Source organism: Micromonospora sp. WMMD987 (genome assembly GCF_029581435.1).
Lineage (GTDB): Bacteria > Actinomycetota > Actinomycetes > Mycobacteriales > Micromonosporaceae > Micromonospora > Micromonospora rifamycinica.
Window position 1 is genome coordinate 1725441 of the sequence record NZ_CP120861.1, and the last position, 57671, is coordinate 1783111.

Sequence of the window (57671 nt, forward strand, 5' to 3'; positions counted from 1 at the left end):
AATGCTCACCCTGGCCCGCGAGCTGGGCACCCCGAGCGCCGTGGTGCTCGGCGGCGCCGGTGCCGCCGAGGCGCTGCGCGCCAAGCTCGGCGAGTACGGCGCGGAGAAGATCTACGCCGCCGAGAGCGAGGAGATCGACGGTCACCTGGTGGCCCCCAAGGCGACCGTGCTGGCCGAACTGGTCAACCGGGTGCAGCCGGCCGCCGTCCTGCTGGCCTCGGCCCAGGAGGGCAAGGAGATCGCCGCCCGGCTGGCCGTCAAGCTGGACAACGGCATCCTGACCGACGTGGTCGGCCTCGACGCCGACGGCACCGCCACCCAGGTCGCCTTCGCCGGCTCCACCATCGTCAAGTCCAAGGTCACCAAGGGCCTGCCGCTGATGACCGTACGACCGAACTCGGTCACCCCGACCCCGGCGGCGGCCACCCCGGCCGTCGAGCAGCTCACCGTGTCGGTCACCGACACCGACAAGCTGGCGAAGGTCGTCGAGCGGGTCGCCGAGCAGAAGGGCTCGCGTCCCGAGCTGACCGAGGCCGGCATCGTGGTCTCCGGCGGTCGTGGCGTCGGCAACGCCGACAACTTCAAGCTGGTCGAGGAGTTGGCCGACCTGCTCGGAGGCGCGGTCGGCGCGTCCCGGGCGGCCGTCGACTCCGGGTACTACCCGCACCAGTTCCAGGTCGGGCAGACCGGCAAGACCGTGTCCCCGCAGCTCTACGTCGCGCTGGGCATCTCCGGCGCGATCCAGCACCGGGCCGGCATGCAGACCTCGAAGACGATCGTCGCGGTGAACAAGGACGGCGAGGCACCGATCTTCGAGCTGGCCGACTACGGCGTGGTGGGCGACCTGTTCAAGATCGTCCCGCAGGCCGCCGAGGAGATCCGCAAGCGCAAGTGACCCGTCCGGGTCCGCACGGGGCCGCCGTCCGCAGTGCCGGGCGGCGGCCCCGTCATGTGTGGCACCGGCCTCGATGCCGCGCGTCGCCGGGCGGTCGTGCGCGCAGCCGGCCACGCCGCCGGTGCTGCCGGGCGGTGGCCCGGTGGTGCGTGGTCCCCGGCGGTGGTCGGGACCGGGCGCTGGCCGGGAGCGGGCGCTGGCCGGGAGCGAGCGGTTGTCTGGACCGGGCACCGGTCGCGGCCGGGAGGCCGGGGTGGTGAGGGAGCTGATCGGCGGGCCGGGGAGCTGAACCGGCCCGCCGATCAGCCCGTCAGGGTGCCCCTCAGCAGGCTGTCGCCGGAGTGGGCGGGCCGGTTGTCGTACTCCTCGGCGGAGACGTCGACCACGGAATAGGCCTGGAGATCGACATTCGGCGGCAGGGGCAGCAGGGCGTCACCCGAGCTACCGCGCAGCACACCCACCGAGAACATCTCCATGGTCGTCGGGTTGATCAGCCACACCTCGTAGTACCCCGAAACGTCCGGGAGATTCGCGACGTGCAGGTGGAGCCGACCGTCGGCGAAGACCCGGGCGGCGCCGTTGGCGTCCTTCGGCGTGCTGCCGTACGCCGCGAGCGGCGCGCTGGCCAGCACGGTCTGCCGGGGTGCGGGCCCGTCACGGTCGCCGAGGACGGCGACGGTGCCGAGCATCGCGATCACCGCGGCGGCGGTCGCCGTGACGACCGTGGTCGCCCACCGTGGCCAGCGTCGGCCCCGCCGGGACCGCGGTGCCGGTCCCGGGGCGGCGCGCTCCCCGTCCGGTCGCGACGACCGCTGCCGGCGGGGCTCCGGCCGGTCGCCGGTCACCGCCGACGGCGGCCGGTGGGGAAGGCCGGGCGGCTCCTCGACCAGCGGCTGCGGACGTACCCCCGCCAGGCCCTGGCGATGGGCCTCGGCCAGGGACGGCAGCTTCTCGGCGGCGTCGATCTCGGCCAGCACGCCCGCCCACACGTGGGCCGGTGGGTCGGGCAGGTCGCGCAGGCCCTGGGTGTCCGCGCCCAGCCCGGCGATGTGCCGCAGCGTCTCCAGCTCACCCCGGCAGCTCACACACGCGTCGAGGTGGTCGGTCTCACCGTGGCCCGCCTCGCTCTCACCGAGCGCCAGAAAGACCAGCCGGTCGTGGTCCAGGTGCGGCACCGTCCACCTCCCATCTGCGTTTCAAGCTCGCCATACCCCGTCTGATGTGGCTCTTGACCGTACCCAGCGGCACGCCGGTCATCGTCGAGATCTGCTGGTGGGTCAGGTCGTCGTAGAAGGCCAGCTCCAACATCCGTCGTTGGTCGTCCGGGAGCCGGGCCAGCTCGTCGGCGATCACCAGCCGGTCGACCACGCTGTCCGGGTCGCCACCGGTGGCGACCGGCTCGGGTAGTTGCCGGACCGTCTCCACCACCCGGTTCTCCCGGGCCGAGGCGCGCAGCCGGTCGATCACCTTGCGTCGGCCGATGCCGAGCAGCCAGCCGATCAGCGAACCCTTGGCCGGGTCGAAGGTGTCCCGCCCCAGCCAGGCGGCGACGAACGTCGCCTGGGTCACGTCCTCCGCGTCGCTGCGGTTGGCCAGCGTGTTGGTCGCCAGGTGGAACACCGCCCGACCGAACCGGTCGTACGCCTCCCGCAGCGCGCTCTCGTCACCCGCCCGGAAGCGAACGGCCAGCTCGTCGGGGGGTGGATCGGGATCCTGTCCTGCTGTTCCCACCGCTGTCACCGGGCGGGTCGCCTTTCCTGGGGCATGCCCGACTGTAACTCCCACAGCCTCCGCCCCACTCTCCGGTCCGGGTGCGCCTCCACTCGTCTCACCTGCTCTTCGTCCCCGACGGCCGCCCCGGATGCGCTTCGGGCGAAGAAAAGAAAGTGGTCCGCCGCTGCATCCGGTACGGCGACGGGTGGCGTAACCCGTTCTGCAAGCCAGACCTGACGAACCAGTACCAATCACCAGGAGGCAGACATGCAGCTCGCTATCTTCCGTCGGGTCGCCGCAGGCGGTGCGGTGGCCGCCCTGGCCTTCGCGGGCGTCGGCGCCGCGACCACGAGCCCGGCCTACGCCGCCTCGTCCAAGGTCTCCGTCGTGCACGGCATCCCGGACACCCCGGTCGACGTCTACGTCAACGGCAAGAAGACCCTCGACAACTTCAAGCCCGGGGACGTGGCCGGCCCGCTGACCCTCTCCGAGGGCGAGTACGACATCGCCCTGACCAAGCCCGGAGAGCCCGTCGGCAGCGCGATCCTGAAGGTCGACAACGCCGAGGTGCCCGGCGGCGCCAACATCAGCCTCGCCGCGCACCTCAGCGCGGACGGCAAGCCGCAGATCACCCCGTTCGTCAACGACACCGCCAAACTGGCCGCCGGCAAGGCCCGGCTGATCGTCCGGCACACCGCCGCCGCCCCGGCGGTCGACGTACGGGCGGGCGGCAAGCCGGTCTTCGAGGGGCTGACCAACCCGAAGGAGGCCAAGGCCGACGTCGACGCCGGCACGGTCAAGGCCGACGTGGTGCTGGCCGGCACCGACACCGTGGCGATCGGCCCGGCGGACCTGAACCTCAAGGAGGGCACCGCCACCATCGTCTACGCGACCGGCTCCGCCGAGGGCAAGAACCTCGACCTGGTCGCCCAGACCATCACCGGCCTGCACTCCGCCCCGGGCGGGGTGCCCAGCGGCACCGGTGGGCAGGCCGGCACCGGCGTGGACACCTGGTGGTACGTGCTGGCCGGTGCGGGCGTCCTGCTGCTGGTCGGCGGTGGCGCGCGGGTGGCCGCCACCCGGACCGGTCGCCGGTGACGGTGCGACACCGCGGGGCGCTGGCGGCGATGGCCGCCGGCGTCGCCGCGCTCACCATCGCCACCGTGGTCGCCTGCGGATCGCAACCCGCCGAGGACGTCGGCACCGACGAGGCGGCGGCCCTGGCCAGCAGCAACCCGCCGAGCCCGACGACCGGCAGCGGCCCGTCCGTCCCGGTGACCGCCGGCGACCTGCCCACCGGCGAGCGGACCGTCCCACCGGTGAAGCTGCGCATCCCGGCCATCGACGTCACCGCCACGGTCAACCCGGTGGGCGTCGACACCAGGACCGACGAGTTCGACGTCCCGCCGAGCGTCGACCAGATCGGCTGGTACCGGTACGGCCCCGGGTTGGAGGCCGCCGCCGGCTCGGTGGTGATCGCCGGTCACGTCGACAGCTCCGAGCAGGGCAAGGGGGCGTTCTTCCGGCTCCGCGAGCTGGACCGCGGAGACACCCTCACCGCCACCGGCACGGACGGGAGGCAGCGGGCCTACCGGGTCGTCGCCCGCGAGGAGTACGCCAAGACGAAGATCCCGCTGGACCGGTACTTCGCCCGGGACGGCAAGCCCCGTCTCACGTTGATCACCTGTGGTGGCCCGTTCGACCCGAAGACCCGCCACTACCGGGACAACATCGTCGTCACCGCCGTACCGGCCTGACGCTCGCCGTGCCGAGGTGGCGTGACGTCGTGGTGCCGACGTGACGGCCGTGCCGACGGGACGTGAGCGTGCCGGCCGGGGCCGGGGCCGAACTGGTCCCGGCCCCGGCCGCCTGGTCCTGCGGCCGGGCCGATCCACCCTTCGGTACGAGTGGTCCGGTATCCGGCTGACCACGCGTCGGCCGTTACGCTGAACGGTGATGGCATACCTGGATCACGCGGCGACCACCCCGATGCTCGACGAGGCGTTGGCGGCGTACGTCGCCACCGCCCGTGAGGTCGGCAACGCGTCGTCGTTGCACGCGGCAGGCCGGCGTGCCCGGCGTCGGGTGGAGGAGTCCCGCGAGCGGGTGGCCGCGGTACTCGGCGCCCGCCCGTCCGAGGTCATCTTCACCGGCGGTGGAACCGAGAGCGACAACCTCGCCGTCAAGGGCATCTTCTGGGCACGGCGGGCCGCCCGGCCCGACCGGCTCCGGGTGGTCTCCAGCGCGGTCGAGCACCACGCGGTCCTCGACGCGGTCGACTGGCTGGCCGAGCACGAGGACGCCGAGGTCGACTGGTTGCCGACGGACGCCGCCGGCCAGCTCGACCCGGAACTGCTCCGCGCCCGGTTGACCGGGCACGCCGAGCGGGTGGCCGTGGTGACCGCCATGTGGGCCAACAACGAGGTGGGCACCGTCCAACCGGTGGCCGAGCTGGCCGCGGTGGCCGCCGAGCACGGGGTGCCGTTCCACACCGACGCGGTGCAGGCGGTCGGCCAGGTCCCGGTCGACTTCGCGGCCAGCGGGGTGTCCGCGCTGACCGTGACCGGGCACAAGCTCGGCGGTCCGACCGGGGTCGGCGCGCTGCTGCTCGCCCGGGACGTCGCGGCGACCCCGCTGCTGCACGGCGGCGGGCAGGAACGGGACGTCCGCTCCGGCACGCTCGACACCGCGGGCATCGTCGCCTTCGCGGTCGCCGTCGAGACGGCGGTCAAGAGCCAGCAGGAGTACGCGACCCGGGTGGCCGGGCTCCGCGACGACCTGGTCCGGCGGGTCCGGGAGGCGGTGCCCGAGGTGGTGTTCAACGGCGACACCGTCAACCGGCTGCCCGGCAACGCGCACTTCTCCTTCCCCGGTTGCGAGGGGGACGCCCTGCTGCTCCTGCTCGACGCCCAGGGCATCGCCTGCTCCACCGGCTCGGCCTGCTCGGCCGGGGTGGCCCAGCCCAGCCACGTCCTGCTCGCGATGGGCGCCGACCACGACCGGGCCCGCTCCTCGCTGCGCTTCACCCTCGGCCACACCAGCACCCCCGCCGACGTCGACGCCCTCATCGCCGCCCTCCCCACCGCCGTCGACCGCGCCCGCCGGGCCGCCGCCCTCCGCACCCCCCACTGACTCCCACCCCGAGCCTCTTCCGGCCTGTCACCGGGGCGGGATGGGAGGGGAGCGGGGCCGGGGCGGGGGTGGGTAGGGTTGGTGGGGAGAGGGGTGTGGCTGTGAGGGTTCTGGCGGCGATGTCGGGCGGGGTGGACTCCGCTGTCGCGGCGGCGCGGGCGGTGGCGGCCGGGCACGACGTGACCGGGGTGCACCTGGCGCTGGCCCGTAATCCGCAGACCTTCCGGACCGGAGCCCGGGGGTGCTGCACGCTGGAGGACTCCCGGGACGCGCGGCGGGCCGCCGACGTGCTCGGCATCCCCTTCTACGTGTGGGACATGGCCGAGCGGTTCCACGCCGACGTGGTGGACGACTTCGTCGCCGAGTACGCGGCCGGCCGTACCCCGAATCCGTGTCTGCGGTGCAACGAGAAGATCAAGTTCGCGGCGGTGCTGGACCGGGCCGTGGCGCTGGGCTTCGACGCCGTGGTCACCGGTCACCACGCCCGGCTCGGCCCCGACGGTCTGCTGCGCCGCAGCGTCGACCTCGGCAAGGACCAGTCGTACGTGTTGGCGGTGCTGACCCGGGCGCAGCTCGACCGGTCGATGTTCCCGCTCGGCGACTCCACCAAGGCGGAGGTCCGGGCCGAGGCGGCCCGGCGTGACCTGGCGGTGGCCGAGAAGCCCGACTCGCACGACATCTGCTTCATCGCCGACGGCGACACCCGGGGTTTCCTCGCCGGGCGGCTCGGCGAGGCCCCCGGCGAGGTGGTCGACGCGTTGACCGGCGCGGTGGTGGGCAGCCACACCGGCGCGTACGCCTACACGGTGGGTCAGCGGCGCGGCCTGCACCTGGACCGCCCGGCCCCGGACGGCCGACCGCGCTACGTGCTCTCCATCACCCCGAAGACCAACACGGTCACCGTCGGTCCCGCCGAGGCGCTGGAGGTCTCCCTGGTCCGCGCCAGCCGTCCGGTGTGGACCGGTGGCGAGCTGCCGAGCGCGCCCGTCGAGTGCGAGGTGCAGTTGCGGGCGCACGGTGACGTCGTGCCGGCGACGGTGACGGTGGACGGCGACACGTTCGTCGCCGAGCTGCGGCGTCCGGTCCGGGGGGTGGCCGCCGGGCAGGCCGTCGTGGCGTACCGGCCGGACCCGGCCGGGGACGTGGTGCTCGGCTCCGCCACCATCACCGGCTGATCCGCCGGGGACGGTTACCCTTCGGCGGTGACCCAACAGCAACTCTGGCCCTGGCCGGTGGGCTCGGCGACCGGCATCGGTTCGCTGCCCGGCACCGACATCGCCGAGGCGCAGCGGATCGTCCTCGGTGAACTGCCCGCCCTGCCGCACCTGCCCGAGTTGCCCGCCCGGGGGCCGGGCGCTGACCTGATCGGGCGTACCGGCGGGCTGCTGGTCGAGCTGCCGGTCGAGCTGTACGCCGCCCGGTGGCGGATCGCCCCCCGCCCCGGCCGGGACCTGCGCCGTGCCCGGGACCTGATGGAACGGGACCTGGACCAGCTCGCCGAGCAGGCCGAGGCGTACGCCGGGCCGGTGAAGGTGCAGGCCGCGGGGCCGTTCACCCTGGCCACCGCGGTGGAGTTGCCGATCGGCGGTCGGCTGCTGCGCGACCCCGGGGCGGTACGGGAGCTGACCGCCTCGCTGGCCGAGGGGCTGCGGCTGCACGTCGAGGCGGTGGCCCGTCGGCTGCCCCGGGCGTCGGTGCTGCTCCAGCTCGACGAGCCGTCGCTGCCGGCGGCCCTGGCCGGTCGGGTGCGCACCGAGAGCGGGCTGGGCACCTACCGACCGGTGGACACCGCCGTCGCCCGTGGTCTGCTCGGCGAGGTGATCAACGCGGTCGGGGTGCCGACCGTGGTGCACTGCTGCGCGTCGGACGTGCCGCTGGAGCTGCTGCGCACCGCCGGGGCGGTCGGGGTGGCGCTGGACCTCGCCCTGCTCACCGATCTGGACCCGCTGGGCGAGGCGATCGACGCCGGGTTCGGCCTGCTGGCCGGGGTGGCACCGACGCAGCCGTCGTCGGCCGGCCACCCACCGACCTCGGCCCAGCTCGCCGACCGGGTACGCGGGCTCTGGGACCGGCTCGGCTTCCCGCGCCGTCAACTCGCCGAACAGGTGGTGGTCACCCCGGCGTGTGGGCTGGCCGGGGCCACCCCGGAGCATGCCCGTGCCGTCCTGACCGCCTGCCGGGACGCCGGGCGGCGGCTGCACGAGGCGTGAGGGTTTTCCGTCGTACCGGGTGGGCAGGATGACGGTCATGATCGGACAACTGCGTACCGTGGCCATCGACTGCCCCGACCCGCGCGCCCTGGCCGGCTTCTACGCCGAACTGCTCGGGCTGCCCCTGGTCGAGGAGGACTCCGAGGGCAACGAGTGGGTGGTGCTCGGCGGACCGGTCGGGCGGTCGCCCCGGCTCGCCTTCCAACAGGCACCCGACCTGATCCCCCCGGCCTGGCCGGACCCGGCCCGTCCGCAGCAGATCCACCTCGACGTCACGGTCGACGACATCGAGGTGGCCGAGCAGGCGGCGCTCGCCCTGGGCGCCCGTCGGCTCCCCGGCGAGGGGGAGGGCTTCCGGGTCTACGCCGACCCGGTGGGCCACCCCTTCTGTCTCTGCTGGGACTGACGGCCGCCCGTCGGTCGTCAGTCGTCGGCCGCCGGTCGTCGCCCGCCGCTCGTCGGCCGTCGGCCGTCGGCCGTTGGTCGCCACCCCGGCCGCCGGCGTGCCGGGGTGGCCGGGGCGGGGCATGATCGGGTCGTGACCGAATCCCCGCTCCGCCGCGCCTCCGGTTCGCTCTTCGGGCTGGCCTACGGCGACGCGCTCGGCAAGCCGACCGAGTTCCTCTCCGTACCGGAGATCCACCGTCGGTACGGCCCCGGCGGGCCACGGGAACTGGTCGGCGATCCGGTGCTGGTCACCGACGACACCCAGATGGCGCTCGCGGTGGGGTGGGCCCTGTACGACGCCCCCGCGCACACCCCGGAGGTGGTCGAACCGCTGCTCCGGCAGCGCTTCCTGGACTGGGCCGCCAGCCCGGACAACAACCGCGCACCGGGGATGACCTGCCTGCGGGCCTGCGGAGAGCTGGGTCGGGGGTTGGCCTGGCAGCAGGCGACGGTGATCGACTCGAAGGGGTGCGGCGCCAACATGCGGGTCACCCCGGTCGGGCTGCTCGACGTCGACCTGGACACCCTCGCCGGGCTGTCCCAGCTCCAGGCCGGTCTCACCCACGGCCACCCGACCGGCCTGGCCGCCAGCGAACTGACCGCGTACGCGGTGCGGCTGCTGCGGGGCGGCGCGGCACCGGCGGAGCTGCCCGGCCTGCTCGCCGACCGGGCCCGCACCGAGCGGCGGACGTACCGGGACGACTGGCTCGGTGACCTGTGGCAACGGTCGGGGGCGGACTCCCCGGCCGCGTTCGTCACGCTGGGCTGGGACGAGTGCCTGGAGGCGCTGGACCGGCTCACCGCCGCGCTGCGCCGGCCGGACGACGGCGGCGACCCGTGCCGGTACACCGGTGAGGGATGGGTCGCCGAGGAGGCGCTGACCACCGCGCTGCTCTGCGTCCTGTGGCACCCCGACGACCCGGTCGCCGCGATCGCCCGGGGGGCGGCCACCGCGGGCGACTCGGACTCGATCGCCGCGTTGGCCGGCGCGTTCCTCGGGGCCGCGCACGGGCTGCCGGCCTGGCCGCCCGGCTGGTCCACCCGCATCGAGTACGCCGACCAGCTCACCACCCTCGGCACGGCCTGGGACTGACCCGCCGCGGATCGGTCAGGCCGGGCTGCGCCGTCCGTGCAGGCGCTTCACCTGACGCCACAGGGCCGGGTCGCAGCCGCCGGCCCGGCGGGAGAACGCGTCGGCCGGGATCCGTAGCGGCTCGGCGAGGTCGAGCCAGCTGTCGTGTTCGGCGTCCGGATCCCAGTCCCGGGTCGGGATCCGCACATGGTCGTCCCGGTCGCTCTTGTCCTGGCTGGTGATCTTGAGTACCTCGGCACCCCGGTCGTCGGCCCGCACCACCAGGCAGGGCCGGACCTTCGAGCCGGTGCCGTCGTGGAACGGCACGTCCGCCCACCAGATGTCACCCGGTCGGGGCGTACCGGTGGGGGTGCGGGGGCGGGGTGGCGCGGTCGGTCGGGCCCGGTCGCGGGGCGGGGTGCCACGCGGCGGCCGGGTGCGCTGGCCGCCGCTGGAGGGTCGGCCACCGCGTCGACGCCACTCGTTCCAGACCCAGCCGGCGACGACCGCCAGCACGATCAGCAGCCCCCACCACACCCACTCCGGCATCGATACCCCGCCTCCGTCCGGGCGGCACCGCGCCGCCGAGGTGCGGCGATCGTCGCACGGTCGGACGGCGGGCGCCCGTCGGGCGCGGTGGGGGAGGCCGGGGGAATGTCCCACCGGCCCGTTACCGTGCTCCAGTAGCGTGATCACCGGGGAGGTTCGCACGATGTCCGGAGGCGACAGGGTGTCGGAAGAAGAGGTTCCCCAGCAGGTCAGTGCGGCACAGGAGGCGGCGGCCGGTGGTGAGCCGACCCCCGAGGCGCGGGAGCGGCACGCCACGCTGAGCCAGGAGCTGACCGAACACCAGTACCGTTACTACGTCCTCGACGCGCCGACGATTCCCGACGCCGAGTTCGACCGGCAGCTGCGCGAGCTGGAGGCGCTGGAGGCGGAGTACCCGGCGCTGCGCACCCCGGACTCACCGACGCAGCGGGTCGGCGGCACGTTCTCCACCGACTTCACCCCGGTCACCCACGCCGAGCGGATGCTCTCACTGGACAACGCCTTCGCCGACGAGGAGCTGGCCGCCTGGGCCGAGCGGGTCGAGCGGGACGCCGGTGGACCGGTGCCCTACCTGTGCGAGCTGAAGGTCGACGGCCTGGCCATCAACCTGACCTACGAGAAGGGTCGGCTGGTGCGGGCGGCCACCCGGGGCGACGGGCGCACCGGCGAGGACGTCACCGCCAACGTCCGCAGCATCCGGAGCGTGCCGGCCCGGCTCACCCCGTCCGACGAGTTCCCCGACGTTCCGGAGCTGCTGGAGGTACGCGGCGAGATCTACTTCCCGGTCGCCGGCTTCGCCGACCTCAACGCCACCCTGGTCGAGCAGGGCCGGGCACCGTTCGCCAACCCGCGCAACGCGGCCGCCGGCAGCCTGCGCCAGAAGGACCCACGGATCACCGCGTCCCGGCCGCTGCGGCTGGTGGTGCACGGCACCGGCGCCCGTACCGGCTTCCGTCCGGCCACCCAGTCCGAGTCGTACGCGGCCCTGAAGGCGTGGGGACTGCCGACCAGCGACCGTTGGCGGGTGGTGCCGGACCTCGCCGGGGTGGCGGAGTACGTCGCCCACTACGCCGAGCACCGGCACGACGTCGAGCACGAGATCGACGGGGTGGTGGTGAAGGTCGACCCGGTCCCCATCCAGGGCCGGCTCGGCTCGACCAGCCGGGCGCCCCGCTGGGCGATCGCCTTCAAGTATCCGCCGGAGGAGGTCAACACCCGGCTGCTCGACATCGAGGTGGGCGTCGGGCGGACCGGTCGGATCACCCCGTACGCGGTGCTGGAGCCGGTGCACGTGGCCGGCTCGACGGTCGCCCAGGCCACCCTGCACAACGCCCGTGAGGTCGAGCGTAAGGGGGTGCTGATCGGGGACACGGTGGTGCTGCGCAAGGCCGGCGACGTGATCCCCGAGGTGCTCGGTCCGGTGGTCGAGCTGCGTCCCGCCGACGCCCGTCCGTTCGTCATGCCGACCACCTGCCCGTCCTGCGGCACCCCGCTCGCCCCGGCCAAGGAGAGCGACGTCGACATCCGTTGCCCCAACACCCGCAGCTGTCCCGCGCAGTTGCGGGAGCGGGTCTTCCACCTCGCCGGGCGGGGCGGATTCGACATCGAGGTGCTCGGCTACAAGGGTGCCGCCGCGCTGCTCGATGCCGAGATCATCACCGACGAGGGCGACCTGTTCTCCCTCGACGCCGAACGGCTCGCCCGTTCCCCGTTCTTCGTCAACAAGGACGGCAGCCTCGGCACCAACGCGACCAAGCTGCTCGACAACCTCGCCGTGGCCCGGGAACGCGACCTGTGGCGGGTGCTGGTGGCGCTCTCCATCCGGCACGTCGGCCCGACCGCCGCACAGGCCCTGGCCCGGCACTTCCGCTCTGTCGAGGCGATCGAGGCGGCGGCCGAGGAGGAGCTGTCCTCGGTCGACGGTGTCGGCCCGACGATCGCCGCCAGCATCAAGGAGTGGTTCGCCGTCGACTGGCACCGCGACGTGGTCCGCAAGTGGGCCGCGGCGGGGGTACGGATGGCCGAGGAGGCGGTCGACGAGGGGCCGCGCCCGCTGGAAGGGGTGACCGTGGTGGTGACCGGCACGCTGGCCGGGTTCAGCCGGGACCAGGCGGCCGAGGCGATCCAGAGCCGGGGCGGGAAGGTCACCGGCTCGGTCTCCAAGAAGACCGGTTTCGTGGTGGTGGGCGACAACCCCGGTTCCAAGGCGGACAAGGCGGCCGGGCTGAAGGTGCCGGTGCTCGACGAGGACGGCTTCCGGGTGCTGCTGGACGCCGGCCCGGACGCCGCCCGGGAGGTGGCCCGGGTCGAGGAGAGCTGACCCGACCGCCGGCCGGTGCCGCACCCGACCCGCGCCGGCCGGACGTCGCATGTCCCGCTCCACCCATAGGCGACTCTTGGGTCGTATACCAACTTAGTCACGACTACACCCGATTCGTGACTGTCGTGCGGGTCCACCGGCCGGCAGGGCGTTTCATGGTGGCAGGTGTACGGCCGGCGTACACCCTGACGGGGTGTGCCCGGGAGGTGCGATGGAGTCCGCCGATCCCCGCAACCGCCTCCCGTCCGGGCGGGAGACGCCGTTCCTGTGCCTCGTCGCCGGGGTGATCGGCCTGGCGGTCGTGGTCTCCGTCCTGCCGCTGGTCGGTCTCGCCGGTCGTCCGGACCTGCTGTCGGCGGCGTTCTGGACGATGGCGGTGCTCGCGGTCGGGTGCGACGCCCGCCCCTTCGTGCCCTCGGGACGCCGACAGACCTCCGCGGTCTTCCCCTCCACCTGTTTCACCTTCGCCATCCTGCTCGGTTGGGGGCTCGGCCCGGCGGTGCTCGTGCAGACCGTCGCGGTCGTCGTCTCCGGCGTACGGCTGGGACACGCCCCCTGGCGGACCGCCTTCAACGCGGCCCAGTACACCTGTGCGCTGGCCGCCGCGTACCTGGTGCTCCGGCTCGGGCCGGGCGGCCTGTTCGACGGCCACCGGCCGGGTTGGACCGACGTCCTGGCCGCGGCCGGCGCGACGGTCACCTGGTTCGTGGTCAACTACGGACTGGTCAGCACCGCGCTGCGACTGCGGTTCGGCGGCCGGTGGTGGCCTGCGGCCCGACAGGGGCTGCCGTTCGAGCTGCTCTCCACCGGTTCGCTGCTGCTGCTCGCCCCGGTCCTGGTCACCGCCGCGCGGGCCACCGCCGCGTTGATTCCGCTGGTGCTGGTGCCGCTGTTCGCGGTCTACCGGATGGCCTACCTCTCCGACGAGCAGGAACAGCTCGCCGCCCTCGACCCGCTCACCGGCCTGCCCAACCGCAAGGCGCTGCTCGCCGAGGTGGCCGAGCAGGTGCACCGGCACGCCGAGCGGGTCGCCCGGGGTGAGCCCGGCGGGCGGCTGGCCCTCCTGCTGATCGACCTGGACCGGTTCAAGAACGTCAACGACGCGCTCGGCCACGCGGTCGGGGACCGGCTGCTGGTCGAGGTGAGCGCCCGGCTGGCCGGGGTGGTGCGCGACCGGGACCTGCTGGCCCGGCTCGGTGGTGACGAGTTCGCCATCGTGGCCGGCGGGCTCGACGGTGTGGACGGGGCGCGGGAGCTGGCCGGTCGGGTGGCCGCCGCGCTGACCGAGCCGGTGTCGTTGGACGGGCTGCCGCTGGACGTCGGCGGCTCGATCGGCATCGCGCTCTATCCCGAGCACGGCGCGGACTACGCCACCCTGATGCGCCACGCCGACGTCGCCATGTACGACGCCAAGCACCGCCACGACACCGTGGCCGTGTACACCGCCGAGTCCGACCACCATTCCGCCGAGCGGTTGGCGCTCCTGGCCGACCTGCGCCGCGTACTGGAGGCGAGGCCGGCAGCCGGGCGGACCGTGCGGGGTGGCGACGGCGCGGTGCTGCCGCCCCGGCTGGCGACCGGTCCGCCGGGTACGGACGTCCCGGCCGGTGGACCGGGCACCGGCGCCGCTCCGGATCCCGGCGGCGACCCGGCTACCGGCCCGTGGTGGCTGCCCCGCCGACGTCCCCGGCCGGCCCCGGCCCAGCCCGACGAGTTGCTGAACCGCATCCTCACCGGTGCCGACCCGGTCCGCCGGCACCGCGGCGACCCGCCGCACCGGCCGGCGCCGCCCGGCTCGCCCCCGCCCGGATCCGGGGCGGGCGGGACACCCGGGCCGACCGGGCGGACGGCCCGGCCGGCGGCCGGCGACCCGGCGGGCGGGGGCGGCCCGGCCGGGGGCACGGGGGAGAGCGGCGAGATCACCATGTACTACCAACCGCAGGTCGCCATCGCCACCGGGGAGGTGGTCGGGGTGGAGGCGTTGTTGCGGTGGCGGCACCCGCGTCGGGGGATGGTCGACCCGGAGGAGCTGATCCGGGTGGCCGAGCAGAGCGCCGTGATGCGTCTGCTCACCTACCGGGTGGTCGAGGACGTGGTGGAGCAGCTCGCCAAGTGGTCGGCGGCCGGGATCACGCTCCGGGCGTCGCTCAACGTCAGTGTCCGTGACCTGCACACCGACGAGATCGTCGACCGGATCGCCGACCGGCTGGCCCACTGCGGGGTACGCCCGGAACGGCTGCAACTGGAGATCACCGAGGGGGCGCTGATGGCCGACCCCCGACGGGTGCTCGCCACCATCACCCGGCTGCACCAGCTCGGGGTGGCCATCTCGCTGGACGATTTCGGCACCGGCTACTCGTCGTTGCAGCACCTGCGCCGGCTGCCGTTGTCCGAGGTGAAGGTGGACCGGTCGTTCGTGCTGGGGATGGCCGACGACGCCGACGACGCGGCGATCGTCCGGTCGACGATCGAGTTGGCCGGGGCGCTCGGCCTGCGGGTGGTGGCCGAGGGGGTGGAGGACGAACGGACCTGGCGGTTGCTGTACGCGGCCGGCTGCGACGCCGCGCAGGGCTGGTTCTACGCCCGCCCGATGCCCGCCGAGGAACTGGCAGCCTGGCTGGCCCGTTACCGCCCGCTGAGCCCGGTCCCGAGCCCGGACGCCGAGATCCCCCGCCGGCACGCCCGCTGACCGCCCGGTGCCCGGCCGGGGCGGCCGGGGCGGACCGCGCCGGTGGCCACGGCGGGGCCGACCGCGGGCGGACCCGGGGGTGACGCGGGCCGGCCGCTCCGGGCGGGAGGGGGAGTCGGAGACGTCGGCGTGCGCGCAGGACAATAGACTCGCTCCGGTCACCGCGCGTCATCCCGCCGACGACGCGGCCGGCACACCCAGACGCAGCAGCACAGTCACGAAGGGGGCACCGATGGCCGCCATCTCCCGCGAGGAGGTCGCGCACCTCGCGCGACTGTCGCGGCTCGCCGTCACCGAGGAGGAGCTGGACACCTTCGCCGGCCAGCTGGACGTGATCCTCCAGTCGGTCGCGCAGGTCGGCGAGGTCACGGCGGCGGACATCCCGCCGACCTCGCACTCGGTTCCGCTGACCAACGTGCTCCGCGAGGACGTGGTGGTGCCCGGGTTGACCCCGCAGGAGGCGCTGTCGGGTGCCCCCGACGTCGCCGAGCAGCGGTTCCGCGTACCGCGGATCCTGGACGAGGACGTGGCGTCGTGAGCGGGCGTGACAGGTGGACCATCGAGCCCAGTGCGCCGGGTGTCCGGGGCGCCGGTGAGCGGAGCGAGGCGACGGCATGACCGACCTGACCAGAATGACCGCGACCGAGCTGGCCGGGCTGGTGGCCGCCGGGGAGACCTCCGCCGTCGAGGTGACCCGGGCACACCTGGACCGGATCACCGCCGTCGACGACCGGGTGCACGCGTTCCTGCACGTCGACACCGAGGGGGCGCTGGCCGCCGCCCGCGCGGTCGACGACCGGCGGGCGGCCGGCGAGGAGCTGGGGCCGCTGGCCGGGGTGCCGGTGGCGGTGAAGGACGTGCTCACCACGAAGGGTGTGCCGACCACGGTCGGCTCGAAGATCCTCGAAGGCTGGCGTCCGCCGTACGACGCGACGATCGTGCAGCGGCTGCGCGCGGCCGGCACGGTGATGCTCGGCAAGACCAACATGGACGAGTTCGCAATGGGCTCCTCCACCGAGTACTCCGCCTACGGCCCGACGCACAACCCGTGGGACCTGGCCCGGATCCCCGGCGGCTCCGGCGGGGGCAGCGCCGCCGCGCTGGCCGCGTACGAGGCCCCGCTGGCCATCGGCTCCGACACCGGTGGCTCGATCCGCCAGCCCGGCGCGGTCACCGGCACCGTCGGCGCGAAGCCCACCTACGGCGGCACCTCCCGGTACGGCCTGGTCGCGTTCTCCTCCTCGCTGGACACCCCCGGCCCGTGCGCCCGGACCGTGCTCGACGCGGCGCTGCTGCACCAGGTCATCGGCGGGCACGACCCGCGTGACTCCACCTCCATCCCGCAGCCGGTGCCGGACGTGGTGGCCGCCGCGAAGCTCGGTGCGAGCGGCGACCTGACCGGGGTGAAGCTCGGCATCGTCAGGGAGTTCACCGGCGAGGGCGCGGAGCCGGGCGTGATGGCCGCGTTCCGCGAGTCGGTCGACACCCTGGCCAAGCTGGGCGCGGAGATCGTCGAGGTGTCCTGCCCGCACTTCCGGTACGCGCTGCCGGCGTACTACCTGATCGCGCCGAGCGAGTGCTCCTCCAACCTGGCCCGGTTCGACGGGGTGCGGTTCGGCCTGCGGGTCGGCGACGACGGGAACCGGTCGCTGGAGGAGGTCATGTCGCTGACCCGGGAGGCCGGCTTCGGCGCCGAGGTCAAGCGGCGGATCATGGTCGGCACCTACGCGCTCTCCTCGGGCTACTACGACGCCTACTACGGGCAGGCGCAGAAGGTCCGTACCCTGATCACCCGGGACTTCACCGCGGCGTTCGAGCAGGTCGACGCGCTGATCTCGCCCACCACGCCGTTCGTGGCGTTCCCGGTCGGGGCGCGCACCGCCGACCCGTACCAGATGTACCTGGCGGACCTGTTCACCATCCCGACGAACCTGTACGGCGGGCCGGGCATCTCGGTGCCGTGCGGCCTGTCCGAGGGGCTGCCCGTCGGCCTGCAGGTGATGGCCCCGACGATGGCCGACGACCGGATGTACCGGGTCGCCGCCGCGCTGGAGTCCGTGGTCGGCACGTTCACCCCACCGGCACTGTGAGGCTGGAGTTCAGATGACGACGACACTGCCCGCGTACGACGAGGTCGTTGCGCGCTACGAGCCGGTGATCGGCCTGGAGACCCACGTCGAGCTGGGTACGAACACCAAGATGTTCTGCGGCTGCCCGACCGACTTCGGCGGCGAGCCGAACACCCGGGTCTGCCCGGTCTGCCTCGGCCTGCCCGGGTCGCTGCCGGTGGCCAACAAGGCGGCCATCGAGGCGACCATCCGGATCGGCCTGGCGCTGAACTGCTCCATCGCGTCGTGGTGCCGGTTCGCCCGGAAGAACTACTTCTACCCGGACATGCCGAAGGACTTCCAGATCAGCCAGTACGACGAGCCGCTGTGCTCCGACGGCTACCTGGACGTCGAGGTCGACGGCGAGCTGGTGCGGATCGGCATCGAGCGGGTGCACCTGGAGGAGGACACCGGCAAGACGCTGCACGTCGGCGGGGCCACCGGCCGGATCCACGGCGCGACCGAGTCGCTGGTCGACTACAACCGGGCCGGCATCCCGCTGGTGGAGATCGTCACCAAGCCGGTCCCGGGCACCGGCGCGCTCGCCCCCGAGGTGGCCAAGGCGTACGTGACCGAGCTGCGGGACGTGCTGCGCTCGCTGGGCGTCTCCGACGTCCGGATGGAGGAGGGGTCGCTGCGCTGCGACGTCAACACCTCCCTCAACCTGCCGGGCGAGGAGTGGGGCACCCGCACCGAGACCAAGAACGTCAACTCGCTGCGGTCGGTGGAGCGGGCGGTCCGCTCGGAGATCCTGCGCCAGGCGTCGGTGCTCGACGCGGGCGGCCGGATCACCCAGGAGACCCGGCACTTCCACGAGGACACCGGGGACACCACGCCGGGCCGGTCCAAGGAGACCGCCACCGACTACCGCTACTTCCCGGAGCCGGACCTGGTGCCGCTCGCCCCGGACACCGCCTGGGTGGCCGAGCTGAAGGCGGCCCTGCCGGAGCTGCCCCGGCTGCACCGTCGCCGGCTCCAGGAGCAGTGGGGCCTGTCCGACCTCGACATGCAGTCGGTGCTCAACGCCGGTGCCGTCGAGCTGATCGAGGCGACCGTGGCGGCCGGCACCACCCCGGCGGCGGCCCGCAAGTGGTGGCTGGGTGAGCTGTCCCGCCGGGCCAACGAGACCGGCACCGAGCTGGCCGACATCGGGGCCACCCCGGCGCAGGTCGCCGAGCTCCAGGGCCTGGTCGACGCGGGCAAGCTCAACGACAAGCTGGCCCGGACGGTGCTGGAGGGCGTGGTCGACGGTGAGGGTTCGCCGACCGAGATCATGACCAACCGGGGCCTGGAGGTGGTCTCCGACACCGGGGCGCTCACCGCCGCCGTGGACGAGGCGATCGCCGCCAACCCGGCCATCGCCGACAAGATCCGCAGCGGCAAGGTGGCGGCGGTCGGCGCGCTGGTCGGCGCGGTGATGAAGGCGACCCGTGGCCAGGCCGACGCCAAGACCCTGCGGGACCTGATCCTGGAGCGCCTCGGCGTCCAGGGCTGACCCGCGCGGGCCGGAACCGGGGGGTTCCGGCCCGCGACCGGCGAGGGCCGCCGCCGTGACCCGGCGGTGGCCCTCACCCTTCCCCGGGGTACGCGCGTGATCCGCGCGGCACCTCACCACCGGAGGGCGTCAACGGCGACGCCCGGATGGAGTGACCCGTGAACGAGCACGACCTCGATGTCCTCGACGAGATCCAGCGACGGGTGCTGTGGCTCGCCACCCGGATCGTGGACGCGGCCAACCACGACCGGGACACCGGCGACGGCGTGAAGGTCGGTGGGCACCAGGCGTCCAGCGCCTCCCTGGTCACCGCGATGACCGCGCTCTGGTTCGCCCACCTGGACGCCGAGGACCGGGTGGCGGTCAAGCCGCACGCCTCCCCGGTGTTCCATGCGATCCAGTACCTGCTGGGCAACCTGGACCGGTCCTACCTGACACGGCTGCGGGCGCGGGGCGGGTTGCAGTCGTACCCGTCGCGGACCAAGGACCCGGACGCGGTGGACTTCTCCACCGGTTCGGTGGGGCTGGGCGCGGCGGCCCCGCTGTTCGCCGCGGTGACCCGACGCTACGTGGACGCCCACTTCGGGGCCCGACCGCACTCCCGGTTCGTTGCGTTGATCGGCGACGCCGAGCTGGACGAGGGGAACGTCTGGGAGGCGGTCGCCGATCCGGCCACCACCGGCCTGGGCAACGTGATGTGGCTGGTCGACTTCAACCGGCAGTCGCTGGACCGGGTGGTCCCCGGCATCCGGATCGACCAGTGGCGGGGGCAGTTCGAGGCCGCCGGCTGGCACGTGGTGGAGGTCAAGTACGGTCGCCGGCTCGCGCAGGCGTACGCCCGGCCGGGTGGTGCGGCGCTGCGGGACTGGATCGACCGGATGCCCAACGAGCAGTACCAGTCGCTGTTCGGGCTGGCCGGGCCGGCGTTGCGGGAGCGGTTCCTGGACGGTGCGCCGGCCGGGATCGCCGAGTTCATCGCCGACCTGACCGACGAGGAGCTGGCCCCGCTCGTCACCGACCTGGGCGGGCACGACCTGGCGGCGATGCTGGACGCGTACGCCCAGTGCGACGCGGTGACCGACCGGCCCAGCGTCGTGTTCGCGTACACGGTGAAGGGGTGGGGGTTGCCGCTCGCCGGCAACCCGCGCAACCATTCGGCGCTGCTGTCCACCGCGCAGATCGACGTGCTGCGGACCGCGCACGGCCTGACCACCGGGACCGAGTGGGACCGGCTGGACCCGGCGATCCCGGCCGGCATCCGGGCCGGCGCACGCCGTGAGGCGCTGGCCCGCGCGCCGCGCCGACGCTCGCTGGGGGTCACCGTGCCGGAGGCCACCGGGGTACGCACGCAGCGGCCGGTCTCCACCCAGGAGGCCTTCGGCCGGGTCCTGGTGGAGCTGGCCCGAAACCCGCAGGTGGCGCCCTACCTGGTCACCACCGCGCCGGACGTGGCCACCTCCACCAACCTCGCGGGGTTCCTCAACCGGACCGGGGTCTTCGCCCCGACCGAACGGCGGTCCTGGTCGGAGGACCGGATGCTGCGCTGGACGGAGAGCCCCACCGGGCAGCACATCGAGCTGGGCATCTCCGAGATGAACCTGTTCCTGCTGCTGGGGCAGCTCGGCCTGGCGTGGGACCTGTCCGGGCAGCCGCTGCTGCCGGTGGGCACCGTCTACGACCCGTTCGTGCTGCGCGGCCTGGACGCGTTCCTCTACGGCACCTACTCGGGTTCCCGGTTCGTGGTGGCCGGCACCCCGTCGGGGATCACGCTGGCCCCGGAGGGCGGTGCCCACCAGTCCACCATCACCGCCTCCGTCGGCCTGGAGCTGCCCGGCGTCACCTGCTGTGAACCGGCGTACGCGACCAGCCTCGACTGGCTGCTCTGCGACGCGCTCGGGCAGATCGCGCAGGGTGCCGCGCCGGCCGCCACCGCCGCGCCGGCCGAGGACGGGGCGTACTACTTCCGGTTGAGCACCCGCCCGCTGGACCAGACGCCGTTCGAGGCGGCCCGGGTCCGCCTCGGCGACGCGGTGCTGCGCCGGCAGGTGGTCGCCGGGGCGTACCGGCTGGTGGACGCGCACCAGACGCACCCGCACCTGGTGGACGCGCCGGTGGTCACCCTGGCCGCCTCGGGGGCGGTGCTGCCGGAGACGCTGGCCGCCGCCGCCGAGCTGGCCGAGGAGGGCATCGCCGCGCACGTGGTCGACGTGACCAGCCTCGACCGGCTGTACCGGGCCTGGCAGCGCACCCTGCGTCAGGGTGTCCGCACGGCGACCGTGCCGAGCGTCCCCGGCGCGTTGCGGGCGGCCTTCGGCGACCGTGCCCCGCTGGTGACCGTGCACGACGCCGCCTCGCACGCGATGGCCTGGCTCGGGTCGGCGCTCGGGGTGCCGGCGGTGCCGCTCGGGGTGGACGAGTTCGGCCAGTCGGGCAGCGTCCACGAGCTGTACGAACTGCACGACCTGCTCCCCGGCAGCATCGTCAACGCCGCCCTGGCCGCGCTGTCGCTGCGCTGACCGCCCCGCCCCTCTCCCTTTCTCGCCCTACTTTTCTGCCCTTTTCGTGGCCCCGTGTGGCCTGGTCTGCCCGTTCTGCCATTTTCGTGGTTTATGCGGCATGGTCTGCCTGTTCTACCCTCTGTGTGGTCCGTGCGGCCTGGTCTGTCTGGTCCGTGCGGCCTGGCCTGCCTCTTCTGATCTGCCCGGCCCGGTCCGCCTGATCTGCCTGCCTGGCCCGGCCCGGTCCGCCTGATCTGGCTGTCTGCCTGGCCCGGCCCGGTCCGCCTGATCTGGCTGTCTGCCTGGCCCGGTCCGCCTGATCTGGCTGTCTGCCTGGCCCGGTCCGTCGCGGACGACGACGTGGTCCTGACCGCGCCGGACGTCCAGGTGGGTGAGGCGGCGGTGACTGTCGTGCCACCCACGTCGCCGCCGCACCTATCCGCAGATCTGGCGCGGGCGTTGTCCTCTGTTCGGTAGTGGCGGTGCCGTGCCCACCATCCACCAGCGGAACGAGCTGCCGATTTGGTTACCATCCGTAAAATCCGCGACCGACACTGGTGAGGTGACCCTGAGTGTTCGATGCGGCAGCCCCCACCACCCGATTCCCCTCCTTTGCTCTGCTGCTACGGAGGCGACGCTCTTCTGATCAGGGAAAATGTGGAGGAATGTCAATGGTGCGGCAGGCGGCGCCATGACAGAGGGTGACTGTCGCCGATGGGGCGGCAGAGCAAAGTCTTCGAGTGTGGGTAGGTGGGTGTGGTCCACGATCACCCTTGGTGACGTCGAGCGGAGGATGGGCTCGGGTGGCGCGAGGACGTCGACGCGTCAGTGCCCGACGGCGGGGTACCGCCATGGCTGCCGGCTCCGCGCTGCCGGTTCCGGGCTGCCGGTCACGCATGGCCGCCTGCCCGTGGCCGCCTGCATGTGGCCGGCCTGCCCGCCGCCGCCTTTCGCTGGTCGTCAGCGGGTCGGGCTGGGGGTCGGCGAGGTGGGCGTCGGAGCGGTACCGGAGGGGGTCGGGGACTCCGATGCGCCCCGGGTCGGGGTGGGGGTCACCGGGACGTCGGCGCCCTTCGCCGGATCGCGGATCACGTGGCGTTCCAGGTTCACCTGGGCCTGACCGGTGCCCCCGACGGTGATGTCGTCGTACGCCTGGAGGAGTTTCTGCTGGTCGAAGTAGAGCACCGACATCGACAGCGGGGTGGGCTTCTCGCCCTCCAGGCCACGCAGCCCGGCACCGCCGGTGGAGCCCTCGACCATGAGCTGGGTGGTCTGCTGGCCGTCCACCTGTGGCAGCTTGGACATCTGCCGGGCGTGGGTGTGCCCGGCCAGAACCAGCGGGCAGGTGCCGGAGAGCGGTCCGGCCGAGGCCGGGTCGTGCACCAGCGCGATGTTCACCGGTCGCGGTGAGCTGCGGACCGTGGTGGCGAGCGTCTCACCGGCCCCGATGACCTGGTTGGCGACCTGGGCGGTGAGCCCGCTGCCGGCGGGTGAGGTCTCCTTGTCCGGGGTGAACCGGGGATCGCCGATGCCGGCGATGGTCAGCCCGGCGACGGTGGTGGTCGAGTTGTTCAGCACGACGGCGTTCGGCTGGCGGGCCACCGCCGCCGCCGTCCTGGGCGAGTCGTGGTTGCCCCGGATGTACACGTACGGCTTCTTGAGCAGGCCGATCGAGCCGACGTAGGACGCCTCGGGTTCGCTGCCCCAGTCGGTCAGGTCGCCGGTGTCGATCACCACGTCGATGCCGAACTGCTCGACCACGGTACGGATCAACTGCCAGCCGGTCGGGTTGAGGTGCATGTCGGACACGTGCAGCACCCGGGTGGTGCCCGGTGCCGGTTCGTACACCGGCAGCGCCGACACCGTGGTGTAGAGCTGGCTGACGTTGCCCACCAACCGTTGCAGCTGTTCGGCGTAGCGGCTGTAGTCGTTGGCGATCCGGCGCGCGTCGCCGACGATCGCCGGGGCGTTGACCAGCAGCCCCTCGTAGCGGGGCTCCTCGATGGCCTGCGGGCGCAGGGTGCCCGCCGCGAGGCCGAGGCTGCCGGCGGTCACCGCCAGGGCGAGCCCGCCGGCCCACGCGGTACGCCGGGTGTCCCGGAAGACCAGCGCGGCCAGCAGCAGGGTGGCCAGCACCGCCCCGCCGAGGGTGCGCAGCCCGAGCCGGAGAACCCCGTTTCGGACGTCCGTCACCGCCGACTGGCTGGCCCGGCTGATGCTCGCCGGGTCGTCGATCAACGCCTCGGTCTTGCGCTGGTCCAGCGCGCCCAGGCCGACCGTCAGGTGGGTCGGTCCCCGGTGGCTGTCGAGCTGGAGCGCGCCCAGCGGGGGGATGTCGACGGTGGTGCCGCCGCGTACGGCCGGCACCAGGGTCAGGTCGGCGCGGAACGGGCCGATGTCGGTGCTGACCCGGCCGGCGGCGAACACCCCGATGACCGTTCCGGTCAGGGCGACCAGCAGCACCGCCAGCACCACGCCGACCCGCCGGGCCTGCCCCGACCGACCGGCCGGCCACCAGGTGCGCCCGCGCCGCTCACGCCGGATGGGGGCGTCGCCGCCCCCGGCCCCGCGCTGCTCGTTCTCCTGACCGTCCATGCTGAGATTGTGACCTGCCCAGTGAAAGATCTTGGCAAACCCGGCCGACGGGCAGCCGATCCGCCCGGTACCTGCCCGGCTGTCCGGCCCGTCGGCGTGTCGTCAGCTCCGACCGGCACCGCCGTCGGCGTGTCGTCAGCTCCGACCGGCACCGCCGTCGGCGAAGACCAGCCGCAACAGCCGGTCGTCCTCCGGCACCGGATCGCCCCGCCCGTCGTGGTTGGAGGTGGAGACCCAGAGGGAGCCGTCCGGAGCGGCGACGACCGCCCGCAACCGGCCGTACTTCTCGGTGAGCAGGTCCCGGGGCGCACCGAGCACGGTGCCGCCGTCGGTCAGCTCCACCAGCCAGAGCCGTTCCCCGCGCAGGCAGGCGGCGGCCAGCAGCCGGCCGGTGGCCGCCAGCCCCGAGCAGGACGCCTCCTCGGTACCCCACTGGGCGATCGGGTCGACGAACCGGCCGTCCCCGGCCTGTCCCTCCACCGTCGGCCAGCCGTAGTTCGCGCCCCGGTCGATCCGGTTGATCTCGTCCCAGGTGTTCTGTCCGAACTCGGTGGCGTACATCCGTTTAGCGGCGTCCCAGGCCAGGCCCTGCACGTTTCGGTGCCCCAGCGACCAGACCGGTGAGCCCGGGAACGGGTTGCCGGCCGCCGGCTTGCCGTCCGGGGTGATCCGGAGGATCTTGCCGGCCAGGGTGGCCCGGTCCTGGGCGGCGGCGCGGTCACCGGCGTCGCCGGTGCTGACGTAGAGCTGCCCGTCCGGGCCGAAGGCGAGCCCGCCGCCGTTGTGGTTGCCGGCCCTGGGGATGCCGGTGAGGACCGGGGTGGGGGTGCCGCCCAGCGTCAACCGGGCCACCCGGTTGTCCTGCGCGGTGGTGTAGTAGACGAAGACCGAACGGTCCTGCGCGTACGCCGGGGAGACGGCGATGCCGAGCAGCCCGGCCTCGCCGGACGCGGCCACCTCCGGCACGGTCTGCACCGGGGTCACGGTCAGCCCCTGCGGCCCCGACCCCGGCCCGACCTGGAGGATCCGGCCGGTGTCCCGTTCGGTGACCAGGGCCGCCCCGTCCGGCAGGAAGGCGATCCCCCACGGCACCCGTAAGCCCTTGGCCAGCACCGTGGTCACCACCTGCTGCCCGGGAACGGTCGCCGACACCGACGGGGTCGGCAGGTTGGGGGGCTCGCCGGCCGGGTCGGGCTCCGGCGGACCGAGGCTGCACCCGGTGAGCAGCAATGCGACGCCGGAGGTCGCCAGGGCCGCGCGGACCCGGGCGGTGCGGGGGTACGGGAGACGGGCGGTCACCCGGCCCAGCCTAGCCCGCGGATCCACTCCCGCCCGGCCGTCGGCGACGGCCCGACCAGTCCGGCCGTCGCCGACGGCCCGACCAGTCCGGCCGTCGCCGACGGCAGCACCCAGCCGACCGCCGCTGACGGCCGCCGGCGGCGGTCGGGCGCTCACCTGGCCCGGAGAGCCAGCAGCGCGACATCGTCCTCACGCCGCTGCCCGGCGCCGAGCAGCAGGTCGCACAGCTCGGCGGTCGGTCGGGCACCGGCGGCGGCGACCCGTTCGCACAACTGGCCCATGCCCTCGTCGATCGGCTGGTCCCGCCGCTCCACCAGCCCGTCGGTGTAGAGCAGCAGGGTGTCCCCGGGGCCGAGCAGCACCTCCGCCCCGGTCCGCGGGACCGGACGGGTCAACCCCAGCAGCGGCTCCCGCCGGCCGTCGAGCAGTCGTACGTCGCCACCGGCGGTGACCAGCAGTGGTGCGGGATGGCCGGCGTTGCACCAGGTGACGGACACCCCGTCCGGGGTGGGCCGCAGCCGGGCCAGCACCGCCGTGGCGGCGGTCGGGATACGCAGCCCGGAGATGGTGGCGTCCAGCCGCCGCATCAGCTCGTCCACCGGATCACCGCGACCGTACGCGTTGCCGCGCACCAGGTTGCGGAGCTGCCCCATCGTCGCGGCGGCCTCGATGTCGTGGCCGGCGACGTCCCCGATCGCCGCGATCAGGTCGCCGTCGGGCTGGACGAAGGCGTCGTACCAGTCGCCGCCCACCTCCACCCGGTCGGCGGCCGGCTGGTAGCGGGCCACCAGCTCGACCCACGGGCTCTGTGGCAACTGCGGGAGCATGCTGTGTTGCAGCACCTCGGCGACGTGCCGCTGTTCACCGTAGATCCAGCCGTTGCCGACGGCCTGCCCGGCGCGACGACCGATCTCCAGCGCGGTGCCCAGGTCGTCGTCGTCGAAGGCCCGCCGGTCCGGCCCGTTGACCAGGGTCACCACACCCATCAGCGCGCCCCGGCCGGGAGCCGGCACCGGCACGGTCAGGTGCGAGGCGAAGCCCAGCCGTTCGGCGAGGGTGACCAGCTCCGGGGCGTCGCTGGCCCGCCGGACGTCGGCCAGGTCGGCGACATCGCGCAGCACCGGCTGGCCGGTCCGGAGCACCGTACGGGTGATCGAGGCGGGGCCGAGCCGGTCGAGCGCCACCTCGCCGAACCGGGCCACCTCGGCGGCACGGGCCGGATCGCGGTGCACGGCGGTGACCCACCGGGGGATGCCTGCCTGGTCGACCAGGGTCACCATGGCCCAGTCGGCCAGCAGCGGTACCACCGCGTCGGCCAGTCGCCCCACGGCCGTCTCCACGTCGAGCGTGTCGGACAGGGTCTCGCTCAGCGAGGCGAGCAGGTTGAGCCGCTCGTGCGCCTGCTCGGCCAGCCGGCGGGCCGACTCGGCCGCGTCGAGGGCGATCCGCAGCCGCAGCTCCGAGGAGCAGGCCGCGGCCAGGTCGGCCAGGGTGTGCAGCTGGGCCTTCGTCCAGGCGCGGGGTCTGCTGTCGATCGCGCACAGCGAGCCGAGCACCCGGCCGTCCAGGTCGGTCAGCGGCATCCCGGCGTACGCGACGACGCCCAGCTCCGGCACGGCCAGGTTGTCCCGGACTCGGGGGTAGAGCCGGGCGTCCGGCAGCACCAGCGGGATCTCGGTGTCGATCACGTGCTGGCAGAACGAATGGCTCAGCGGGGTCTGCCGGAGGTCGGCCCACGGGTCGGGCAACCCGACCGCGCCGGGGAAGAACTGTCGGGTCTCGCTGACCAGGGAGACCAGCGCCACCGGCACGTCGAGCAGGTCGCTGACCAGCCGGGCGAACCGGTCGAACGCCTCGTCCGGCGCGGCGTCCAGGCCGGTGTCGGTCAGCGACCGCAGCCGGCCCGGTTCGGCCAGCGCGGGGATGGCGACGGCCGGCCGTTCGGTGCGTTCGGTCATCGACCACCTGTCTGCCGTGATGGGGGACGCCGTACGACGTCCCGACCCTCGGTTATACCCCTGCCGCCCGACGGTCGCCTGCTGAGGTGGGCGACATCGCCCGGTGCGGCGTCGGTCGGCCGACCCGTCGGAACCGCCCGCCGTCGGAGGGCTATCGTCGGCACGCGTGAAGGTATGGATTCCCCATCCCGCCGGTGTCGAACTGCTCGGGCCGGTGCCGTGCGGTGTCACCGTACAGCCGTGGACCGATCCGGCGGACCCGCCCGGCGACCCGGCGGACGTCCGGTTCTGGGTACCGCCCTTCCTGGCCGGTGCGGAGACCCTGGCGATGCTCGACCGGCTGCCCGACCTGGCGGTGGTCCAGCTCCTCTCCGCCGGGGCGGACGCCTGGGCCGGTCGGGTGCCCGCCGGGGTGACCCTGTGCGACGCCCGGGGGGTGCACGACGCCGGCACCGCCGAGTGGGTGGTCGCCGCGATCCTCGCCCAGCTGCGCGGCTTCCCGGCGCTGGCCCGCGCCCAGGCCCGACGGGAGTGGGCGTACGACCGGGTCGCCCCGACCGACGAGCTGACCGGTAAACGGGTGCTCATCGTGGGGGCCGGCTCGATCGGCGCGGCGGTGCGGAGCCGGCTGGCCCCGTTCGACGTCACCTTCACCCTGGTGGCCCGCACCGCCCGGCCGGCCCAGGGGGTGCACGCGGTGGCCGAGTTGCCGCGGTTGCTGCCCGGGGCCGACGTGGTGGTGCTGCTGGTGCCGCTGACCGACGCCACCCGGGGCCTGGTGGACACCGACTTCCTGGCCGCCATGCCGGACGGGGCGCTGCTGGTCAACGCCGCACGGGGGCCGGTGGCGGACACCTCGGCCCTGGTCGCCGAGTTGACCTCGGGTCGGCTGCGGGCGGCGCTGGACGTGACCGATCCGGAGCCGCTGCCCGCCGACCATCCACTCTGGGAGCTGCCCAACGTGCTGCTCACCCCGCACGTCGCCGGCTCGGTCAGCGGTCTGCTGCCGCGGGCGTACCGGCTGGTGGGGGAGCAGGTGCGCCGGTACGCCGCCGGTACGCCGCTGGTCAACCGGGTGGAGGACGGCTACTGACGCCGCTCAGCGGGGGTCGGGCAGGGCCTGCCCGGTGATCGAGACCAGCCGGGGCAGGTCCACGCCCCGGACGGCGGGCAGCGGGAGCTGCTGTCCGTCGGCGAGCCGGACGACGGCCCGGCCGCGCGGGTCGGCGGTCAACGCGACGACCTGCTCCCAGGGCACCCGGCGGCTCCCGACCAGTGCCCGCAACCGCAGCTCGCGCCGGTCGGCGTCGGTGCCCGAGCGCCAGGCCCAGGCCGCGACGACCAACGGGACGAGCAGCACCGGCAGCAGGTACGTCCGGGCGGCGGCCAGCGGCAGCGCGCCGATGGTGGCGATCACGGCCGCGACCAGGACGGCCTGGTGGTGCCGGAAACGGATGGTGTCGGCGCGGCTCACCCCCCGATGATTCCACCCCCGTCCCGGGTGGCCCCGGCCGGGCCGTCCACGCCGTTCCCGCCGCCGAGGGGCCGGCGGGTAGGTGACGTGGGTCACGGTCGGCGGCCGTAACCGGTGCGGTCGGCGTTCGTTTAGCTGCTAACCCCCCTTGCACCGGCCCGTGTCCCCCTCACGAAGGTGACCGCCGTGACCGACGCTCCCCTCGTCCGTCGTCCTCTCTTCGCACTGGTCGCCTCCCCGGTGCTGGCTGCGCTGCTGGTCGGGGCCGGCCTGGCCGGTGTCCTGCCACCACTGGCGGCCGTCGCGCTGGCCGGCGTCGGCGGCTGTGCCCCGGTCGTCGGGCGGCTGCTCCGGCTGGCCGTCGCCGGTGGCCGGGACCGGCGCAGCCGGCTCTGCCGCCGGGCGGCCGCCCTGCTCGACGTCGCGGTGACGCTGGCCGCGCTGACCGTCGCGGTGTCACCGTTGGTGCCGGCGGGCTGGCGGATCGGGGTCGCGGTGGCCGGGCTCGGCGCGACCTGCGCGACGTACGCCGCCGGCCTGCTCCTGCTGCCCGGCCACTCCCGGTTGCGGCCCCGGGCCCGGCTGCGACGCGGGGTGGACGTGCTCGGCCTGGGCACCGCGTTGCTCTTCGCCGGCTGGGTGCTGGTGCCCTCCGGTCCGGTGCCGCCGGTGGTCCGGGTGGTCACCGCCCTCGGCGCGGCCGGGCTGGCCGGCCTGCTGGTGAGCGCGTTGGCCGACCGGCGTCGTCGTCCCGGGGCGGCCCGCTGCCGGGCCGGGGCGGCGACCGTCCTGCTCGGGCTGGCCGGTCTGGTGGCGCTGGTGGCCTACCGGGCTCCGGTGGTGGCCCTGCTGACCGTGGTGCCGTTGCTGGTCGGCGGGGCGCTGCTGACCGTCGCCGGAATGGCCCGCGTCGTGGCGGGCGATCCGCCCGGTCCGGCCGGTCCACCGCCCGCCTGGCCCTGGGTGACCGCCCCGGCGGCGGTGGCGACCGTGGCCGCGGCCGCTCACCTGGCGGTCGTCGGCGGCTTCAACGCGAGCGCCGTCCTGCTGGGGCTGGCGGTGATCCCGCCGCTGGTGGGCCGGGAGCTGATCTCCGCGACCGACGACCGGCGGCGGGCTGGTCGGCTGGCCGCCCGCGAGGCGTACTTCCGGACGCTGGTCTCGGGTGGCCGCGACCTGGTCCTGGTGCTCGACGACCGGCTGCGGCTGCGGTGGCTGTCGGCGGCCGGTGAGCGCTGGTTCGGGCTGCGTCAGGACGACGTGTGCGGGCTCGCGCTGGCCGACCTGCTGCACCCGGACGACGCGCCGGACGTGCTGGCCCGGCTGGCCGCGCCGCCGGAGGACGGTGGTCCGCCGCTGCTGGTGGCCAGGATGCGCGCCGGTGACGGTGCCTGGCGGGAGGTCGAGTCGACGGTGAGCGACCAGCGCGACGTGCCGGAGGTGGCCGCGGTGGTGCTGCACGTCCGGGACGTCGGGGACCGCCGTCGGCTGGAGTGGGAACTGCGTCGGGTGGCGGCCACCGACCCGGCCACCGGGCTGGCCAACCGGCAGGAGTTGCTCCGGGTGCTCGACGAGCGGGCCGGTCCGCCCGGCGCGCTGCTCCTGGTCGACGTGCACGGCAACGGCCCGACCCAGGACGCTCCCGGGCCGGGGGTGGACGGCGACGCCCTGCTGGCCGTCACCACCCGTCGGCTGCGCGACGTGGTCGGTCCGCGCGATCTGGTCGCCCGGTTGTCCGGCACGGAGTTCGCGCTGGTCACCGACGCCGCCTCGGTGCCGGCGTACGCGCTGGGCGAACGGTTGGTGGCCGCGCTGACCGAGCCGTGGCCGGTGCCGACGGGGATGGCCCGGCTACGGGTCGCGGTGGGCCTGGCCGAGCTGACCGGCGGCGGCCCGCGGGACGTGCTGCGTCAGGCCGACCTGGCCCGTCGCCGGGCCGTGCAGCTCGGCCGGAACCGGGTCGAGTGGTACGACCCCTGCCTGGAGGATCAGCTGGTCCGCCGGCTGGACCTGGAACGGGAGCTGCCCGGCGCGGCGGCCCGGGGTGAGCTGGACCTGGTCTACCAGCCGGTGCTGGCGCTGGCCGACCGGCGGCCGGCCGGCATCGAGGCGCTGCTGCGCTGGCGCAGCCCGGTGCTCGGCACCGTGTTGCCGGCCGAGTTGCTGCCGGTCGCCGAGGATCTGGGCCTGCTGGGTGAGCTGGGCCGGTGGGTGTTGGACCGGGCCTGCCGGCAGCTCGCCGACTGGTCGTGCGGGGGCCGGGAACTGTGGCTGGCGGTCAACCTCACCCTGGCCGAGCTGCTGGCGCCGGATCTGGTGCCCCGGGTGGCGACGGTGCTGGCCGGGCACGGTGTCCCGGCCGAACGGCTGGTGCTGGAGATCGCCGAGCCCGGGCTGGGGGCCGACCTGTCGATGGTGGTGGCCCGGCTGGCCGGGCTGCGGGCGATGGGGGTGCGCACCGCGTTGGACAGTTTCCGGGCCGAGCACGCCTCCCTGACCCGGCTGCGCCGGCTGCCGATCGACCTGTTGAAGGTGCAGCCGCAGCCGGTCGGGCCGGACGAGGGTGCCCGTCCGCTGATCGACGTGGTGGTGGGCCTGGGGGAGCGGCTGGGGGTGACGGTGGTGATGGCCGAGCTGGAGTCCGAACCGGACGTGGACCGGGCGGCGCGGGCGGGCTGCCGCTACGGCCAGGGATTCGCGCTGGCGCGTCCGGCGACCGCCGAGCGGGTCGAGGCCTACTTCACCGAGTTCCCGTCGGCGTTCCGCTGAGCGGACCGCGCCGGCCGTTCACTGAACCGGTTCACCTCGGCCGGGGCGGTGCGGTGCTGCCGCGCGGGATCAGGTGTGGCGTCTCGTCCTGGAGGCCGCCGACCGGCTCGCCGGCGATGACGGCGAGCAGTTGGCGGGCCGCGTTCGCGCCGTAGGCGGGGATGTCCCGGCTGAGCGCGGTCAGGGGTGGGTGCACCAGCTGGCACAGTGGGGAGTCGTCCCAGGCCACGATGGACAGGTCGGCCGGGACACCGAGGCCCATCTCCTGGGCCACGGAGAGCCCGGCGATCGCCATCACGTCGTTGTCGTAGATCAGGGCGGTGGGGCGCTGGGCCGAGCTGAGCAGCCGTCGGGTGGCGCGGGCACCCTCCTCCCCGGTGTAGTCGGACCATACGGTCGCCGCCTCGGTGAGTCCCAGCCGGCCGCACACCTGCGCGAAGGCGTCGGTGCGGATCTCCGTGTGCCGCAGCGAGGGTAGGCCACCCACCCGGGCGATCTTGCGGTGGCCGAGCGCGACCAGGTACTCCACCGTCTCGGCCAGCGCCGCCGCGTCGTCGGACCAGACGCTGGCCAACGTGCCGGTGTGCCCCGGGCCGCCGATCACCACGGCGGGTAGTTGGAGTTCCTCCAGGGCGGCCACCCGGATGTCATCGGTGCGCAGGTCGCAGACGAGGACGCCGTCGACCCGCCGCTCGGCCCACCAGCGCCGGTAGACCGCGATCTCCGCCTCCTGGTCGGCGACCACCTGGAGGGTCAGCGCGTACGACCGGGCGGAGAGTTCGGCCTCGACGCCGCTGATCAGCTCCATGAAGAACGGCTCGATGCCGAGGATCCGGGCCGGTCGGCACAGGGCCAGGCCGACGGCGTCGGCGGTGGCGCCGGAGAGCGCGCGGGCGGCGCTGCTCGGGCTGAAGCCGATCTCGGCGGCGATGGCCAGGATGCGCTGCCGGGTGGCCTCCGAGACGCCCGGTTGCCCGTTGAGCGCGTACGACACGGCGCCCTTGGACACTCCGGCGCGTCGGGCGACGTCGGCGATGGTCGGCCGCTTCACCGGCGGGTTCCTCCACTTCTCCCGGCCTGTTCTCCCGGCCCGGGCAGGCGGTACGCGGGGCCGGGATCACCGGCGGTGCCCACGCTACCGGGGCGGGGGTTGCCGGGTGCCGCCGGCCATGGTCGAACCCGACCGGCAGGGTGACCGATCCGCTTGCCCGGTTAAGCGGGCCGGTCGGGTGCTGCCCGGTAGGTGGTGCGGCGACCCGTCAGGCTGCCCGGTACCGCTGCTCAACACCGGTGTCCGTGGCCGGTACGGGGTCCGGTGGCGGCCGCTGGGCAACACCGTTGACAGGGTGCGGGGTGGCCCGTACGGTGGCTTCACTTATCCGGTTCAGTCGACGCTCCTCGATGTCCGGGGCTGCCCGGATCGGGGAGAGGCATCGGGGAGAGGCGCGGTGAGAGCGTGACGTGGCAGGCGTTGCACGAGGGTTGGCGGCTACGTGCGGTGGCCGGGTCGCAGGTGCCCGACGCGCTGGCCGGTCGGGCGGTGCCGGCCACCGTGCCCGGCTGCGTGCACACCGACCTGCTCGCCGCCGGCCTGATCGACGATCCCTTCCTCGACGCCAACGAGACTTCGCTGGCCTGGATCGGCCGCACCGACTGGGAGTACGCCACCACCTTCGGGCACGCGCCCGGTGACGACGACCGGATCGACCTGGTCTGCGCCGGGCTGGACACGGTCGCCACGGTCACCCTCAACGGCGTCGAGGTCGGCCGCACCGCCAACATGCACCGGTCGTACCGGTTCGACGTGCGGTCGGCGCTGCGGCCGGGGGAGAACACCCTCGCCGTCCGGTTCGACCCGGCGTACCGGTACGCCGAGGAGCAGCGGGACCGGCTCGGCGACCGGCCCAACGCGTACCCGGAGCCGTTCGCGTTCATCCGCAAGATGGCCTGCAACTTCGGCTGGGACTGGGGGCCGACGCTGGTCACCGCCGGGATCTGGCAGGAGATCGGGCTGCACGCCTGGTCCACCGCCCGGCTCGGCACCGTCCGTCCACTGGTGACGGTCGTCGACGGGCGGGGGCGGGTGGAGCTGCACGTCGAGGTCGAGCGGGTGGCCGACCTGCCGCTGACCGTCCGGGCCGAGGTCGCCGGGGTGACCGGCGAGGCGACCGTCCCGGCCGGGCGGCGCACGGCCACGCTGACCCTCACCGTCGCCGACCCCGAGCTGTGGTGGCCCCGGGGGTACGGCGCCCAGCCCCTGCACCCGCTGACGGTGCACCTGTCGACGCCCGACGGTCGCACCGTGGACACCTGGTCGCAGCGGATCGGCTTCCGCTCGGTCCGCCTCGACACCACCCCCGACGCCCACGGCACCCCGTTCACGCTGCACGTCAACGACGTGCCGGTGCTGGTCCGGGGGGTCAACTGGATTCCCGACGACGTGTTCCCCACCCGGATCACCCGCGACCGGCTGGCCCACCGGTTCACCCAGGCCGCCGACGCCCACGTCAACCTGCTGCGGGTCTGGGGCGGTGGCCGGTACGAGTCGGCCGACTTCTACTCCCTCGCCGACGAGCGCGGCCTGCTGGTGCAGCAGGACTTCCTGTTCGCCTGCGCCGCCTACCCCGAGGAGGAGCCGTTCGGCTCGGAGGTCGAGGCGGAGGCCCGGGAGCAGGTGACCCGGCTGGCCGGGCACCCGTCGCTGGTGCTGTGGACCGGCAACAACGAGAACATCTGGGGCTGGCACGACTGGGGCTGGCAGGAACCGCTGGCCGGGCGGACCTGGGGGCGGGGCTTCTATCTCGACCTGCTGCCCCGGGTGGTCGGCGAGCTGGACCCGACCCGCCCGTACTGGCCGGGCAGCCCGTGGTCGGGTGTCGAGACGATCCACCCCAACGACCCGGCACACGGCACCACGCACCTCTGGGACGTCTGGAACACCGACGACTACACGAAGTACCGCGAGCACGTCCCCCGGTTCGTCGCCGAGTTCGGCTACCAGGCGCCCCCGGCGTACGCGACGCTGCGCCGGGCGCTGTCCGACGAGCCCCTCGCCCACGACTCGCCGGGCATGGCCCACCACCAGAAGGCGGCCGACGGGGACGCGAAGCTGCGCCGCGGGCTCGACGCGCACCTGCCCGCCCCGGTCGACTTCGACGACTGGCACTACCTGACCCAGCTCAACCAGGCGCGGGCGATCCAACTGGGGGTGGAACACTTCCGGTCCCACCGGGACGTCTGCTCCGGCACCATCGTCTGGCAACTCAACGACTGCTGGCCGGTCACCTCCTGGTCGGCCGTCGACGGTGACGGCCGCCGCAAGCCCCTGTGGTACGCGCTGCGCCGGGCGTACGCCGACCGGCTGCTCACCGTGCAGCCCCGCGACGGTGGACTGGCCCTGGTCGCGGTGAACGAGACCGGCAGCCCGTGGCGGTCCCCGGTCACGGTGACCAGGGCCACCGTGACCGGCGAGCCGAGGGCGAAGACCGGGTACCAGCTCGACGTGCCGGCGTACGCGGCGGTGACCCTGCCACTGCCGGCCGACCTGGCGGCAGCCGGGGAGGAACGCCGGGAGCTGCTGGTCGCCGAGGCCGGTGACACCGCCGAGCGGGCGCTGTGGTTCTTCGCCGAGGACCGGGACGCGCACTGGCCGGCGGCCCGCTACGAGGCGACGGTGGAGCAGGTTGTCGGCGGGCAGCGGGTCCGGGTCACCGCCCGGACCGTGCTGCGCGACCTGACCCTCTTCCCGGACCGGCTGGACCCGACGGCCGAGGTCGACGCGGCACTGGTCACCCTGCTGCCGGGGGAGTCGGCCACGTTCACGGTGACCTGTGGTGCGCCGCTGGATCCGGCGGCGCTGACCGCCCGGCCGGTGCTGCGCTGCGTCAACGACCTGGTCGGCGGTGCCGTCCCGGCGTCGGCCACCCCTTGACAGTCCCGACCCCATCAGCAAGGGTCGATGCATTCCGGGTGCGGCGGCGCGCTCCTTCCGTCCTCTGCGAAGGGCAGCCGTGATGTCGTCCACGTTCACCCGCCGGCACCTGTTCCGTCTCGGCGGGGCCACCCTGGTGGTCACCGCCGGCACCATGTCCGCCCTGCCCGCCCTGGCCGCCGGCACCGTCACCGCCGACCTGGTGGTCTACGGCGCCACCTCGGCCGGCATCGTGGCCGCCGTGCAGACCCGTCGGCTGGGGCGGACCGCCGTGATCGTCGAACCGGGCAACCACGTCGGCGGGCTCACCACCGGCGGGCTCGGCTACACCGACAGCGGTACCAGCGCCGCCATCGGCGGTGTCGCCGGAGAGTTCTACCGGCGGGTGTACGCCAGGTACCAGGGTGTCCCGGTCACCCCCGACTCGCCGATGCGGCTGGTGTTCGAGCCGCACGTGGCCGCCGGGGTCTGCACGGATCTGCTCACCGAGCACGGGATCCCGGTCTACCTGAACGCGCGACTGACCGCCGTGCAGTGCAGTGGTGACCGCATCACCGGCCTGGTGGCCGACAACGGGCAACTCTTCACCGGCCCGATGTTCGTCGACGCGACCTACGAGGGCGACCTGATGGCCGCCGCCGGGGTGTCGTACACGGTCGGGCGGGAGGCCAACGCCGTCTACGGCGAGACGATCAACGGGGTGCAACTGCGCGGGGCACACCAGTTCACTCTGCCGGTCGACCCGTACGTGGTGCCGGGCAACCCGGCCAGCGGACCGCTCCCCGGTGTCTCCGCCGCCCCGGTCGCGCGCAACGGCACCGGGGACGACCGGATCCAGGCGTACAACTTCCGGATGTGCCTGACCCAGGCCGCCGGCCGGATCCCGTTCCCGCAGCCGGCCGGCTACGACCCGGCCGACTACGAACTGCTGCTGCGGTACGTGCGGGCCGGCTACACCGGGCCGTTCTTCACCACCCAGAGCGTCGGCGGCGGCAAGACCGACTCGAACAACACCGGGGCGTTCTCCACCGACTTCATCGGCGCGAGCCACGCCTACCCGACGGCGACCTGGGCACAGCGGGACAGCATGGTCGCCGACCACCGGAGGTACCAGCAGGGGCTGATGTGGTTCCTGGCCAACGACCCCCGGCTGCCGGAGCCGGTCCGGGCGGGGGTGGCCCGCTGGGGGCTGGCGGCCGACGAGTTCACCGCCACCGGCGGGTGGCCCCCGCAGCTCTACGTCCGCGAGGCCCGCCGGATGGTGTCGGCGTACGTGATGACCGAGCGGGACTGCCGGGGCACGGTCCGGGTCGCCGACGCGGTCGGCCTGGCCAGCTACACCATGGACTCGCACAACTGCCAGCGGGTGGTGGTGGACGGGCTGGTGAGGAACGAGGGCGACGTGCAGGTCGGGGTGCCCGGCCCGTACCCGGTCAGCTACCGGTCGATCGTGCCCACCGCCGGGCAGTGCGCCAACCTCCTCGTCCCGGTCTGCCTGTCGGCCAGCCACATCGCCTACGGCTCGATCCGGATGGAACCGGTCTTCATGATCCTCGCCCAGTCGGCGGCGACGGCGGCGGTGCTGGCGGTCGACGCCGGGGTGCCGGTGCAGCAGGTCGACGTGGCCGCCCTCCAGGCCCGGTTGCGGCGGGACGGGCAGATCCTGAGCTGGCCGCCCACCGCCGACGGCGAGATCGTGGTGGACAACCGGTCGGCCGGGGTCACCCGCGCCGGCGTCTGGGTGGGCAGCACCGCGATCGGCGGGTACTGGGGGTCGGACTACGAGCACGACGGCAGTACCGGCAAGGGCGTCAACCGGCTGCGGTTCACCCCGTCCCTGCCGGCGGCCGGGAACTGGACGGTCCAGGTGCGCTGGACGGCCGACCCGAACCGGGCCGGCAACGTGCCGGTCGACGTGGTGCACAGCGGCGGGGTGACCACCCGGACGGTCGACCAGCGCACCTCGGGCGGGCAGTGGGTGTCGCTGGGGACGTACCGGTTCCCGGCGGGTACCGCGGGCAGCGTGCTGATCCGTACCGAGGGCACCGACGGGTACGTGGTCGCCGACGCGGTCCGCTTCCTGCCGGCCTGACCTCCGGCGGTACGCCGCGCGATCCGGTGCCGAAGCGGGAGTCACGAACTCCGCGACCGGTTAGTTGAAGATTTTCGCAAGTGCTAAAGTCTTCACGACTTCGATCGGGAGAAGGTCCACACGTGTCGGTTCCGCTCTACCAGGCCAAGGCGGAACTGTTCCGCACCCTCGGGCACCCGGTGCGCATCCGGGTTCTCGAACTCCTCCAGGACGGGCCGAAGCCGGTCCGCGACCTGCTCGCCGTGATCGGGGTCGAGCCGTCCAACCTCTCCCAGCAGCTCGCCGTGCTGCGCCGGGCCGGCATGGTCACCTCCTACCGGGACGGCCCGCTGGTCATGTACTCGCTGAGCACCCCCGACGTGGCCGATCTGCTGGCCGCCGGGCGGCGCATCCTGGGCACCGTCCTCACCGACCGGGACGCCCTCCTCGACGAACTCCGCGCCGACAGCGCCCCGTCCACCGGCACCGGACCCAGGGTCGCCGCGCCCGCCGTCGCCACATCCACCCTCGGTGGTCCGCCCGACACCGGCGGCGCCGGGCGCGAGCCGGGTACCCCCGCCACGAACGGCTCGCCGGCCCGGCCCGTCCGGTGAGCGTCGCCGCCGTCGCCGACCGGTTCCGCGGCCTGCTGCCCGACCGCGCCGACTGGCAGGCGGTACGCCGGGCACCCCGGCGGGACCTGGTCGCCGGGCTGACCGTGGCGGTGGTGGCCCTGCCGCTCGCGCTCGCCTTCGGCGTCACCTCCGGGCTGGGCGCGCAGGCCGGGCTGGTCACCGCCGTTGTCGCCGGGGCGGTGGCGGCCGTCTTCGGCGGCTCCCACCTCCAGGTCTCCGGTCCCACCGGGGCGATGACCGTGGTGCTGGTGCCGGTGGTCCAGCAGTTCGGCGCGACCGGGGTGCTGATGGTCGGCGCGCTGGCCGGGCTGCTGCTGATCGCCCTCGCCCTGGCCCGCCTCGGCCGGTACGTCCGCTACCTGCCCACCCCCGTCATCGAGGGCTTCACCGCCGGCATCGCCGTGGTCATCGCCCTGCAACAGCTACCCGCCGCGCTCGGCGTGACCGACGCGCACGGCGACCGGGTGTGGGCCGTCGCCGCCGACGCCGTCGCCCGGTTCGCCGTACACCCCCGGCCGGTGGCGCCGGCGGTCGCGCTCGGGGTAGCGACGCTGATGCTGCTCGGCGCACGCTGGCGACCCGGCCTGCCGTTCTCGCTGCTCGGGGTGGCCGCCGCCACGGTGCTCGCCGAGACCGCCCCGGTCGACCTGGTCCGGATCGGGGCGTTGCCGCAGGGGCTTCCCGCACCGTCGCTGGGTTTCCTCGACCCCGGCGCGGTCGGGGTGCTGCTGCCGTCGGCGCTGGCGGTGGCCGCGCTCGCCGCGCTGGAGAGCCTGCTGTCGGCCACCGTCGCGGACGGGATGACCGTCGGGCAGCGGCACGACCCGGACCGGGAACTGTTCGGTCAGGGCCTGGCCAACCTCGCCGCGCCGCTGTTCGGCGGCATCCCGGCCACCGCCGCGATCGCCCGGACGGCGGTCAACGTCCGCGCCGGGGCGGCGTCGAAGCTGGCCGCCCTGACCCACGCGGTGGCGCTCGCCGCGATCGTGCTGGCCGCCGCCCCGCTGGTCGGCCGGATCCCGCTCGCCGCGCTGGCCGGGGTGCTGCTCGCCACCACGGTCCGGATGATCGAGGCCGGCTCGCTGTGGGCGCTGGCCCGCGCCACCCGGGGCGACGCGCTGGTGCTGGTGCTCACCTTCGTCGTCACGGTGGCCTGGGACCTGGTCACCGCCGTCGCGGTCGGGGTGGCCGTGGCGGTGGTGGTCGCGCTACGGGCGGTGGCCCGCAGTGCCCGGCTGGAACAGGTCCCGCTCGACCGGGGTGAGCACAGCGCCGAGGAGCACGCCCTGCTGGCCGAGCACATCGTGGCGTACCGGCTGGACGGTCCGCTGTTCTTCGCCGCCGCGCACACCTTCCTGCTGGAGCTGTCCGAGGTGGCCGACGTCCGGGTGGTCATCCTGCGGATGTCCCGGGTGTCGGCGCTGGACGCCACCGGCGCGCACGTGCTCGGCGACGCCGTCCGCCGACTGCGGGGCCGGGGGATCACCGTGCTGCTCTCCGGCATCACCCCCGACCACGACCAGGTGCTCGCCACCCTCGGGGTGGCCGACGAGCTGCGCCGCGACGGACTGGTCTTCGCCGACACCCCGGCCGCCATCGACCACGCCCGGGAGTTGCTGCGCGGCACCGTCCCCACCTGACGGTGGCCGGCCGGCGCACGCGGCGGTGGGCGAAACGCTGCCCACCGCCGCCCGGTGGGCGACGGGCACCACGCCGCCCCGCCGTCGCTCCGGCCGGACCGCAACGGCTCCGGTCCTGCGCAGAGCGGGGCTGTCCAGGTCAGGCGCAGAGCGCCGAACTGGTGTACGTGGTGCCGCCGTAGACGACCTCGCCGACCGCGCAGATCGTCGAGTTGTCACCGTAGAGCTGGTCGCCGTAGTACTGGGCGCCGGTGCCGCCGTACCACGGGGTCGTCTTGCGCGGGCTGTCCCGGTAGACGGTGACCTGGACCCGGTTCGGCGTCACCCGGTTGCTGATCCTGCCCCAGTTGGTGCCGCAGGTGGCGCTGTACCGCAGCTCCACCACGGCCAGCGTGGTCGCGCCCTTCATGATGTACGCCGGCTGGTTGGTCGCGTTGCGGGCGTCGGCCGAGCAGCCGGTGTTGATCGGGTCGGTGCCGTCGCAGCCGGTGGTGGTGCAGCTGACGGCGCTCGCCGGGCTCGCCACGAGCAGGCTCGCGGCGACCAGGGTGCCGGCGGCCAGGGTCGCCACCGTCCGGCGGACGGCCCTCGACGTGCGGGGTGCGGTGGTCATCGTTCCTCCGAGAGGGATGGTCGACATTCGGACCGGGATAGGTCGACTTCCATCTCTACCTTCCGTCGACGGTCGTCTCTACGCTGGGTGGCGTTGGACAATCAATAGCCGGCGCTGGTCAATCAATTCCGAGGAGTCACGGTGGCCCGGACGGAGCGCCCCCTCGATCCCGACGCCGACCCGGTGCAGGCCTTCGCCGCCGATCTGCGCCGCCTGCGCGAGCGGGCCGGTCGGCCGACCTACCAGGCGATGGCCCGTCGGGCGCACCGGTCGTCCAGCTCGCTGTCGGAGGCCGCCGGCGGCCGGAAGCTGCCCACCCTGGACACCACCCTGGCGTACGTCCGGGCGCTGGGCGGCGACGAGGCGGCCTGGACGCGGCGCTGGCGGGAGGTCGCCGCGGCCACCCCCGATCCGGTGTCCGACACCCTCGAACCCGGCACCGCCGATCCCCCGTCCGCCGGTGAACCGCCGTCTCCCGTCGAACCGGCCGGCGGCGGGCGTCCGGCCGGGGACACCGACGCCGCTGCGGGGGTGCGGGAGACCTCTCCGGCCGGCGGGCCGTCGCGGGCAGTGCGGGCCGACCGTCGGCTGCTGCTCCCCGCTGCCGGGGCGGGCCTGCTCATGGTGCTCGCCGTCGGCCTGGCCTCGATCGGTTGGCGCTCCGCCGACCGCCCGTCGGCCTCCTCCGCCCCGACTGCCGGCCGGGCCGGTCCGACACCCACCGGGCCCGACCCCGCCGTGCGGGTACGCGACGGGGCGGACCCGAAGGACGCCGGATGTGCCGCCGATCCCGCCGTCGCCACCGTGGACAGCACGGCGGTGCTGGTCGACGAGCGGGTGGTCGGCCTGGTGGAGCTGCGGTACTCCCCGGCCTGCGGGGCGAGCTGGCCCCGGTTCATGCCGGCTCCGGCCGGTGCGCCGACCGTGCCCCGGCCGGCCCGGGTGGTGCTCGCCGTCACCGACGGGGACACCCCGGCCCGCAGCCACGACTTCACCATCGACTACGCCGGCATCTCGGCCTACGGCAACCTGCTCACCAGTACCCGGACCTGCGTCTGGGCCGAGGTGCGGATCACCGGCGCGGGCTGGACGTCACCACCGGCCCGGACCGGCTGCTACCGGGGGGCGACCCAGATCCGTCCGATTCCCTGAGGCTGTCCGGTCATTCCTCCGCCGCTGCGGCGGACCCGAGCCGCATCGCCCCCGCCACCGGACCGTCGAACTCCGGGGCGTCCTGGGAGGAGATGGCGGTGGAGACGAGACTGGCGGCCACCGGCTGCACCGGGGCGACGTCGTCGGGGGTCCGTAGGCGGGGTGGCGCGGGCATCCACGGCTTCAGGTTCTGGATGATCTGCTCGTAGAAGTCGTCGATCGCCATCAGCACGGAGTCGATGAACGCACCCCGTCCACTGCCGCGCTTGGTACCCGCCGTGGTGCTCTGGGCGATCCGGAAGGCGCGCAACTCACGGGACGGATCGCTGATCAGCGTGGTGGGCTCCTCACGTACGCGGCGCAGGAGGTCCGTGGCGCCGCCGCCTCGGGCATGCATGGCGAACGCCTCGATCCGTACCGTGTCGGGTGCGTCCTTCAGTTGCCGGACCAGCCAGTTCACCCTCGTCGTCGGTCGACCGGAGCGGGGAGCGTCCACGTCGACATGACAGACGATCTGCCCGGCCCGCAGGTCGGCCGTGACCTGAAGTGCTCCGACCGCACCGGGAATCCTGATGCTGCCCGTCAGGCTCCCGGTGGTGACGAGCTGGTTCACCAGCGACTGGCTGCGACCGGCCGGGTCGGCGAGATCCCGCCGACTCAGCGCGGGGGTGACCTCGGTGCCCAGCTGCCGGCCGAGCCGCAGGCAGGCGTAGCGGATCAGCGCGTCGAAGCGGCCGGCCACCTCCGCAGCGCCGCTGTCGTTGGCCCGTATGGTCCCGGCGGAAACCCCGTCGCGCACCGATACCCAGGCCGGTCCCATGTCGCTGAACTCCAGCGCGCCGGAGCGGGGGTGCTCCAGATACCTGATCAGCTCGCCGAGGACCCATGCCTGGTCCGGGTCGGCCACGCCGCGGTGCTCCTTCTGGAGTACCGCCTGGGTCAGGATCTCGGTCCAGGGCAGGTGGTACAGGGCGACCCTGCGCAGCTTGCGGCGGTCGACGGGGGTCGGGTGCTGGCCCGGTACGGGCGCGATCTCGTTAGAGATCGTGACGAGGGCGTCGAAGCCCTGTTCCCGGGCGACGTCGAGGTACGCCTCCAACTGCTCGGTCCGCAGCGTGTTGCTGCCGGTCTTGACCTCCACCAGGGCGGTCCACTGGCGCTGTCCCCGGGTCACCCGGATCAGGCCGTCCGGAAAGAGCTGCTGGGTGCCGAGTTTGAAGGGCACCTCGATGAAGGTCTGCACCGTGCCGGCCGGCGCACCGAGGGACTGGGTCAGGACGCGCCCGAATTCCCGTACCGCGCTCATCACCGCCAGCAGGGCGGACGTCGCCCGGCGTTCCTGTTCCGCCGCGCCGCTGATGCCTGAGGTGGGGATCAGACGGGCGGCGAGCCAGGTCTCCTCGGACATGCGACGACTCCTCGTGAAGGCGGTGGTACGAGAAGTTACTCGGCGAACAGGGGAGAAACCGGCGCGACCGTGGGCGCGAACGCACCGAAGAAGCTGCCTGGTCGGAGGGCAGTCGATCCTCCTGGCCTGCTGCGGTCGTCAGACGGAGAGATCGACCTCACCGCTTTGGTCCAGGAGGACACTTCTGTCCGGTAGTGGACTGCGGCTGGCGGATCGGCCTCACTCGACCCGGCAGGGCCGCCCATCGCCACGGCGCAACCGGCTCCGGTCTGATCGTGAAGGCGACGACCTGCGTGATCCCTGATTGACGTGACGTGTCGGGGAACATATGTTCGACGTGTGGGGGAAAGGTCCGGAGCCGACGAGGTCGCCGCCGCGCCGCCGGGTGGCCAACACGCCACCGGGCCCGCGCCGACACCTAGGATCAGGCCCATGGACCGGGCGACGGTGGAACGGGCGGCGCTGGTAGCGCTGCTACGCCAGTCCGCCCTGAGCTGGTCTGATGTCACCCACGAGGTCCAGGAAACCGGCACCGCGCTCGGCGTGCTCGCGCGGGTGGTCGGCGGGGCGGACACCCTGCTTCCCGACACCCGCTCGGTCGACTCACTCATCGAGGCGGCGGCCGGAGACCTGCTGGCCTGGCAGACGGAGGGCATCACCGTCCGTGCCTTCTTCGATGAGGACTACCCGTCCCAGCTCCGCGACATCCGGGAGATGCCACCGGTGCTGTTCGCGCGGGGATTCCTGTGGCCCGATCCCCGTGCCATCGCGGTGGTCGGCAGCCGGGAAGCCAGTAACCGTGGCCTGGAGGTAGCCGGGTCGGTGGCGACCTCGCTGGTCGGACGGGACGTCACCGTGGTCAGCGGCCTGGCGAAGGGGATCGACACCGCGGCGCACGAGGCTGCGCTCGCGGCCGGTGGGCGCACGGTCGCGGTGATCGGCACCGGCATCCGTCGCCACTATCCCGCCGGCAATCGGGCGCTCCAGGAGCACATCGCCGGGGTGGGACTGGTGATCAGCCAGTTCTGGCCGGACGCCGCCCCGACGAAGCAGAGCTTCCCGATGCGTAACGCCGTGATGAGCGGTTACGCCGCCGCGACTGTCGTGGTGGAAGCCGGCGAACGCAGCGGAGCCCGCATCCAGGCGCGGCTGGCGCTCCAGCACGGCCGTCCGGTGGTGCTCACCGAGCAGGTCATGCGGCACGACTGGGCGCGCTCGTTCGCCGACCGTCCCGGGGTCCACGTCGCACGCGGCACGATGGAGTTGATAGAGGCGGTGGACGCCATCCTCGACCAGGTGCCGACCGCCCCTGAGCTGGAGGGTTTTCCTGAGTTCGCCAACCTCTGACCCCTGGGCCAGGGTCCGGGGCTATGTCGAGACCCAGCGGAACTTCCTGCGCAACCCGCTGGCCGCCGGGGAACTGATCTGCCCGATCTGCCGAGGAGTCCGTAGCGCCGGCTACGCGTCCTGCTATCCGTGTCGGGAGCAGCGCACGGAGTCCGGCGGGTTGCTCGCCGACGTGGTGGTGCCGATCTCGTACTCTCCGCGCAACGGCCAGCATCATCACCACCTGCGGTCGTACAAGTCCACTCCGGCGTCGGCGCAGGCGAGGTGGAATCTGCTGGCGCTGCTGCTGCTGTTCCTGAGGGATCACCTGGACTGCGTGGCCGGCGGTATGGGCGGTGCACCGACCCACGTCATCGCCGTGCCCAGCACCCGGGGGCGGCCCGGTCCGCACCCCCTGCAACAGATGGTCGGCGACCGGCTGGGGTTGCCCTGGCTCGCCGCCGTGCCGAATCCCCGCTACGGCCCCGAGGCCCGGCGGTTCCAACGCGACTGGTTCTCCGTCCGGCTTCCTGACCCCGCAGGTTCCGCTCGACCCCTGGTCCTCGACGACACCTGGACGACCGGCTCTCGGGCGCAGTCGCTCGCACATACGCTCAAGACCGCCGGTGCCACGACGGTAGGTGTCGTGGTGCTCGGTCGGCACGTCAACCCGGAACACGCGGCGTCCCGGCCCCTGCTCACCCTGATCGAGGAGCCGGTGTTCGACCTGACGGTGTGTGCCGTCGAGCGCTGAGCGCGCCACCAGCCCGCCGGGGCCTGCCTACTCCGGGACGCGACGGTACGCGCCGTCGCTGGCCGAGGTGGCCATCGAGGCGTACGCGCGCAGGGCCGCGGACACCGGGCGCTGCCGGTCGAGCGGGGTGTACGGCCGGTCCCGCTTCTCCTGGGCCACCCGGCGGGCCGCCAGCACCTCCTCGGGCACGTTCAGCACGATGGACCGGGCCGGGATGTCGATGACGATCTCGTCGCCGGGCTCGACCAGCGCGATCAGGCCTCCGGAGGCCGCCTCGGGGGAGGCGTGCCCGATGGAGAGCCCGGAGGTGCCGCCGGAGAACCGGCCGTCGGTGAGCAGCGCGCAGGACCGGCCCAGCCCACGCCCCTTGAGGAACGAGGTGGGGTAGAGCATCTCCTGCATGCCGGGGCCGCCCCTGGGCCCCTCGTAGCGGATCACCACGACGTCCCCGGCGACGATCTCCTTGGCGAGGATCGCCGCGACCGCGTCGTCCTGCGACTCGTAGACCTTGGCCGGGCCGCGGAAGGTCAGGCACTCCTCGGGCACCCCGGCGGTCTTCACCACGCAGCCGTCCGGCGCGAGGTTGCCGTGCAGGATGGCCAGCCCGCCGTCGGTGCTGTAGGCGTGCGCCAGGTCCCGCACACAGCCCTCGGCGGCGTCGGTGTCCAGGGTCGACCAGCGGTTGGTGGTGGAGAACGGCTCGACGGTACGTACCCCGCCCGGCGCGGCGTGGAACAGCTCGACCGCCGCCGGGGTGGGTGAGCCGCCCCGGACGTCCCAGTCGGTGAGCCACTGGGCCAGTGAGGGGGAGTGCACCGCGTGCACGTCGCGGTGCAGCAGGCCGGCGCGGTCCAGCTCGCCGAGGATGGCGGGGATGCCGCCGGCCCGGTGCACGTCCTCCATGTGGTAGTTCGGCGAGTTCGGGGCGACCTTGGCCAGGCAGGGCACCCGGCGGGAGACGGCGTCGATGTCGGCGACGGTGAAGTCCAGTTCGGCCTCGCGGGCGGCGGCGAGCAGGTGCAGGATCGTGTTGGTCGATCCGCCCATCGCCACGTCGAGGGCGATCGCGTTGTCGAACGCCCTGCGGTTGGCGACGGCGCGGGGGAGCACGGAGGCGTCGTCGTGGTCGTACCAGCGCCTGGAGATGTCGACGACGGTGCGCCCGGCCTCGACGAAGAGGGACCGGCGCGCGGCGTGGGTGGCCAGTGTCGAGCCGTTGCCGGGCAGGGCCAGGCCGATGGCCTCGGTGAGGCAGTTCATCGAGTTGGCGGTGAACATGCCGGAGCAGGAGCCGCAGGTCGGGCAGGCGGAGCGTTCGATCTCGCCGAGCTGGTCGTCGGTGACCGCCTCGTTGGAGGAGGCGACCATCGCGTCGATCAGGTCGATCTTGGAGTGCACCACGCCCTCGATGGCCACCGTCTTGCCGGCCTCCATCGGGCCGCCGGAGACGAAGACGGTCGGGATGTTCAGCCGCAGCGCGGCCAGCAGCATCCCGGGGGTGATCTTGTCGCAGTTGGAGATGCAGACCAGGGCGTCCGCGCAGTGCGCGTTGACCATGTACTCCACCGCGTCGGCGATCAGCTCCCGGCTGGGCAGCGAGTAGAGCATCCCGCCGTGGCCCATGGCGATGCCGTCGTCCACGGCGATGGTGTTGAACTCGCGCCCCACCCCGCCGGCCTCGGCCACCGCGTCCGCGACCAGGCCGCCCATGTCCTTGAGGTGGACGTGGCCCGGGACGAACTGGGTGAAACTGTTCGCGATGGCGACGATCGGCTTGCCGAAGTCGTCGTCGGTCATCCCGGTGGCCCGCCAGAGGGCCCGGGCGCCGGCCATCGTCCGACCGTGGGTGGAGGTCCTCGACCGCAGCTCAGGCATGGGTACCAGTCTTGCACCGTCCGGCCGGCGGCAACCACCGCGCGCGCCGTGTCCCAACAGTTGCACACCCGGTACCCCGTGGCCGGTGCCGATCCGGCACAGTTGGGGTCGTGCGTTTACCCCCGGGCATGGTCGCCGTGGCGGTGTTGAGCGGCCTGCTCGCCGCCGCCGCCGCCGCACTGCTGGCCGATTCGGCCCGGCGGCGGGGCGGGCCGCACCGCCAGGCGCATCTGCTGTTCGCCCTGGCCGCCACGATCGCCCTGGTCACTCTGGCCGCCGGTGCCGTGGCCCTGCTCGGGGCGACCGAGCACGGTGCGCACCCGCGCGGGCGGCACATGGGCTGGGCGTCGGTCATCGCCGTCGGCACCGCGCTGACCGGGTTGGCGTTCTGCGCCGGGCTGCTCCGGCTGCCCGGCGCGATGGCGGCCCGGTCCGCCGCCGCCCGGCTGCTGCTCGACGGGCTGATCGTGGCCACCTCCATCTGGTTCGTGGGCTGGGTGCTCCTCTCGGAGCCGACCCGGCTGCTCGGGCCGGGTACGCCGAGCGCCTGCCCGGCGATCCTGCTCGCCTCGGTGACCGCGGCGCTCACCGCCGGCCTCACCGGGATGGTGGTGGCCCGCGCCGACGGCCCCCGGACCCGCCTGGCCCTGCTCGGCACCGGCATCACCGCGACCGCCACCGGTGGTCTCGTGGTGGCCGCCGGGGTCTGCCAGGGCGGCTCGGGGATGGCGGTGACCGGGATGGCGCTGCTCGCCGTGGGTCTGCTCGCCGGGGCGCTCGCGGTGCACCGGGTGGACGCCCCCGGCCAGGTCGACATCGACCTGATCCGCCGCGACGGGGAGTACGCCTTCATCCCGATGTTCGCGATGGCCGCCTCGGCGATGTACCACCTCGTGCAGGGCGGCCGGTTCGACGCGTTGGGCATCGTCGCCGGCAGCCTGGAGGGGTTCGCGCTGGTCACCCGGCAGTACCTCACCCTCAACGACGTCCGCCGGTACGCCGGCCGGCTGGCCGAACGGGAGGCGCACTTCCGGGAGCTGGCCCACACCGATCCGCTGACCACCCTGGCCAACCGGCGCGGCCTGCTGCGCGAGATGCAGCGCTGCGCCAGCGAGGGGGCCGACTGCGTGCTGCTCGGGCTCGACCTGGACGGCTTCAAGAACGTCAACGACATGCGCGGCCACGACGTCGGCGACATGGTGCTGGCCGAGGTGGGCCGGCGGCTGCGGAGCAACCTGCGCCCCGGTGACCTGGCCGCCCGGCTGGGTGGCGACGAGTTCGCGGTGCTGATGCGGGGGCGTCCGGCCGAGGCGGACGCGGTGGCCGAGCGGCTGCTGGGGGTGCTCGGCCGGCCGTACGACCAGGCGGGTGGGGCGGTCTTCCTGTCGGTCAGCATCGGGGTGGCCGGGCAGGGCGGCGATCCGGACGTGGTGGGCCTGCTACGCCACGCCGACCTGGCCCTGCGCTACGCCAAGCAGCGTGGCAAGAACCGGGTCGAGCGCTACGACGGCAGTTACGACCGGTTGCTGACCCGGCGTACCCGGCTGGAGCACGAGCTGCGCGGCGCGATCGAACGCGACGAGCTGCGGTTGGCGTTCCAGCCGGTGGCCTCGCTGCCCTCGGTGCGGCCGGTGGGCGCCGAGGCGCTGCTCCGCTGGCACCACCCCGAGCTGGGCAACGTCCGCCCGGACGAGTTCATCCCGCTGGCCGAGGAGTGCGGGATGATCGCCAAGCTGGGGGCCTGGGTGCTGCACCAGGCGTGCTGGCAGCTGTCCCGCTGGCTCGCCGACGGCCACGACGTCTGGGTGTCGGTCAACGTCTCCCCGCACGAGCTGCACGCCCCGGAGTACGTGGTGCAGGTGGCCGAGGCGCTGCGCGCCCACCACGTGCCGCCGCAGCGGCTGGTGCTGGAGGTCACCGAGCACGCCGTCGCCACCGACCTGGACGAGCTGATCCGCCGGTTGACCGCGTTGCGGCTGACCGGCGTCCGGATCGCGTTGGACGACTTCGGCGCGGGGTACTCGTCGCTGGGGCAGCTCCGCCGGCTGCCGATCGACATCCTCAAGATCGACCACAGTCTGGTCGCCGAGCACGAGCCGGTCCGTCCGGTGGGTCGGGACGGACCGGCCTTCGCCCCGATGGTCGACATCGTCATGCGGCTGGGTCACCAGCTCGGCCTGGAGGTGATCGCGGAGGGGGTCACCACCCCGACGGAGCTGGCCGCGGTGGTGGCCGCCGGGTGCCGGTTCGGGCAGGGTGCGCTCTTCGGCTGGGGGGTGCCGGCCGAGCACCTGGAGGCGATGCTGGAGGCGGCCACCTCACCCGGTGCCCGTCCGGCGTCGGCTCCGCCGGCCCCGCCTCCGGTGCCGCCCCGACCGGCCCCGTCGCCGTTGCTGCCCCGACTGCGGTCCCACCCGCCCGCGTCGCCGCCGGTGCCCGCCCCACGCCCCCCGCAGGGGGAGTCCGCGCAGGCCGGACCGGTTGACGAGGCACCCACCGGGGACGGCGTCCCCCGTTCGTGAACCAACATGTGGGATCAGTTGACTCATCGCGTGAGATGCGTCAGGCTTGGCCCATGTCGTCGAACCGGTCGCTGCGAGTACTTACCTGAGCGCACTCTCCCGCTGTCGAGAGTGCGCTGGCCCCGTGCATCTGCACGAGGGCCGTTTTTGTTGCCGTCGGAACCCCGGGGCGCGTCACGCGCTCCTGTCGCACCTGTCGTAGCAGCTCCACCCAACTCCAGCCGAAGGCCTGAACCGCCATGACGAGACCCACGCCAGAGACCCTCGCCCACTCCGCCCGGCGGGCCCGCACGGTCACCGAGCCGACCGGCGACGCCGACCCCACCACCCCGCCGCGCGGCACCGCCGCCGCGGCCACCCCGGCCGTACGGCCGTCCGGGCCGCTCCCGGTCTCCGGTGCCGGTTCGTTGGTGCGGTCCCTCGAGGCGCTCGGCGTCGACGTGGTGTTCGGCATCCCCGGCGGGGCGATCCTGCCCGCCTACGACCCGCTCTACGACTCCTCGGTGCGGCACATCCTGGTCCGGCACGAGCAGGGCGCGGGGCACGCCGCCACCGGGTACGCGCAGGCCACCGGCCGGGTCGGCGTGTGCATCGCGACCTCCGGGCCGGGCGCGACGAACCTGGTCACCCCGATCGCCGACGCGTACATGGACTCGGTGCCGATCGTCGCGATCACCGGTCAGGTGTCCCGCCCGATGATCGGCACGGACGCCTTCCAGGAGGCGGACATCCAGGGCATCACCCTGCCGATCACCAAGCACAACTTCCTGGTGCAGACGGCCGAGGAGATCCCGCAGGTGCTCGCCGAGGCCTTCCACCTGGCCGCGACCGGGCGGCCCGGACCGGTGCTGGTGGACATCCCCAAGGACGTCCTCCAGGCGGCGACCACCTTCTCCTGGCCGCCCACCCTGGACCTGCCCGGCTACCGGCCGACGCTGCACCCGCACGGCAAGCAGATCCGGGAGGCGGCCCGGCTGATGAGCGGCGCCCGCCGGCCGGTGCTCTACGTCGGCGGCGGGGTGCTCAAGGCCGGTGCGTCCGAGCCGCTGCTCCGGCTGGCCGAGCTGACCGGCATCCCGGTGGTGACCACCCTGATGGCGCTGGGGGCGTTCCCCGACTCGCACCGCCAGCACCTGGGCATGCCCGGCATGCACGGCACCGTGGCCGCCGTCTACGGCCTGCAGAAGTCCGACCTGATCGTGGCGCTGGGTGCCCGGTTCGACGACCGGGTGACCGGCAAGCTGGACTCGTTCGCCCCGGACGCGACGGTGGTGCACGCCGACATCGACCCGGCCGAGATCGGCAAGAACCGGCACGTGGACGTCCCGATCGTGGGTGACGCGAAGCACGTCATCGACGAGCTGATCGCGGCGGTGACGACCGAGCAGAAGGCCGGTCGCCGGGCCGACCTGGCCGACTGGTGGCACCAGCTCGACGACCTGCGGGGGCGGTACCCGCTGGGCTACGACGAGCCCGCCGACGGCACCCTCTCCCCGCAGTACGTGATCAAGCGGCTGGGCGAGATCGCCGGCCCGGAGGCGATCTACGTGGCGGGGGTCGGCCAGCACCAGATGTGGGCGAGCCAGTTCATCTCGTACGAGAAGCCGGGCACCTGGCTCAACTCCGGCGGCCTCGGCACCATGGGGTACGCCGTCCCGGCGGCGATGGGCGCCAAGGTCGGTCGGCCGGACACGGTGGTCTGGGCGGTGGACGGCGACGGTTGCTTCCAGATGACCAACCAGGAGCTGGCCACCTGCGCGCTGGAGGGCATCCCGGTCAAGATCGCCCTGATCAACAACGGCAACCTGGGCATGGTCCGGCAGTGGCAGACCCTGTTCTACGAGGGGCGCTACTCCAACACCGAGCTGGGCACCCACAAGCACCGCATCCCGGATTTCGTCAAGCTGGCCGAGGCGCTCGGCTGCGTCGGCCTACGCTGCGAGAACGCCGACGACGTCGACAAGACGATCGAGGCGGCGATGGCGATCACCGACGCTCCCGTGGTGATCGACTTCGTGGTCGGCAAGGACGCGATGGTCTGGCCGATGGTCGCCGCCGGCACCAGCAACGACGAGATCATGTTCGCCCGGGGCGTCCGCCCGACGTTCGACGAGGACGACATCTGACATGAGTGCCCGATTCCCCGGGACCGTGCGGTGGCACGGCCCGACCGAGCGAAGCGAGACGGTGGCATGACCCTGCACACCCTGTCCGTGCTGGTGGAGAACAAGCCGGGTGTCCTGGCCCGGGTCTCCGGCCTGTTCTCCCGGCGCGGGTTCAACATCGACAGCCTGGCCGTCGGTGAGACCGAGAACCCCGACGTCTCCCGGATCACCATCGTGGTCAACGCCGACTCGTCCCCGCTGGAGCAGGTCACCAAGCAGCTCAACAAGCTGGTCAACGTACTCAAGATCGTCGAGTTGGACCCGCAGGTCTCGGTGGCCCGGGAGCTGCTGCTGGTCAAGGTCCGGGCGGACCGTACCGCCCGCGCGCAGGTGCTGGAGACGGTCGCCCTGTTCCGGGCCCGGGTGGTCGACGTCGCGCCGGACACCCTCACCGTCGAGGCCACCGGCACCCCCGACAAGCTCGACGCGCTGCTGCGCGACCTCGAGCCGTTCGGGATCAAGGAGATGGTCCAGTCGGGCACGGTGGCGATCGGTCGGGGTTCGCGGTCGATCACCGCCGGCCCCGCGCTGCGCGCCGCCTGACCGCGCCGCCCCCCGCCACCGCACACAGTCCACGACGGTCCGACGAGACCGCCGTACGAAAGGGAAGTCAATGAGCGTTGAGGTGTACTACGACGACGACGCCGACCTGGGCCTGATCCAGGGCCGCAAGGTCGCCGTGATCGGGTACGGCAGCCAGGGCCACGCCCACGCGTTGTCGCTGCGCGATTCGGGTGTCGACGTGGTGATCGGCCTGCCGGCGGGCTCCAAGAGCCGCCCGAAGGCCGAGGAGCAGGGCCTGCGGGTGCTCACCCCGGCCGAGGCGTCGGCCGAGGCGGACGTGATCATGATCCTGGCGCCGGACACCGCCCAGCGGACCATCTACGCCGAGTCGATCGCGCCCAACCTCGCCCCGGGCAAGGCGATCTTCTTCGGTCACGGCTTCAACATCCGGTACGGCCTGATCACCCCGCCGGCCGACGTGGACGTGGCGATGGTCGCCCCGAAGGGACCCGGCCACCTCGTCCGCCGTCAGTACGTCGACGGCAAGGGCGTGCCCTGCCTGGTCGCCGTCGAGCAGGACGCCAGCGGCAACGCCTTCCCGCTCGCCCTGGCGTACGCCAAGGGCATCGGCGGCACCCGGGCCGGCGCGATCAGGACCACCTTCACCGAGGAGACCGAGACCGACCTCTTCGGCGAGCAGGCGGTCCTCTGCGGCGGCGCGGCGGCCCTGGTGCAGACCGGTTTCGAGGTGCTCACCGAGGCGGGCTACGCCCCCGAGGTGGCCTACTTCGAGTGCCTGCACGAGCTGAAGCTCATCGTCGACCTGATGTACGAGGGCGGCATCGCCCGGATGCGGTACAGCATCTCCGACACCGCCGAGTACGGCGACCTGTCCCGGGGCCCGCGGGTCGTCGACTCCCGGGTCAAGGACGAGATGCGCAAGATCCTCGGCGAGATCCAGTCCGGCGAGTTCGCCCGCGAGTGGGTGGCCGAGGACGACGCCGGTCGGCCGAACTTCGCCAAGTGGCGGGCCGAGGGCGCGGCGCACCCGATCGAGGAGACCGGACAGAAGCTGCGCTCCATGATGAGCTGGGTGGACCGCCCGCTCACCGAGACGGCCTGATCCACCCGCCGCGCCGACTCCCGGTAGGCACCCGGTAGGCACCCGGCGGGCCGAGCCCCTGGCTGGGCGCTCGGCCCGCTGGGCATCCGCCCGGTGCTCGCTCGCTGGCCACCCCGCGGTGCTCGCGCCCCGCTGGGCATCCGCCTGCTGAGCCCTCGGCGCGTTGAGCCTGCCGCGGGATGGGCGGTTGGCGGGCTGCTCTGGTCGTCGCCTTCGTCGGGCGCGTGTCGCGGCTGACCATTATCCCGGGAGAGAGCGGTATGCCTGACAGGCATAAATATTCCTGTCAGGCATACCGCTCTCTGTGTAACCAGGGGTGAGCGGCCGTCGCAGCGCACCGCACGTGTCCGTGGCCGCAAGGTTCCGCATGGCCGCATAACGCATGTCGCACATGCTGTAGGGCGGTAAGGCTCCGTATGACGGCACGCACTGCGTGGCCGCATGTACCGGCATACCGGACGGGCCCGCGATGGGCGCACGTGGGGGGACACTTCGCCACCCTGGCGCCCTGGCTGCTGCCGGCGGCGCTGCGTGGCCGCATGCCGCCCATACTGCGTGCCGCTCGTGCCGCTCGTGCCGGGCGTGCGCTCGTGCCGGGTGTGCCGGGCGTGCGCTCGTGCCGGGTGTGCCGCGTGTCGCACGGGTCCGCGTGGCCGCGCGGGCCGCGCACATGGGCGGTCCCGGTGGCGGGTGCATCGGGCACGTGCGCCGTGCGCAGGGCCTGGTTCACCTGGCGGGACGGGGTGATCGATGCCTCACCGGCCCCGACCGGCCCGCGCCGTGCGCCGACGAGCCGGATGAACGGCAGATGACCGGCGTGCGACAACGCTGTGTGAGGGCGCTCACCCCGTACTCCGGGGCATGCCGACCGGGGCGGCCCCTACCATCCTTGGTGGGGTGCGTGACCGGCACCTGACGGCCATGGCACGGATCGGCGCAGGGCGCATCGCGGCGCCCGGTCGCCCCGGCCGACCTAAGACGACGTCTACGAGGACCGATGAATCCTGTCGTACTGATCGCCGAAGAACTCGCTCCCGCCGCCATCGAGGTGCTCGCGCACGACTTCGACGTGCGCCACGTCGACGGCACCGACCGTCCCGCCCTGCTCTCCGCGCTGGCGGAGGCCGACGCGGTGATCGTGCGCAGTGCCACGCAGATCGACGCCGAGGCGATCTCCGCCGCGCCGCGCCTGAAGGTGGTCGCCCGGGCCGGCGTCGGGCTGGACAACGTCGAGGTCCCGGCCGCGACCGCGCGGGGCGTCATGGTCGTCAACGCCCCCACCTCCAACATCGTCTCCGCCGCAGAGCAGGCCGTCGCGCTGTTGCTCGCCGTGGCGCGGAACACCGCCAGCGCCAGCGCCGCGCTCAAGGCCGGCGAGTGGAAGCGGTCCAAGTACACCGGCGTCGAGTTGCAGGGCAAGACCGTCGGCGTGGTCGGCCTCGGCCGGATCGGTGTGCTGTTCGCGTCCCGGATCGCCGCCTTCGGCACCCGGCTGATCGCGTACGACCCCTACATCCAGCCGGCCCGCGCCGCCCAGCTCGGCGTCCGCCTGGTGGGGCTGGAGGAGCTGCTGCGCGAGGCCGACTTCATCTCGATCCACCTGCCGAAGACCCCGGAGACGGTCGGCCTGATCGGCGAGAAGGAACTGGCGATCGTCAAGCCGGGCGTCCGGATCGTCAACGCCGCCCGCGGTGGCCTGGTCGACGAGCAGGCCCTGGCCGACGCGATCGCCGAGGGCCGGGTCGCCGGTGCCGGTGTCGACGTGTACGCCAAGGAGCCGTGCACCTCCTCCCCGCTGTTCGCCTTCGACAACGTGGTGGCCACCCCGCACCTGGGCGCCTCCACCCACGAGGCGCAGGACAAGGCCGGGCTGGCCGTGGCCAAGAGCGTCAAGCTGGCGTTGCAGGGCGAGTTCGTGCCGGACGCGGTGAACGTGCAGGCCGGTGGCGTCGTCGCCGAGGACGTCCGGCCGCTGCTGCCGCTGGCCGAGAAGCTGGGCCGGGCGTTCACCGCGGTGGCCGGCGGGGTGGCCGCCAGCGTCACCGTCGAGGTACGCGGCGAGATCGTCAACCACGACGTGTCGGTGCTCAAGCTCGCCGCCACCAAGGGGCTGTTCAGCTCGGTGGTCGAGGAGCAGGTGACCTACGTCAACGCGCCGCACCTGGCCGCGGAGCGGGGCGTCGAGGTGGCCCTGGTGACCCAGGCCGAGACCGCCGACCACCCGAACCTGGTCACCGTGCGGGGCGCGCTGCCCGACGGCCGTACGGTCAGCGTCTCCGGCACGGTCGCCCACACCGGTGCCCGGGACGTCCTCAAGCTGACCGAGGTGGACGGGTTCGACGTGGAGATCGGCGCGGAGGGCATCCTGCTCTTCCTGCGCTACGCCGACCGGCCGGGCGTGGTCGGCACCGTCGGCACGCTGCTCGGTGAGGCCGGCATCAACATCGCCGCCATGCAGGTGGCCCGTCGGGAGGCCGGCGGCGAGACGCTGATGACGCTCACCGTCGACCAGGCGCTCGGTGCGGACCTGCTCACCTCGGCCGCCGACTCGATCGGGGCGACCGCCGCCAGCGCGGCGGACCTGCGCGACGAGTAGTCCCACCGGCACAGCCCACGGAAGGACCCGACCGGCCCGGTCGGGTCCTTCCGTCGTCCACAGCCGACAGCCGGGGACGACGGGTCGACGGGCGCTGAGGAGCCCCGGGTCGGCGGACGCCCGGGGACGTCGGGGCCGGCGGACGTCCGGGGACGACAGGTCGGCGGACGTCCGGGGACGTCGGGGCCGGCGGACGTCCGGGGACGTCGGAGTCAGCGGGCGACGCGGGACGGCGGCGGGTAGACCGAGCCGTCCTGCGGGTCGAAGAGCATGAGGTCGTACTCGCCGGCCAGCCGCTCGATGTCCAGCAGCACCTGGTCCGCGCAGGTGGGGACGAGGTTCAGGGCCACGTGGTCGGCGGCGGCGTGCAGCGGTGAGACCTCCCACGGTGTGCCCTGGTGGGCGGGCCGGTCGGGATAGGAGGCGGTGAGGGCGCGGTAGAAGCCGACCACCCGGGGATCCGGATACCGGTCGCCGTGCTGCCCCTCGCGGCACCGCTGCACCGCCGACCGGACGTCCTCCGGCGTGGCCCCGTCGTGGAGGGCCCACACGCTCAGATCGAAACTCACGGCGGACAGCGTGCCATCACCCGTTCACCCGGGCGACACTGACCCGCCGTGCTTCCCGCAGGTGGTCGGGAGTGTCCGGTGGATACCGTCCGCTGTGGAGCCTCTTGCGTCGAGTTGCGTCGATTCGCTACCGTACCGGTGCGGTCACCGGGAACATCGAGGCGGCGGCCCGTCTTCGGGTGACGAGGTCGACCGTCCGATCGGCCGGTCCGCACCCCTCGAATGCGCGAGCCACGCGCACTCGTCGCTGACCGGCCCCCACGGTCGTTGCCGAGACCGTGGGGGCCGATCGCCGGCCCGTCGACCGCGCCACCCCGTGGACCCCCTCCACAGGTCGGCCGACGCGCCACGGCACCGCTCAGCGGCGCCGGTGGGCGAAGAGAGCCTGATACGCCGAGTCGGTGCGGAACCACGACAGCCCCGCCGGTCCGGCCGCGTACAACGCGGTCGCGTAGGCGTCGGCCACGGCCAGGTCCGGGCCGACGACGGTCGCGGCGACCAACTGTCCGGCCGGTTCTCCGGTGTGCGGGTCGACGACGTGCCCCTGCCGGCCGCTGACCCCGGAGGTGCCCACCGCGCCGGCCGTCATCTCCAGCACCAGCGGGGTCCGTCGGCCGTCGGTCGGATGGTGCACCGCCACCCGCCAGGGGCCGCCGTGCGCGGCGTGTCCGCGTACCGTCAGGTCGGCGCCGGAGAGCACCGCGTAGTCGACGATGCCGGCGGCGCGCAACCGGGCCGCGGCCCGCTCCACCGCCCAGCCGTTGAGCAGGCCGCCGGGGTCGAATCCGCCGGGGACGGCCCAGGCGTCGAACCAGCCGTCGGTCGCGGCCCGCATGGCCGCGCAGCGGTCGACCAGGTCGGTCAGCGGCGGGTACGACTCGGGGCTGATCTCGCCGCGCCGCAGCCGGGACACCAGGCTCTCCGGCCGGTTCGGCCCGTAGGTGAGGTCGATGGCCCGCAGCTCGGCCACGGCGTCGCGCAGCGCGTCGCCGACCGTCCGGCGGCCCGTCTCCTCCGGGGCGTTGAGCAGCAGGGAGTACTCGGCGGTGCCGGTCCGGACGCGGTGCTGCACGGCGATCCGGCCGCCGGGGGCGTCACCGGGCCGGTCGACGCGGTGGCTGCGGGCGCCCAGGCGCAGGTCGGGTCGACGCCGGGAGAACGCCGCCTGGTCCACCCATCGGGTGCGCGGTTGCGCGTCCAGTCGACCTGGCCCCTGCTGCTGCTCGGTCCGCATCACACTGCTCCTTCACGACGGTGCCGCGGCGTCGCGGCCGGTCCGTCCCGGGCCCCACGGCCCGTCGATGAGGACGACCCTAGGCAGTGGAGATGACCGCACCATGAATGCTGCCTGGGAGCCTGCTGAGCATTTCCGCGTCCCAGATCATGGAAGGCCCGTACCGGGAGCCGGGACGGCGACGTACCGTTCACGACAACGGACGAGGTGAGGAGTGCGGGTGGCGAGGATCGCGGTGGTGGCCGGGGACGGGATCGGACCCGAGGTGGTCGCGCAGGCCCTGAAGGTCCTCGACGCCGTGCTCCCCGGGGTCGAGGCGACGGAGTACGA

Annotated in this window: 41 protein-coding genes and 1 pseudogene (2 of these 42 cut by a window edge); 29 read left to right on the top strand and 13 right to left on the bottom strand. The window is 73.7% G+C overall.

Features of this window, described 5'->3' with window-relative positions:
• Nucleotides 1–895 carry the 3' portion of an electron transfer flavoprotein subunit alpha/FixB family protein gene (locus O7612_RS07605; protein ID WP_282271695.1) on the top strand. It extends 65 nt beyond the left edge of the window, so 895 of the gene's 960 nt are visible here — the last part of the coding sequence; its start codon lies off the left edge, out of view; it ends in the stop codon at nucleotides 893–895.
• A gap of 302 nt (nucleotides 896–1197) precedes the next feature.
• On the opposite strand, the gene O7612_RS07610 is transcribed toward O7612_RS07605, so the two are convergent.
• Together O7612_RS07610 and O7612_RS07615 are read right to left on the bottom strand one after the other, a co-directional pair.
• Nucleotides 1198–2070 carry an anti-sigma factor gene (locus O7612_RS07610; RefSeq protein WP_282271697.1) on the bottom strand — a complete coding sequence of 291 codons (873 nt, stop codon included), beginning with the start codon at nucleotides 2068–2070 and terminating at the stop codon, nucleotides 1198–1200.
• Nucleotides 2024–2626: a sigma-70 family RNA polymerase sigma factor gene (locus tag O7612_RS07615; protein WP_282271699.1), complete on the bottom strand. Its 603-nt coding sequence runs from the start codon at nucleotides 2624–2626 to the stop codon at nucleotides 2024–2026. Before O7612_RS07615 ends, O7612_RS07610 begins: the two co-directional genes overlap by 47 nt.
• 249 nt (nucleotides 2627–2875) lie before the next feature.
• Here O7612_RS07615 and O7612_RS07620 point away from each other — a divergent pair, with 249 nt between their 5' ends.
• The 7 genes from O7612_RS07620 to O7612_RS07650 all read left to right on the top strand — a co-directional run bounded on the left by O7612_RS07620 (nucleotide 2876) and on the right by O7612_RS07650 (nucleotide 9490).
• A complete protein-coding gene (locus tag O7612_RS07620; protein WP_282271701.1) occupies nucleotides 2876–3706 on the top strand; it encodes a DUF4397 domain-containing protein in 831 nt (276 codons plus the stop codon).
• Complete coding sequence (locus tag O7612_RS07625) at nucleotides 3703–4365, top strand: class F sortase (protein ID WP_282271703.1); 663 nt, start codon at nucleotides 3703–3705, stop codon at nucleotides 4363–4365. Before O7612_RS07620 ends, O7612_RS07625 begins: the two co-directional genes overlap by 4 nt.
• 199 nt (nucleotides 4366–4564) lie before the next feature.
• Nucleotides 4565–5740: a cysteine desulfurase family protein gene (locus O7612_RS07630; protein WP_282271704.1), complete on the top strand. Its 1176-nt coding sequence runs from the start codon at nucleotides 4565–4567 to the stop codon at nucleotides 5738–5740.
• Nucleotides 5741–5841: 101 nt separating this feature from the next.
• Nucleotides 5842–6915 (top strand): tRNA 2-thiouridine(34) synthase MnmA, encoded by a 1074-nt coding sequence (gene mnmA, locus O7612_RS07635; protein WP_282273832.1) that lies wholly within the window; start codon nucleotides 5842–5844, stop codon nucleotides 6913–6915.
• A gap of 27 nt (nucleotides 6916–6942) precedes the next feature.
• On the top strand, nucleotides 6943–7950 hold the full coding sequence (locus O7612_RS07640) for a methionine synthase (RefSeq protein ID WP_282271706.1): 1008 nt from the start codon (nucleotides 6943–6945) through the stop codon (nucleotides 7948–7950).
• 37 nt (nucleotides 7951–7987) lie between these two features.
• Nucleotides 7988–8356: a VOC family protein gene (locus tag O7612_RS07645; protein WP_282271708.1), complete on the top strand. Its 369-nt coding sequence runs from the start codon at nucleotides 7988–7990 to the stop codon at nucleotides 8354–8356.
• A 132-nt stretch (nucleotides 8357–8488) separates the two neighbouring features.
• Complete coding sequence (locus O7612_RS07650) at nucleotides 8489–9490, top strand: ADP-ribosylglycohydrolase family protein (RefSeq protein ID WP_282271710.1); 1002 nt, start codon at nucleotides 8489–8491, stop codon at nucleotides 9488–9490.
• 15 nt (nucleotides 9491–9505) lie between these two features.
• Here O7612_RS07650 and O7612_RS07655 read toward each other — a convergent pair whose 3' ends face one another.
• The gene (locus O7612_RS07655) at nucleotides 9506–10018 is read right to left on the bottom strand and encodes a type II toxin-antitoxin system PemK/MazF family toxin (protein ID WP_067314841.1); all 513 of its coding nucleotides are present in this window, start codon (nucleotides 10016–10018) and stop codon (nucleotides 9506–9508) included.
• A 181-nt stretch (nucleotides 10019–10199) separates the two neighbouring features.
• Between O7612_RS07655 and ligA the strand changes: the two genes are divergently transcribed.
• From ligA to O7612_RS07685, 6 genes are all read left to right on the top strand, one after another.
• The gene (gene ligA / locus O7612_RS07660; protein ID WP_282273833.1) at nucleotides 10200–12338 is read left to right on the top strand and encodes an NAD-dependent DNA ligase LigA; all 2139 of its coding nucleotides are present in this window, start codon (nucleotides 10200–10202) and stop codon (nucleotides 12336–12338) included.
• Nucleotides 12339–12549: 211 nt separating this feature from the next.
• On the top strand, nucleotides 12550–15027 hold the full coding sequence (locus tag O7612_RS07665) for an EAL domain-containing protein (RefSeq protein ID WP_282271714.1): 2478 nt from the start codon (nucleotides 12550–12552) through the stop codon (nucleotides 15025–15027).
• A gap of 232 nt (nucleotides 15028–15259) precedes the next feature.
• On the top strand, nucleotides 15260–15565 hold the full coding sequence (gene gatC / locus O7612_RS07670) for an Asp-tRNA(Asn)/Glu-tRNA(Gln) amidotransferase subunit GatC (protein ID WP_067307096.1): 306 nt from the start codon (nucleotides 15260–15262) through the stop codon (nucleotides 15563–15565).
• A 76-nt stretch (nucleotides 15566–15641) separates the two neighbouring features.
• Complete coding sequence (gatA, locus tag O7612_RS07675) at nucleotides 15642–17117, top strand: Asp-tRNA(Asn)/Glu-tRNA(Gln) amidotransferase subunit GatA (protein WP_282271718.1); 1476 nt, start codon at nucleotides 15642–15644, stop codon at nucleotides 17115–17117.
• A 13-nt stretch (nucleotides 17118–17130) separates the two neighbouring features.
• The gene (gene gatB, locus O7612_RS07680; RefSeq protein ID WP_282271720.1) at nucleotides 17131–18630 is read left to right on the top strand and encodes an Asp-tRNA(Asn)/Glu-tRNA(Gln) amidotransferase subunit GatB; all 1500 of its coding nucleotides are present in this window, start codon (nucleotides 17131–17133) and stop codon (nucleotides 18628–18630) included.
• 158 nt (nucleotides 18631–18788) lie between these two features.
• Nucleotides 18789–21146 (top strand): transketolase C-terminal domain-containing protein, encoded by a 2358-nt coding sequence (locus tag O7612_RS07685; RefSeq protein ID WP_282271722.1) that lies wholly within the window; start codon nucleotides 18789–18791, stop codon nucleotides 21144–21146.
• 942 nt (nucleotides 21147–22088) lie between these two features.
• Here O7612_RS07685 and O7612_RS07690 read toward each other — a convergent pair.
• The 3 genes from O7612_RS07690 to O7612_RS07700 form a co-directional block, all read right to left on the bottom strand.
• On the bottom strand, nucleotides 22089–23723 hold the full coding sequence (locus O7612_RS07690; protein ID WP_282271723.1) for a metallophosphoesterase: 1635 nt from the start codon (nucleotides 23721–23723) through the stop codon (nucleotides 22089–22091).
• Nucleotides 23724–23858: 135 nt separating this feature from the next.
• Entirely contained in the window at nucleotides 23859–25022 is a 1164-nt protein-coding gene (locus tag O7612_RS07695) for a PQQ-dependent sugar dehydrogenase (protein WP_282271725.1), read from the bottom strand.
• A gap of 152 nt (nucleotides 25023–25174) precedes the next feature.
• The gene (locus tag O7612_RS07700) at nucleotides 25175–26980 is read right to left on the bottom strand and encodes a SpoIIE family protein phosphatase (protein WP_282271726.1); all 1806 of its coding nucleotides are present in this window, start codon (nucleotides 26978–26980) and stop codon (nucleotides 25175–25177) included.
• Nucleotides 26981–27146: 166 nt separating this feature from the next.
• On the opposite strand from O7612_RS07700, the gene O7612_RS07705 reads away from it, so the two are divergent.
• Nucleotides 27147–28073 (top strand): 2-hydroxyacid dehydrogenase, encoded by a 927-nt coding sequence (locus tag O7612_RS07705; RefSeq protein WP_282271727.1) that lies wholly within the window; start codon nucleotides 27147–27149, stop codon nucleotides 28071–28073.
• Between the two features lie 6 nt (nucleotides 28074–28079).
• Here O7612_RS07705 and O7612_RS07710 read toward each other — a convergent pair whose 3' ends face one another.
• On the bottom strand, nucleotides 28080–28454 hold the full coding sequence (locus tag O7612_RS07710; protein WP_282271729.1) for a PH domain-containing protein: 375 nt from the start codon (nucleotides 28452–28454) through the stop codon (nucleotides 28080–28082).
• A 186-nt stretch (nucleotides 28455–28640) separates the two neighbouring features.
• Here O7612_RS07710 and O7612_RS07715 point away from each other — a divergent pair, with 186 nt between their 5' ends.
• Nucleotides 28641–31223, top strand: a complete 2583-nt coding sequence (locus O7612_RS07715; protein ID WP_282271732.1) for a GGDEF domain-containing protein — start codon at nucleotides 28641–28643, stop codon at nucleotides 31221–31223.
• 31 nt (nucleotides 31224–31254) lie between these two features.
• Here O7612_RS07715 and O7612_RS07720 read toward each other — a convergent pair whose 3' ends face one another.
• Nucleotides 31255–32274, bottom strand: a complete 1020-nt coding sequence (locus O7612_RS07720; protein WP_282271733.1) for a LacI family DNA-binding transcriptional regulator — start codon at nucleotides 32272–32274, stop codon at nucleotides 31255–31257.
• A 405-nt stretch (nucleotides 32275–32679) separates the two neighbouring features.
• Between O7612_RS07720 and O7612_RS07725 the strand changes: the two genes are divergently transcribed.
• The 4 genes and pseudogenes from O7612_RS07725 (at nucleotide 32680) to O7612_RS07740 (ending at nucleotide 39500) form a co-directional block, all read left to right on the top strand.
• The gene (locus O7612_RS07725; RefSeq protein WP_282271734.1) at nucleotides 32680–35154 is read left to right on the top strand and encodes a glycoside hydrolase family 2 protein; all 2475 of its coding nucleotides are present in this window, start codon (nucleotides 32680–32682) and stop codon (nucleotides 35152–35154) included.
• 82 nt (nucleotides 35155–35236) lie between these two features.
• Nucleotides 35237–37246, top strand: a complete 2010-nt coding sequence (locus tag O7612_RS07730; RefSeq protein WP_282271736.1) for an FAD-dependent oxidoreductase — start codon at nucleotides 35237–35239, stop codon at nucleotides 37244–37246.
• Nucleotides 37247–37368: 122 nt separating this feature from the next.
• Nucleotides 37369–37689 (top strand): annotated as a pseudogene (locus tag O7612_RS07735) (metalloregulator ArsR/SmtB family transcription factor); the annotation flags it as partial.
• 146 nt (nucleotides 37690–37835) lie between these two features.
• Complete coding sequence (locus tag O7612_RS07740) at nucleotides 37836–39500, top strand: SulP family inorganic anion transporter (protein ID WP_282271737.1); 1665 nt, start codon at nucleotides 37836–37838, stop codon at nucleotides 39498–39500.
• Nucleotides 39501–39639: 139 nt separating this feature from the next.
• Here the strand turns inward: O7612_RS07740 and O7612_RS07745 are convergent, their stop codons facing one another.
• A complete protein-coding gene (locus O7612_RS07745; RefSeq protein WP_282271738.1) occupies nucleotides 39640–40113 on the bottom strand; it encodes a DUF2690 domain-containing protein in 474 nt (157 codons plus the stop codon).
• A 141-nt stretch (nucleotides 40114–40254) separates the two neighbouring features.
• Here O7612_RS07745 and O7612_RS07750 point away from each other — a divergent pair, with 141 nt between their 5' ends.
• On the top strand, nucleotides 40255–41265 hold the full coding sequence (locus O7612_RS07750; protein WP_282271739.1) for a transcriptional regulator: 1011 nt from the start codon (nucleotides 40255–40257) through the stop codon (nucleotides 41263–41265).
• A gap of 10 nt (nucleotides 41266–41275) precedes the next feature.
• Here the strand turns inward: O7612_RS07750 and O7612_RS07755 are convergent, their stop codons facing one another.
• Complete coding sequence (locus O7612_RS07755) at nucleotides 41276–42673, bottom strand: stress response protein (protein ID WP_282271741.1); 1398 nt, start codon at nucleotides 42671–42673, stop codon at nucleotides 41276–41278.
• 432 nt (nucleotides 42674–43105) lie between these two features.
• Between O7612_RS07755 and O7612_RS07760 the strand changes: the two genes are divergently transcribed.
• Together O7612_RS07760 and O7612_RS07765 are read left to right on the top strand one after the other, a co-directional pair.
• Nucleotides 43106–44020 carry a DNA-processing protein DprA gene (locus tag O7612_RS07760; RefSeq protein WP_282271769.1) on the top strand — a complete coding sequence of 305 codons (915 nt, stop codon included), beginning with the start codon at nucleotides 43106–43108 and terminating at the stop codon, nucleotides 44018–44020.
• Nucleotides 44021–44180: 160 nt separating this feature from the next.
• Nucleotides 44181–44753: a phosphoribosyltransferase gene (locus tag O7612_RS07765; protein ID WP_282271771.1), complete on the top strand. Its 573-nt coding sequence runs from the start codon at nucleotides 44181–44183 to the stop codon at nucleotides 44751–44753.
• 27 nt (nucleotides 44754–44780) lie between these two features.
• Here the strand turns inward: O7612_RS07765 and ilvD are convergent, their stop codons facing one another.
• On the bottom strand, nucleotides 44781–46628 hold the full coding sequence (gene ilvD, locus O7612_RS07770; protein WP_282271772.1) for a dihydroxy-acid dehydratase: 1848 nt from the start codon (nucleotides 46626–46628) through the stop codon (nucleotides 44781–44783).
• 110 nt (nucleotides 46629–46738) lie between these two features.
• Between ilvD and O7612_RS07775 the strand changes: the two genes are divergently transcribed.
• The 5 genes from O7612_RS07775 (at nucleotide 46739) to serA (ending at nucleotide 55538) form a co-directional block, all read left to right on the top strand.
• Entirely contained in the window at nucleotides 46739–49150 is a 2412-nt protein-coding gene (locus tag O7612_RS07775) for a bifunctional diguanylate cyclase/phosphodiesterase (protein ID WP_348774275.1), read from the top strand.
• Nucleotides 49151–49389: 239 nt separating this feature from the next.
• Nucleotides 49390–51276, top strand: coding sequence for an acetolactate synthase large subunit (locus O7612_RS07780; protein ID WP_282271775.1), 1887 nt, complete (start codon nucleotides 49390–49392; stop codon nucleotides 51274–51276).
• Between the two features lie 66 nt (nucleotides 51277–51342).
• The gene (gene ilvN / locus O7612_RS07785) at nucleotides 51343–51858 is read left to right on the top strand and encodes an acetolactate synthase small subunit (RefSeq protein ID WP_067307043.1); all 516 of its coding nucleotides are present in this window, start codon (nucleotides 51343–51345) and stop codon (nucleotides 51856–51858) included.
• 70 nt (nucleotides 51859–51928) lie between these two features.
• Nucleotides 51929–52942, top strand: a complete 1014-nt coding sequence (gene ilvC, locus O7612_RS07790) for a ketol-acid reductoisomerase (RefSeq protein WP_282271778.1) — start codon at nucleotides 51929–51931, stop codon at nucleotides 52940–52942.
• Between the two features lie 997 nt (nucleotides 52943–53939).
• Nucleotides 53940–55538: a phosphoglycerate dehydrogenase gene (gene serA, locus O7612_RS07795; RefSeq protein WP_067310990.1), complete on the top strand. Its 1599-nt coding sequence runs from the start codon at nucleotides 53940–53942 to the stop codon at nucleotides 55536–55538.
• Nucleotides 55539–55750: 212 nt separating this feature from the next.
• On the opposite strand, the gene O7612_RS07800 is transcribed toward serA, so the two are convergent.
• Both O7612_RS07800 and O7612_RS07805 read right to left on the bottom strand, forming a co-directional pair.
• A complete protein-coding gene (locus O7612_RS07800) occupies nucleotides 55751–56107 on the bottom strand; it encodes a hypothetical protein (protein WP_282271783.1) in 357 nt (118 codons plus the stop codon).
• A 358-nt stretch (nucleotides 56108–56465) separates the two neighbouring features.
• Entirely contained in the window at nucleotides 56466–57341 is an 876-nt protein-coding gene (locus O7612_RS07805; protein ID WP_282271785.1) for an FAD:protein FMN transferase, read from the bottom strand.
• A 220-nt stretch (nucleotides 57342–57561) separates the two neighbouring features.
• Here O7612_RS07805 and O7612_RS07810 point away from each other — a divergent pair, with 220 nt between their 5' ends.
• A protein-coding gene (locus tag O7612_RS07810; RefSeq protein WP_282271786.1) for a 3-isopropylmalate dehydrogenase crosses the window boundary here: on the top strand, nucleotides 57562–57671 show its 5' end (the start). The gene runs 922 nt beyond the window's last position; 110 of the gene's 1032 nt are visible here — the first part of the coding sequence; it begins with the start codon at nucleotides 57562–57564; its stop codon lies beyond the right edge, outside the window.

Excerpts from the sequence above, each read along its gene's own strand:
- O7612_RS07620 (WP_282271701.1), top strand. The coding sequence starts at position 2,876 with ATGCAGCTCGCTATCTTCCGTCGGGTCGCCGCAGGCGGTGCGGTGGCC.
- O7612_RS07630 (WP_282271704.1), top strand. The coding sequence starts at position 4,565 with ATGGCATACCTGGATCACGCGGCGACCACCCCGATGCTCGACGAGGCG.
- O7612_RS07645 (WP_282271708.1), top strand. The coding sequence starts at position 7,988 with ATGATCGGACAACTGCGTACCGTGGCCATCGACTGCCCCGACCCGCGC.
- O7612_RS07655 (WP_067314841.1), bottom strand. The coding sequence starts at position 10,018 with ATGCCGGAGTGGGTGTGGTGGGGGCTGCTGATCGTGCTGGCGGTCGTC.
- O7612_RS07665 (WP_282271714.1), top strand. The coding sequence starts at position 12,550 with ATGGAGTCCGCCGATCCCCGCAACCGCCTCCCGTCCGGGCGGGAGACG.
- gatC (WP_067307096.1), top strand. The coding sequence starts at position 15,260 with ATGGCCGCCATCTCCCGCGAGGAGGTCGCGCACCTCGCGCGACTGTCG.
- gatA (WP_282271718.1), top strand. The coding sequence starts at position 15,642 with ATGACCGACCTGACCAGAATGACCGCGACCGAGCTGGCCGGGCTGGTG.
- gatB (WP_282271720.1), top strand. The coding sequence starts at position 17,131 with ATGACGACGACACTGCCCGCGTACGACGAGGTCGTTGCGCGCTACGAG.
- O7612_RS07690 (WP_282271723.1), bottom strand. The coding sequence starts at position 23,723 with ATGGACGGTCAGGAGAACGAGCAGCGCGGGGCCGGGGGCGGCGACGCC.
- O7612_RS07700 (WP_282271726.1), bottom strand. The coding sequence starts at position 26,980 with ATGACCGAACGCACCGAACGGCCGGCCGTCGCCATCCCCGCGCTGGCC.
- O7612_RS07730 (WP_282271736.1), top strand. The coding sequence starts at position 35,237 with ATGTCGTCCACGTTCACCCGCCGGCACCTGTTCCGTCTCGGCGGGGCC.
- O7612_RS07745 (WP_282271738.1), bottom strand. The coding sequence starts at position 40,113 with ATGACCACCGCACCCCGCACGTCGAGGGCCGTCCGCCGGACGGTGGCG.
- O7612_RS07755 (WP_282271741.1), bottom strand. The coding sequence starts at position 42,673 with ATGTCCGAGGAGACCTGGCTCGCCGCCCGTCTGATCCCCACCTCAGGC.
- O7612_RS07760 (WP_282271769.1), top strand. The coding sequence starts at position 43,106 with ATGGACCGGGCGACGGTGGAACGGGCGGCGCTGGTAGCGCTGCTACGC.
- ilvD (WP_282271772.1), bottom strand. The coding sequence starts at position 46,628 with ATGCCTGAGCTGCGGTCGAGGACCTCCACCCACGGTCGGACGATGGCC.
- O7612_RS07780 (WP_282271775.1), top strand. The coding sequence starts at position 49,390 with ATGACGAGACCCACGCCAGAGACCCTCGCCCACTCCGCCCGGCGGGCC.
- ilvN (WP_067307043.1), top strand. The coding sequence starts at position 51,343 with ATGACCCTGCACACCCTGTCCGTGCTGGTGGAGAACAAGCCGGGTGTC.
- ilvC (WP_282271778.1), top strand. The coding sequence starts at position 51,929 with ATGAGCGTTGAGGTGTACTACGACGACGACGCCGACCTGGGCCTGATC.
- serA (WP_067310990.1), top strand. The coding sequence starts at position 53,940 with ATGAATCCTGTCGTACTGATCGCCGAAGAACTCGCTCCCGCCGCCATC.
- O7612_RS07805 (WP_282271785.1), bottom strand. The coding sequence starts at position 57,341 with ATGCGGACCGAGCAGCAGCAGGGGCCAGGTCGACTGGACGCGCAACCG.